Here is a 56,549-nt window from a genome sequence, read left to right as displayed (position 1 = left end):
TCACGGTGACACCGCGCTTGACGCCGTCGGTGGAACCCATGGCGATACAGCGCACCACGCCGTCGCCCAGCTGCTGCTGGACTTCGAGGACGAGGCCGACCTCGTCAACGCGCAGTGCGTCGTAAATCTTCGGTAAGGATTCGCGCGGAAATTCCGCGTCGACCACCGCGCCGATGATCTGTACGATTTTCCCAGAACTCATTTCTGCCCTCTTCGGATATCTAATGATTTATTCCGCTAGACCGCAGCCGCGCCGCCGACGATTTCGGCGATTTCCTGCGTGATGGCCGCCTGCCGCGCCTTGTTGTAGATCAGCTGCAACTCCTTGATGAGTTTGCCGGCGTTGTCGGAGGCGCTCTTCATGGCGACCATGCGGGCGGCCTGCTCGCAAGCGTTGTTCTCGACCAGACCCTGGAACACCAGCGACTCGATATAGCGCGTGATCAGCGCATCCAGCACGGTCTTGGCGTCGGGCTCGTAAAGGTAATCCCAATGGCCCTTGAGCTCATCGGAAATCTCTTCCGCCTTGATCGGCGCCAGGCATTCCAGCTTCGGCTTCTGCGTCATGGTGTTGACGAACTCGTTGTGAGCCACGTAAAGCTCATCGATCTCGCCTTCGCCATACGCGTCCAGCATGAGCTTCAGAACACCGATGATGCCTTCCAGGTGCGGCGTGTCGCCCAACCGGACGACCTGCCCGGCGATGTCCGCTCCCACGCTGCCGAAGAACGACGCACCCTTCTGGCCGATCACGCCCAGGCGTACTTCGACGCCCGCTTCGCCCCATGCCTTCATCCGCCGCAGCATCAGCCGGAACAGATTGGAGTTCAGGCCGCCGCACAGACCGCGGTCCGAAGACACCAAGACCACGCCCACGCGTTTGACGGGGCGTTCGATCATGAACGGATTCCGGTACTCCGGATTGGCTTGCGCGAGGTGCTTGATGATCCGGGCAATCTTGCGCGCATACGGGCGGGTCGCCTGCAGCCGGTCCTGGGTGCGGCGCATCTTGCTCGCCGCAACCATTTCCATGGCGCGCGTGATCTTCTGGGTATTGCGAACGCTCGCGATCTTTAAACGGATTTCTTTGCCGACGGCCATGGTTGCACCTTTACCAGGCGTGAGTCGCTTTGAACTTCTTGATCGCTTCGTGCAAGCCGGCCTGAATCGCGTCGTTGTAATCGCCGGTTGCGTCGATCGACTTCAGCAGCTCGGCGCACTGCGACTTCATGTATTCCTGCAGGGCATCTTCGAAGTCGCGCACCTTGCTGACCTCGATGTCGTCCAAATAGCCTTCGTTCGCCGCGAACAGGGAGACGCCCATCTGCGCGATGCTCATGGGCGAATACTGGTTCTGCTTCATGAGCTCGGTCACGCGCTGACCGCGCTCGATCTGCTTGCGGGTCGCCTCGTCCAGATCCGATGCGAACTGGGCGAAGGCCGCGAGCTCGCGGTACTGTGCGAGGTCGAGACGAATACCGCCGCCGAGCTTCCTGATGATCTTGGTCTGGGCCGCACCGCCGACGCGGGACACCGACAATCCGGCGTTCACGGCCGGACGGATGCCTGCGTTGAACAGGTTGGTTTCCAGGAAGATCTGGCCGTCGGTGATCGAAATCACGTTGGTCGGTACGAAGGCGGACACGTCGCCGGCCTGGGTCTCGATGATGGGCAGGGCGGTCAGCGAGCCGGTCTTGCCTTTCACCTCACCCTTGGTGAGACGCTCGACCTCTTCTTCGTTGATCCGCGATGCGCGTTCCAAGAGGCGCGAATGCAGGTAGAACACGTCGCCCGGATAGGCTTCGCGGCCCGGCGGACGGCGCAGCAGCAGCGAGATCTGGCGGTAAGCCCAGGCCTGCTTGGTCAGGTCGTCGTAGATGATGAGCGCATCTTCGCCGCGATCGCGGAAGTATTCGCCCATGGCGCAACCGGAGTAGGGGGCGATGAACTGCAGCGCGGCGGATTCGGAGGCGGAGGCCGACACCACGATGGTATGTTCCATCGCGCCGTGCTCCTGCAGCTTGCGCACCACGTTGGCGATCGAGGACTGCTTCTGGCCGACCGCGACGTAGATGCACTTAACGCCGGTGCCCTTCTGGTTGATGATGGCGTCGATCGCGATGGCGCTCTTGCCGGTCTGGCGGTCGCCGATGATCAGCTCGCGCTGGCCCCGGCCCACCGGAATCATCGAGTCGATGGCCTTGAGGCCGGTCTGCAGCGGCTGGCTCACCGACTGGCGCGAGATCACGCCCGGCGCGATCTTCTCGATCGGCGAGAAGCGCTTGGCGTCGATCGGGCCCGCGCCGTCGATCGGGTTGCCCAGCGCATCGACCACTCGGCCGAGCAGCGCCTCGCCCACCGGCACTTCCAGGATGCGGCCGGTGCACTTCGCGGTGTCGCCTTCGGAGAGATGCTCATAGGAACCGAGCACCACCGCACCGACCGAATCGCGCTCCAGGTTGAGCGCCATGCCGTAGGTATTGCCGGGGAACTCCACCATTTCGCCCTGCATCACGTCCTGGAGACCGTGGATGCGGACGATGCCGTCGGTCAGGCTGACGATGGTTCCTTCACTGCGTGACTCAACGCCCAGATCGAACTTCCCGATCCTCTGCTTGATGAGATCACTGATTTCAGACGCGTTCAATTGCATGATACTGTCTCATTCTAATTGGAGAGTCGTTTCGCCAATCGCTGGAGCTGGCCACGTATGGAAGCATCGACGACCCGGCCGCTCGCGCGCAGAATCACGCCGGCGATCAGGGATTCATCCACGGTGACGTGAAGGCGCCCCTTACGCGACATCCACTTTTCCACCAACGCATTGAGATTCGTTTCTTCGCTCTCTTCGAGCGGGTAAGCGGTAATGACGTCGACGTCAACGTACCCTTCTTCTTCCGCCCGGAATTCGGCGAACATGTCGGCGATTGTCCCGACCAGTCCCAGACGGCCGTTGTTCGCCAGAAGACGAACGAAATTCTCGCCGTCGGAGGTGACATGGCCTTTGCAGAGGTCCAGGAAGTTGGCGACGAACTTGTCTTTTCCGGCCTTCGGATCGCTGGCGGCCCGCTCGATGAGAGGATCGGCCATGACCTGCTTCAGGAATTCGAGCATGTCGGCCCATTCCTGCATCTTGCCGGCCTCCTTGGCCGACTTGAATACGGCGACGGCATAGGGCCGGGCCAGGGTGGTCAGTTCGCTCATCGATGTCTAGCCCAACTGCTTGCCGAGGCCGGAAAGGATTTCCTTGTGCTTTTTCTGGTCGACCTCGCGCTGCAGGATTTTCTCCGCAGCACTGATCGCCAGCACGGAAACCTGCTTGCGGAGATCTTCCTTGGCATTTTCCAGCTCGCGGTCGATCTCCGACCTGGCATTCGCGAGGATGCGTTCGCCCTCGAGCTTGGCGGACTCCTTCGATTCGTCCACCAGCGCGTTGGCGCGTTTTTGAGCTAGGTTCACGATTTCCGCGGCTTGGTCTTTGGCATCCTTCAAGGCGCTGGTCGCGCGCTTTTCGGCAAGCTCCATCTCGTGCTTGCCTTTTTCGGCCGCAGCCAGACCTTCGGCGATTTTTTTCTTGCGCTCTTCCAGCGCTTGCAACAGGGGCGGCCAGACGTACTTCATGGTGAACCACACCAGAAGCGCGAATGTGACCATTTGCCCGAATAGCGTGGCATTGATGTTCACGGCGCTGTCCTCACTTGCTTGAGTGCTTTCGCTAAGGTTTCAACCGTATGCGAATGGTCAGCTTATTTCACGAACGGGTTCGCGAAGGTGAAGAACAGTGCGAGACCGACGCCGATCATGGTCACGGCGTCGAGCAGACCCGCAACGATGAACATCTTGACCTGCAGCATGGGGACCATTTCCGGCTGGCGGGCGGCGCCTTCCAGGAACTTACCGCCGAGCAGGCCGAATCCGATGGCCGTGCCCATGGCGCCCAGACCCAGAATGATGCCGACAGCGATCGCGGTCATACCATATACAGTTTCCATTTTTCCTCCAAAAGGTAAGTTAAAGTGATTTAGAAAAAAGAAGTGGAAGCAATGCCTTAGTGACTTTCGTGCGCCAGGCTGAGATAGACGATGGTCAACACCATGAAGATGAACGCTTGCAGCGTGATGATCAGGATGTGGAACACCGCCCACGGGAAACTCAATGCCGGCTGGATCCACCAGGGCAGCAGTGCGATCAGTATGAAGATCAGCTCGCCCGCATACATGTTGCCGAAAAGTCGCAAACCGAGAGAGACCGGCTTCGCCAGATACTCAACCGTGTTCAGCAGCAGATTGAAGGGAATCAACGCCCAGTGATCGAACGGATGGAACAGGAATTCCTTCGCGAAATGGACCGGCCCCTTGACTTTCAGGCTGTAGAAAATGATCAGGAAAAACACCGAGATCGACATGCCGAAGGTGGCGTTGAGGTCGGTGCTCGGTACCACGCGCAGATATTCGAGCCCAATCGCCTTGCCCACGTCGGGCAGCAGGTCGACCGGCAGGAGATCCATGGTGTTCATCAGGAAGACCCAGGCGAAAATGCTCAGGGCCAGCGGTGCGATCAGGGCGTTGCGGCCGTGGAAGCTGTCCTTGACCTGGGTATCGACGAATTCGACGATCATCTCGACGAAGTTCTGCAAGGGTCCGGGCACACCGGCCGTCGCCTGTTCGGCGGCCTTGCGGAAGAAGAAAAGGAACACTGCGCCCAGGAACACGGAGAAGAACAGTGTGTCCACGTGCAGGGTCCAGAAACCCTCACCGGAGGAGAGGGGGGTCAGGTGATGGACGATGTAGCCGGTGGCGCCACCGGTATCGTGCGCTTCAGTCGCCATTGTCAGCCTTGCTCTAGTTGTTCAAATTCGTTGCAGCAGGGCGATCCAATACACCCCGAGTGCCACTATAAATCCGGAGAAAAGCGGCAAAAATTCTAGTTCGCGGAATTGAAATGCCAGGAAGAACAGGGTGCCGGTCAAGACGAGCTTCAAGGATTCGCCGACATAGAAGGCGCGCACGATGTCGCGCGCACTACGGGCCGGGTCGAAGAAGCCGAAACGGAGCGCAAAGACCACATTCGGTAAGAACGCGATCAGCCCCCCTGCAGACGCCGATATTGCTGTTTTCCATCCGCCTGCAATGTAGGCAATCGCTCCGCAGACAACCATCACGATGAGTTGCCAGCGGATGATCCGTCGTACCCCCCCGTACAAACGCGCGCCCAACACTTCAGGCATCCCCGCATAAACGCCGCGGCATCATAGCAGCGGGTTTCTCAAAGATCAAACCGGTTCAGCCCCCGAATCGCGCCAGCAGACCTTCGAGCTGCTCCAGGCTGGCATAGGAAATGACGAGCTTGCCCGCCCCCTTCCCACCGTGCTGAATCCTTACGCCTGCGCCCAAATGCTCGGCCATGCGCCGTTCCAGCCCGGCGATGTCGGGATCGACGGCGGCGGCCGGTCTCGGGCCGGCTTCGGCGGCTTTCAACAGACCATTCACCAGGGTCTCCGTTTCCCGCACGCTGAGGCGCTTGTCGGCGACACGCCTGGCGGCTTCGCCCTGCTGGCCGGAAGGCAGGGCGAGCAGGGCCCTTGCGTGGCCCATGTCGATTTCCCCCGCGCGCAGCAGCGCCTTGGCATCGGCATGCAAGTCGTTGAGCCGGTTGAGATTGGTGATGGTGACGCGGGATTTGCCGAGGGCATCGGCCACCTGCTGGTGGGTCATGCGATGCTCTTCCAGCAGGCGCTGGATCGCTTCGGCTTCCTCCATCGGATTCAGGTCTTCGCGCTGGATGTTCTCGATCAGCGCGATGGCGAGGGCGGCCTGGTCCGGCACTTCGCGCACCACGACCGGCACTTCGCGGATCCCGGCGAGCTGCGCGGCGCGCCACCGCCGTTCGCCGGCGACGATCTGGTAACGCCCCGGCTCCTTGGAACGCACCACGATCGGCTGGACGATGCCCTGCGCGCTGATGGAATCGGCAAGCTCGCGCAGCTTGGCCGAGTCGAAATCCTTGCGCGGCTGGAACGGGCTCGGTTCCAGGTGCTCGATGGGGAGTTTCCGCAAGGATTCCTGCTTCGGATCCAGCCTGGTTTCTCCCAGCAGGGCTTCCAGGCCCCTGCCCAAGGCGGGTTTCTTCATGCTCGTCGGTACGCTCGTTTTCTACGCGGCGGCGGTCTTTCGCTCGTTGCGCCGGACGATTTCGCCGGCCAGCGCCAGATAGGCCAGCGCCCCTTTGGAACTCTTGTCGTGATACATGACCGGCACGCCGTGGCTCGGCGCCTCGGCCAGGCGGATGTTGCGGGGGATGACGGTGCGGAATACCTTTTCCGGGAAATGCTCGAGGAGTTGCTCGGACACCTCGTTGGCAAGCCGGCTGCGGGTGTCGTACATGGTGCGCAGCAGGCCTTCCACCGCCAGCCGGGGATTCACGCTCGCGCGGATCTTGCCCAGGGTGTCCATCAGATCCGACAGGCCTTCCAGCGCGTAGTACTCGCATTGCATCGGGATCAGCACGCTGTCCGCCGCCACCAGGGCGTTGACCGTCAGCATGTTGAGCGACGGCGGGCAGTCGATCAGGATGAACCGGTAGCGGCCGAGACAGGGTTCCAGCGCCTCGGTCAGGCAACGGTCGCGCCCTTCGATCTGCAGGAGGTCGACCTGCGCCGCGGCGAGGTCCGAATTGCTGGGAATGAGGTCGAAACCCAGCCCGTCGAGTTCGATGATCGCGTCGGCAGCCGGCACCTGCCGGATCAGCACCTGGTAGCTCGACCGGCTCAACGCCCGCTTGTCGACGCCGCATCCCATGGTCGCGTTGCCTTGGGGATCGAGATCGATCAGCAGCACCTTGTTTTTCGTGGCCGCCAGCGATGCCGCCAGATTGACGCCGGTCGTGGTCTTGCCGACCCCCCCTTTCTGGTTCGCGATTGCGATGATCTTTGCCTTGCCCATTTACGAATCCTGCCCTGTCGCCCTGAGTTCTGCAAGATGCCGTTCCGCGTCCACGCCGGGCACCCGCAACCGATGGATACCGACCGTCAACCCAGCCGGCAGTTCGCCGAGTTCGGCTTCGGGCCGGCGCCCCTTGAGGGCCAGCACGGACCCGCCCGCCTTGAGCAGGCGGCTTGCATCGGCCCAGATTTCCGCCAGCGAGGCATAGGCCCGCGCCAGCACGCAGTCGAAACCCGCCACATCGGTGAAAGACTCGATACGCGCCTGCGCCGGCACGACGTTGGAGAGACCCAGTTCGATCACCGCCTGCCGGACGAAACGGATCTTCTTCGCGTTGCAGTCGAGCAGCACGAACCGCCGCTCCGGCTGCACGATCGCCAGGGGGATGCCCGGCAGCCCCGGACCGGTTCCCACGTCCAGCACCCGCTCCCCGCGCAGGAAGGCCGCGACCGCGAGGCTGTCCAGGAGGTGAAGCCGCACGGCTTCGGGGGGGTCTTCGATGGCCGTGAGGCTGTAGACCCGGTTCCATTTGCGCAGCAGTTCGACAAAACGCAGCAGACGTTCGCGCTGACCGCTCCCGGCAGTCAAGCCCAGTTCGCTCAAGCCCCGCTCGAGGATTTCGGTCAAGGGCATCGCGCGGCGCCGGTTCTGCGCAGATGCACCAGCAGCAGCGAGATCGCCGCCGGCGTGACGCCGGGAATGCGCGCCGCCTGCCCGACGGTGACGGGCTTGACCCGGCCGAGCTTTTCCCGCACTTCGTTGGAGAGCCCGACGACCTTGCCGTAATCCAGGGAGTCCGGCAACTGCCAGGCCTCGTAGCGCCGGGCGCGCTCGATTTCGGCCTGCTGGCGTTCGATGTAGCCGGTGTACTTGGCCGCGATTTCCACCTGTTCCCGCACCGCCGCGTCCATGTCTTCGAACAGCTCCGGGGCGGAGCCTGCGAGGATGTCCAGCCCGACGTCGGGGCGCCGCAGCAAGTCCAACAGGCTCGATTCGCGCTGCAGCGGTATCGTGGTGAGCGCGCCCCAGCATTCGGCTTGCCCGCTGTCGGGACGGATCCGCCGCGCGGCAAGACGCCCGCCCAGCGTTTCGATGGCTCCACGCTTGGCTTCGAATGCCGCCCAGCGCGCATCGTCCACCAGCCCCAGGGCGCGGCCGGTTTCGGTCAGGCGCAGGTCGGCGTTGTCTTCGCGCAGCACCAGGCGGTATTCGGCGCGGCTGGTGAACATGCGGTAGGGCTCGGACGTGCCACGGGTGATGAGGTCGTCGACCAGCACGCCGAGGTAGGCCTCGCCCCGGCCCGGCCACCACGATTCCAAGTCCCGCGCCTTGCGCGCCGCGTTGAGGCCCGCCAGCAATCCCTGCGCCGCGGCTTCCTCGTAACCGGTCGTGCCGTTGATCTGGCCGGCGAAAAACAGGTTCTCCATGTGGCGCGTTTCCAGCGAGTAATGGAGGTCCTGCGGGTCGAAGAAATCGTATTCGATCGCATAGCCGGGCCGGGTGATCCGGGCGTTCTCGAACCCCTCGATCGAGCGCACCGCGGCGACCTGCACGTCGAACGGCAGGCTGGTGGAGATCCCGTTGGGATAGATTTCCAGGCTGTCGAGGCCTTCCGGCTCGACGAAAATCTGGTGCGAGGCGCGCTCGGCGAAACGCACCACTTTGTCTTCGATGGAGGGGCAGTAGCGCGGGCCGACGCCCTCGATCACGCCGGTGAACATCGGCGACCGGTCGAGGCCGGCGCGGATCAGCTCATGGGTGCGCTCGTTGGTGCGGGTGATGTAGCACGACACCTGGGAAGGGTGCTCGTCGCGGCTGCCCATGAAGGAAAACACCGGCGTGGGATCGTCGCCCGGCTGTTCGACCATCCGCCTGAAATCGATGCTGCGGCGGTCGATGCGCGGGGGGGTGCCGGTCTTCAGCCGCGAGACCTTGAACCCCAGATCGCGCAGGCGCCGCGCGAGATCGGTCGCGGGCGGGTCGCCGGCCCGGCCGCCATCGTAGTTTTCCAGGCCGATATGGATGCGCCCGGCCAGGAACGTCCCGACGGTGAGCACCACGCAGCGGGAACGGAACTTGAGTCCCATCTGGGTCACGACGCCGGCCGCTCTGCCGCCTTCGACGATCAAATCCACCACGGTCTGCTGGAACAGGCTGAGGTTTTCCTGGGCGCCCAGTCCCTGCCGCACCGCCTTGCGGTAGAGGCTGCGGTCCGCCTGCGCCCGGGTCGCCCGCACCGCCGGCCCTTTGCTCGCGTTGAGGGTGCGGAACTGGATGCCGGCCCGGTCCGCCGCCCGCGCCATCAGACCACCCATGGCGTCGATTTCCTTCACCAGATGGCCCTTGCCGATGCCGCCGATGGCCGGATTGCAGCTCATCTGGCCCAGGGTTTCGACGTTCTGCGTCAGCAGCAGGGTGCGCGCACCCGTCCGCGCCGCGGCAAGGGCGGCCTCGGTGCCGGCGTGTCCGCCGCCGACTACGATCACGTCGAATTCATCGTGGAAAAACATGGGGGGGGCTCCGCCGGTTTCGGCCCGGCTGGGGATGGCTCGAGGGGGGCGAAGTTTATCAGATTTTTCATACCGTTAGGCAAGCCTAGAATTTCAGCGACCGCTGGTACGCCTTGCACAGGGTGCGGAACACTTCGACGCGTGCATGGTATTTGTCGTTGGCGGCGACGATGTGCCAGGGCGCGTAGCTGGTGCTGGTCTGGGTCACCATGTCGTTCACCGCCTGTTCATAGGCATCCCATTTCTCCCGGTTGCGCAAGTCCTCCTCGGTGATCTTGTAGCGCTTGTAGCGGGTCTGCTCGCGCTCGCGGAACCGCCTGGCCTGTTCATCCTTGGAGATGTGCAGCCAGAATTTGAGCAGAATGATGCCATGGCCGGTCAGTTCCTCCTCGAAGTCGTTGATTTCCGAATAGGCGCGGTGCCATTCCTCGTCGCTGGCGAAGCCTTCCACCCGTTCCACCAGCACCCTCCCGTACCAGCTCCGGTCGTAGATGGTGACGTTGCCATCACGCGGCAGGTGCCGCCAGAACCGCCAGAGGTAATGGTGCGCCTTTTCCTCGTCGGTCGGCGCCGCGATCGGAATGACCCGGTAGTTGCGCGCATCCATCGCCGGCGTGATGCGGCGGATGACACCGCCCTTGCCCGCCGCATCCCACCCCTCGAACACCAGCATGGCCGAACGCTTCTGCTGGCGCGCCAGCCGGGTCAGGCGGCTGATCTTGGACTGAAAGGCCGTTTTTTCCTCCTGGTACGCTTTTTTTCCGACTTTGGCCTTCAAATCCACTGTGCCGAGGATGCTGGGCCCGGGGCTCGAAACCGGGGGTTCCGGCTTGACGCATTGTTCCCGGACACCTTCCAGACGGGCGGTAATGCACTGCGCCAGATGGCGGCCGACCGCGACCCGACGGTAATACGAGTCGTAGCCGTTGACCAGGAACCACGGGGCTTCCGGGGTGTTGGTTTCCCGCAGTGCCTTTTCCGCGATCACCAGAAAATCGTCGTAAAGCTTCAAGTGCTCGTGCTCGGTTTCGGTGATCTTCCAGCGCGTCTCTGGGTCGTTCTCGGTTTTCTCGATGATCTTGCGTTGCTGCTTCTTGCTCAGATGTAGCCAGCATTTGACCACCAGGGCGCCATCGCTGGTCCAGGCTTTTTCCAGACGATTGACATGGGCCAGCTCGGCCAGGAAGGCGGCCTCGTCAGTGCGTGAATACAGCCGGTCGGCGAGCGGCGGTCCGTACCAGCCGACGGTGAAAATCCCGATCCGGCCGCGCGGCGGCTGAGCCATCCAGTAGCGCCAGTGGTTGGGGCGCTCCCGTTCGTCCTCCGAAGGTCTCCCGAAGGCATGGGTTTCCATGTAGCGCGGGTCCATCCATTCGTTCAGCGTGTGGATGATGTCGCCCTTGCCCGCGCAGTCCAGCCCCGCCACCAGAAAGACGACCGTGATCCCCGCGGCTTCGATCCTCTGCTGCAGATCCAGAAGCTGCATCCGCAGATCGGGAATCTGAGCGGCGTACGAGGCTTTGTCCAGCGTGGACTTGAGTTCTGCGACTTCGAACATCGGTGCGGTTCCTTGGTTTGGAATCTGTGTGGGAAAAGCAAGCCGTTCCCTGTGCATAACGTGTGCTGTCCTTCGCGGTGCGCGGGCGGGATCAAGTTATCCACAATCCATCTACATGTCAGCCTGGATTTGCCCACACCCTCGCCGTGGATGCAAGAAACTGATATCTATCGAAAAAATTCGTTACCCACAGAGTCGTTCCAAGCTAGTCATAAATCAAATCTCCTTTTTCCAAGAACTTTCTGAATCTGGCCGTGTGGACTGGCGAGCGATCAAGCTATCCTAATCGCGCTCGATTCGTCAGCTTCCTTGGGAGATGCACATGTCCGGTTTTGCGCTGTTCGTCCTGTTTTTCTTCATCCTCTGCATCATCCTGGTGGTGCTCAGCGTCAAGTTCGTTCCTCAGGGAACCGAATACACGGTGGAGCGCTTCGGCAAATACACGAGAACGCTGAGTCCCGGCATCAACTGGATTCGCCCGGTCATCGATCAGATCGGAGCCCGTATGAGCATGATGGAGCAGGTGCTGGACGTGCCTTCCCAGGAAGTGATCACCAAGGACAACGCCATGGTCACGGTCAACGGCGTGGTGTTCTACCAAGTGGTGGACGCCGCGCGAGCCGCCTATGAAGTCAGCAGCCTCCAGTTCGCCATCATGCAACTGACGATGACCAACATCCGCACCGTCATGGGATCGATGGATCTGGACGAGTTGCTCTCGAAGCGGGATGAAATCAACGCACGTCTCCTCACCGTCGTGGACGACGCCACCACCCCCTGGGGCGTCAAGGTCACGCGCATCGAAATCAAGGACATCGCCCCGCCGCAGGATCTGGTGGATTCGATGGCGCGGCAGATGAAGGCAGAGCGCGACAAACGCGCCGCCATCCTGGAAGCGGAAGGCCATCGCCAATCCGAAATCCTGAAAGCGGAGGGTGAAAAGCAGGCGGCAATCCTCGAAGCCGAAGGACGGCGCGAAGCGGCCTTCCGGGACGCCGAAGCCAGGGAACGGCTGGCGGAGGCAGAGGCGCGCGCGACGGCGCTGGTCTCCGAGGCCATCGCCAAAGGCGACATCCAGGCGGTCAACTATTTCGTCGCCCAGAAATACGTCGAAGCCCTGCGCGACGTTGCCGCGGCGCCGAACAACAAGCTCATCCTCATGCCGCTGGAGGCCTCCAGCCTGCTCGGTTCCCTGGGAGGCATCGCCGAGCTGGCCCGGGAGACCTTCGGCGAATCCAAGGTTCGCAAATGATCGGCGATACCCTGGTTTTCTGGCACTGGTGGACACTGGGCGCCTTGCTGCTGATCCTCGAGCTCCTCCTTCCAGGCATGTATTTCCTCTGGATGGCGGAAGCCGCGCTGGTGACGGGAGCGGTACTCTGGCTGTTTCCCTGGCTGGGCTGGGAAATCCAGTTGCTCGTCTTTTCCGTCCTTTCCCTGGCCAGTATCTTCGGCTTCGAGAAGTTCATCGGCCGCAAACCCATCGTTTCCGACCGGCCATTGCTCAACCGCCGGGCGGCGCAATACATCGGACGGACCTTGACGCTCGAGCAGCCCATCGTCAACGGCATGGGTAAAATCCGTATCGACGACTCGATTTGGCGGGTGCATGGGGAAGATTGTCCCGCGGGCACGAGGGTCAGGGTCTGCGACGTGGAAGGCGTCATCCTCAAGGTCGAGCGAGTCGACTGATACCCGCTATTCGAATCATGTGTTTTTCGGTCTTTGGAAATGCATTTCGAGTCCATTCGGAATAAATATACCCGCGTTTTGATTTATTCGACGGCGGGTATTTCTTTCCTCGCCGTGTTGTATTCGGCTATCGGTTTCTGGGTCGTTCCATACGTCTTGAAAACATGGTTACCGGCGATCGCGGCGGCACAATTGCAAGGCTCGTTCCGGTTGGCGGAGGTCAGGTTCAATCCGTTTTCCGGCAGGCTCGAACTCGATCGGGCCGCGCTCGATACCCTCGACGGCCAATCCGCCCTGACGGCGGAGCATGTCGTTTTCGATATCGTCGTGGCGGCAAGCCTGAAAAGCGGATGCTTGGTCGTGGAAGGCACGGCGGACCGGACCGGCATACGAATCGGTCTGGATGCGAAGGGAATCTCCAACTGGACGAAACTCATCGGCGAGACCGGGGAGACGCTTTCCCCGAAGGTTCCCGTCATGGTCAGGGTATTCTCTATCAAAAACAGCGCCTTGGAATTCATGGACGAAGGCGGTAAGGTCACGCTCACCGCTTCAGAGGTGAATGCCGATCTTTACGATCTGGGTCCGGACTTGAGCCGTCCCGCACGGTTGGAACTGAAAGGTTCGGGCGGCGGCCAAGCCAAACTGGACGGGAAGGCGGCACTCATGCTTGCTCCGGTTGAGATACATGCCGATCTCCACGTGGAGAACCTCGATTTGATGGCAGTTTCGGCTTATCTCGAAGGCACCGGTATTGTACTGAAGAGAGGGACGCTGAATGGAAATCTGGCGTTTGAATACAGGTCGATCGATGACGGCTCGGTGTTTTTGCTCGGTAAATCGAATCTGACGGGGCATGACGTTCAATGGCGCACGGAAAACGGTCCAGCCGCCGATAATGAAGTCGATGAGATCCGCCTCGACGAACTGGAATACGACGGCGCAAAATCGATGCTGACACTGGGCAAAGCCCATCTCAATACTCTTTCCATCCCTGGTCCGGAAGGGGTCCATGTCCGCGTCGGCAATGCAGACATAGGAAAGCTGTCGGTCGACTTTTCCAAGTTTTCCGTGCGGGCTGAAAGCGTCGGCATCGGTGCAACCAACCTGATCCGGGAAACGGATTCTGGCAGAATGGAGGCGGTGGTTTCAAACATCCGATTGAACGGCCTTGGGTGGGGTGGAACCGCCATGTCTGCGAAGAAGCTTGGATTGGACGGCGTCACGCTCCAGGACTTTTCCGATACCTCGGACGTACCGCGGGATATCCGTTGCGGAAAAACGTCGGCGGAGGGACTGGCGGCCGATTTCCGGAAAAGACTATTATCGGTGAAGAAGTTCGATTCGGCCGACGCGGAAATCAGCGCTTGGCTCTCGCCGAAAGGGAGATTCGAAATGCCGGGCTTCCTCGGCATCGAAGCCACCCGAAAGCGGGCCGGTTCTTCGGAGGAAAGCTGGGCGTTCAGTCTGGAAGAAGGGCTGATACGAAACTACCGGCTCAGCCTTGCCGATCACAGCGTCGATCCGCCGGCCGCTATCGGCTTCGACGGCTTGGAAATCCGGCTCCAGGGACTGGACACGCGGCAGGGAAAATTCGCGCTCCATTTGGCGTCCGGCGTAGGCCGGCGGGGCAGGATCACGGCGGAGGGCTCCGGAAAGTTCGATCCCCTGGAAGCCGATCTGCGGCTGCAAGTGGAAGAACTCGGCCTGCGGCCATTCAGGTCCTATCTCGACGGTTTCACCCGGATCGATCTGGCCAAGGGACGGCTCAATCTCAAAGGGGATCTGGCATACCGACCCGCCAGGAACGATGTCCGTTTCAGCGGGATGGCCGAAATCGCCGGCCTGGTTACCCTGGACAGGAAGGAAGGACGGGATTTCATCAACTGGCGGTCCTTGCGTGCGGAAGGGCTGACACTGGAAACGTCCGCGAACCGGCTGAGCATACGCGAACTGATCGCCGATAAGCCGTACGCCCGCATCGTCGTGAGTCCGGAACGCACGCTCAATCTGATCGAGAATCTGTTTCAGCCGCGGCCCAGGACAGATTCGCCCAGTCCCGCTACGACGCCGGATCAAGCGAGCCGGCCGCTCGCGGTCACGGTGGGTTCCCTGCTGGTCCGCAACGGTTCCGCGGATTTTTCCGATCTCAGCCTCCAACCGAGCGTGTCCGTCGACATTCACGGCCTGACCGGGGTCATCCAGCCATTGTCCTCCAAGGGCGACGCCAAGGCGGAAGTCTCGATCAAAGGCAGCATCAGCGATGCCTCTCCGGTGATCATCAGCGGCCGGATCAATCCGTTTCAGATCGGCACCTACGCCGACGTCAGCATGCGCTTCGCGAACGTCGACCTGACCGAACTCTCGCCCTATTCCGCCAAGTTCGCCGGCTACCGGATCGACAAGGGCAAGGTCGATCTGGACCTGCATTACCGGCTTTCCGACCGGACGCTGCTGGCCGACAACACCATGGTCTTCGACCATCTGACTCTGGGCGAGCGCGTCGACAGCCCGGACGCGACTTCCTTGCCGGTGAAGCTTGCGGTCTCCCTGATGCGGGGACTGGACGGCAAGATCAACATCGACCTGCCCATCAGCGGCCGTCTCGACGATCCCAAATTCAGCATCACCGGTCTTTTGGCGAAAGCTGCCGTGGGGGCGATCACCCAGGTGGTCAGTTCTCCGTTTTCGGCGATCGGTATGCTGTTCGACAGCGGCAGCGACGATGCCGGCTCGATCGGTTTCCGTCCCGGTTCGTTTGAGCTGGATGGTGCGGAAAAGACCAAGCTGGACGAACTGGCGGCCGCGCTTTCGGAACGCTCCGGCCTCTCCCTGGAAATCCGGGGAACGGCCCGGAGCGGCAAGGATGCCAGGGCGCTGGCGGAGCAGCAATTGCGGCGGCAACTGGAGAACGCCAAGGCCATCGAGTTGCGCACGGCTGGGGGAGACCGGGACAAGGGACCGGTCGGTCCCTTGACGCTGTCCGACGAGGATTACCGCCGCCTGTTCAGCCACTTCTACCGCCTGCGTCACCCCGGTGCGGCTGAATGGGCGGAGTTGCCGAAGGGCGAGCGGGTGCTCGGCGGAGCGCTTTTCGAAAGCGCCCGGGGGAAGGTGCTGAAGGACTGGTCCATCAGCGAAATCGACTTGCGCCGTCTGGCGCAGGCGCGCGCCGCCGGGATACGCAGCTATCTCATGCGGAAAGGAATCGAGCCGAACAGGATTTACCTGCTCGACGTGGAACTGGCCGCCGGCGACACCGTCGCCCTGCTGAGCCTGAGGTAGGTCGCTGTCAGACGAAGCGGAGAATGCCGCGTTCGTCGAGGTCTGCCAGCACCGGCTCGACCTGCCGGCTCAAGACCAAGGCGTCGCCGCCGGTTTCTGCCGCCAGCCGTTCGATATGCCCCCCGAGGGCCGAGGTCCTCGCTTCGTCGAACAATTCGAACAGCCGGTGAAGCAGGGGCGGGCTCTCCAGGAACCGGACCCGGTCGTCCAGACCGCGGTAGACCAGGAGGAAGCTTGGCGTCTCCGGCGGAGAATCCGGCATGAAATCCGGGTCGATGCGGTGGACCGGGTAGCGGTAGCCGAGATGCCAGGCCAGGGGGGAAATCTCCACGCACCGTTCCGGCCAGTCCGGCGGCAGGCCGGTCGATCGCGGAAATGCCTCGGCCGGATGGATGGCCAGGGCGAGTTCGACCCATTCGTAATGGGCGAGTTCGAACAGGAAAGGCGGGTCGTCCCCGCCCGCGTTCCGCTCTTCTTCAAGATAGACGAGGAATTCTTCGCAGATTTCGGAGAAATACGGCGTGGTGCAAACGTGGTGGGCGAAGAAGTCCCGCACCAGCGCGTTCCAGCGGTCCTCGCCCAGAATCCGCTTGATGACCGGGAATCCGTTGCCGATGAAGCTTTCGATGTTGTTGTACAGCAGTTCCCGGTAGATCGCGATGCGCTCGGAGGGAATCCCGGCCGGGGCCGGATAGCGGGCGGGGTCCCGGATGTGGGAGGCGAATTCCCGCTGCAGGCGCTGGAAGGCGAATTCGGTTTCAGCCATGGCGCAGCCGCAGCGCGGGCTCGTCCGTTCGTCGCTGCAAGATTCGGATCGCGCCGACTTCGCCCAGCAACTCGGCCAGAGGGGGAATGTTGAAATCCCGCTCCAACAGCGTGGGGAAAACGCCGAAGGCCTCATAGGCGGTGCCGAGCAGTTTCCAGACCGGATCGATCACCGGCGCGCCGTGGGTGTCGACCAGGAAATCCGGGGCTTGCACGTAGTGGCCCGCCATATGGGCATAGACGATGCGCTGGGGCGGCAGGCCCAGGAGGAAGGTCAACGGGTCGTAGCCGTGATTGACGCTGTTCACGTAGACGTTGTTGATGTCGAGCAGCAGGTCGCAATCGGCTTCCGCGAGCACTGCGTTGAGGAAATCGATCTCCTCCATTTCCCGGCCCGGTGCGGCGTAATAGGAAATGTTCTCGATGGCGATGCGCCGCTCCAGGACGTCCTGGACCCGGCGGATGCGTTCCGCGACGTAGTCCACCGCTTCGGCAGTGAACGGGATCGGCAGCAGATCGTAGAGATGTCCCTCGTCGCTGCAGTAGCTCAAGTGCTCGCTGTACAGCGAAATGGAATGGAGTTCCAGGAATTCCTTGAGTTCGGTGAGAAACGCCCGATCCAGCGGCGCCGGTCCGCCGAGGGAGAGCGTCAGCCCGTGGCAGACGAATGGGAGGCGTTCGGTCAGGGAGCGAAACAGGCGGCCGTTGCGGCCGCCCATTCGCATCCAGTTCTCGGGCGCGACTTCATAGAAGTCCACCGATCCCGGCGGATCGGCGGCAACGGATTCGATGAAGTTGCGCCGCAGACCCAAGCCCGCGCCGCAAATGCCGGTGGACTCGTCGATCATCCCGCGCGGCGCTGGCCGTCAGAGCCTCAGGGTTTCGGGGTTTCGGCGGGAGCCGGAGCCGGGGATGCGTCATCCTTCTTCATGCCGGCGCACTTGCCTTCCATTGCCTTGGCGTCGGTGCCCTGCATCATGGAGGCGCCGCATTTCATCTCCGGGTTGTTTTTCATCACTTCGGCGCCGCACTTCATCTCCTTCTGTTCCTTGCCGGCTTCGGCGACCTGCATGTAGCCGCTCGTCAGTTCCTTGGCGGCGAAGGGATTCTCGGCGGCGACGACGGCGCCGGCCGACAGGGAAGTGGCCAGGGCGGTGCCCACGACGGTCGACAGCGAGGTTTTCTGGAATTTATTGCTCATAGCAGCTCGAATCCTCCAAGGTAAGTAATCACGCATGATCGAAGCATGCGTTTGTTAGACAACGCCGGAACGAAAAGTCACCATGAATCGCCAGGCCGCCGTCCGGGGTGATTTCCCCAGCGGCTATTCTCACACATGGCCCAAACCTTGGGTACTCTCCGGGGACTATGCTTGAAATGGGCGCACCCGCCCTCACAACCTCGGACAACCGAAATACGACCTTGAGGGGTTGAACCGATGCGGATGGACAAACTGACCAGCAAGTTTCAGGCGGCCCTCGCCGATGCCCAGAGCCTGGCGCTCGGGCGCGATCACCAGTTCATCGAAGCCGTGCACGTGATGTCGGCGCTGCTCAACCAGGAAGGCAGCACGGTGCGGCCGCTGCTGGCTCAGGCAGGCGCCAACGTGTCCCAGTTGCAGCAGGCCTTGGGCGCCGCGCTGGAGCGCCTGCCTTCGGTGGAAGGCGTCGGCGGCGACGTGCAGATATCCGCCGACCTGTCGCGGATGCTCAATCTGACCGACAAGCTGGCCCAGAAGCGCGGCGACCAGTTCATCACCAGCGAAATGTTCGTGCTGGCGGCGCTGGAATCCCGGGGCGAGCTCGCCGAGCTCCTGCGCAAGGCAGGCCTGTCCAAGGACGCCCTGGAACGGGCGGTCGAAGCGGTGCGGGGCGGCCAGGCGGCCGATGATCCGAACGTCGAGGAGCAGCGCCAGGCCTTGCAGAAGTACACGATCGACCTGACCGAGCGCGCCGAACGCGGCAAGCTCGATCCGGTGATCGGCCGCGACGACGAGATCCGCCGGACCATCCAGGTGCTGCAGCGGCGTACCAAGAACAATCCGGTGCTGATCGGTGAACCCGGCGTCGGCAAGACCGCCATCGTCGAAGGCCTGGCACAGCGCATCGTCAACGGCGAAGTGCCGGAAGGCGTCAAGGGCAAGCGCCTGTTGGCGCTGGACATGGCGGGGTTGATCGCCGGGGCGAAGTTCCGCGGCGAGTTCGAGGAGCGGCTGAAAGGCGTACTCAACGACATCGCCAAGCAGGAAGGCCGCGTCATCCTGTTCATCGACGAGTTGCACACCATGGTCGGCGCCGGCAAGGCGGAAGGCGCGATGGACGCCGGCAACATGCTCAAGCCGGCGCTGGCGCGGGGCGAATTGCACTGCATCGGGGCGACCACCCTGGACGAGTATCGCAAATACATAGAAAAGGATGCGGCGCTCGAACGGCGGTTCCAGAAGGTGCTGGTGGACGAGCCGACGGTGGAGGACACCATCGCCATCCTGCGGGGCTTGAAGGAGCGCTACGAAGTCCATCACGGCGTCACCATCACCGATCCGGCGATCGTGGCGGCGGCCACGCTGTCGCACCGTTACATCACCGACCGCCAGTTGCCGGACAAGGCCATCGACCTGGTCGACGAGGCCGCCAGCCGCATCCGCATGGAAATCGATTCCAAGCCGGAGGAGATGGACCGGCTCGACCGCCGCCTGATCCAGCTCCGGATCGAACGTGAAGCCTTGAAGAAAGAGACCGACGAAGCCTCGAAGAAGCGGCTGGAAGCCTTGGAGGGCGAGATCGGCAAGCTGGAAAAGGAATACGCCGATCTGGAAGAAATCTGGAAGAGCGAGAAATCCCGGCTGTCCGGCGCCGCCAGCGTCAAGGAGGAATTGGAAAAGGCCCGGCTCGACCTCGACAACGCCAAGCGCAGCGGCGATCTGACCCGCGCCGGCCAGATCCAGTACGAGCAGATCCCGGCGCTGGAAAAACGTCTGGCCGCGGCCGAAGCCGGCGAGGACGACGAGTTCCATCTGCTGCGCAACAAGGTCACCGACGAGGAGATCGCCGAGGTCGTCTCGAAGTGGACCGGGATTCCCGTGGCGAAGATGCTCGAAGGCGAGCGCGAGAAGCTCCTGCACATGGAGCAGAACCTGGGCCGGCGGGTGGTCGGCCAGCAGGAGGCGATCACCGCGGTGGCCAACGCCATACGCAGATCCCGCGCGGGCCTGGCCGATCCCAACCGCCCGAACGGCTCTTTCCTGTTCCTGGGGCCGACCGGCGTGGGCAAGACCGAGCTGTGCAAGGCCCTGGCCGAGTTCCTGTTCGACACCGACGAGGCGATGGTGCGCATCGACATGTCGGAGTTCATGGAGAAGCATTCGGTCGCCCGCCTGATCGGGGCGCCGCCCGGCTATGTCGGCTACGAGGAGGGCGGCTATCTGACCGAGGCCGTGCGGCGCAAGCCCTATTCGGTGATCCTGCTGGACGAGGTCGAGAAGGCGCATCCGGATGTCTTCAACGTGCTGCTGCAGGTGCTGGACGACGGCCGCCTCACCGACGGCCATGGCCGTACCGTGGATTTCCGCAACGCGGTGGTGGTGATGACGTCCAATCTGGGTTCCAATCGCATCCAGGAGTTGGCGGGCGAGGCGCATTACGCCGAGATGAAGGCCGAGGTCATGGAGATCGTGGGCCAGTATTTCCGGCCGGAGTTCATCAACCGCATCGACGAGGCGGTGGTGTTCCATCCCTTGGGACGGGAACAGATCCGCGCCATCGCTCGGCTCCAGGTCCGCCATCTCCAGGAACGCCTGGAGGCGCGCGACCTGTCCCTGGTGGTATCCGACGCGGCGTTGGATCAGCTCGGCGAGGCCGGATTCGACCCGGTCTACGGCGCGAGGCCGCTGAAGCGGGCCATTCAGCAGGAGCTGGAAAACCCTCTGGCGCTGGATATACTCGCCGGCCGTTTCGCAGCCGGCGACGTGATCGGCGTGGACGTCGAGGATGGAGGGCTGAGGTTCTCCAAGATGGGCTGACCTCTCTGCCCCAACCCACCGGTCTGACTCGGAGTTGTAACGGGACGGTAATCTTCGGTAATTAGATTAGACGCGGTTTTTTAACGCTGGAATCCGAAGAATGTCCGATATCAACGTGCTGGTAGTGGAAGATGAGGAAGCCATCCGGGAGATGCTGACCCTGGTCCTCGAACAGGCGGATTTCGCCGTGCACACCGCGGGAGACGTGCAGCAGGCCTTGAGCCGGATGGACGAACAGGAACCCGACCTGATCCTGCTGGACTGGATGCTGCCGGGAATCAGCGGCGTGGAATGGGCGCGCCGCCTGAAGAAGGACGAGAATTACGGCGACATCCCGCTTATCCTGGTGACGGCCCGCGGCGAGGAGGAAGACAAGATCAGAGGGCTCGACGTGGGGGCCGACGACTACGTGACCAAGCCCTTTTCTCCGCGGGAACTGATTGCGCGCATCCGGGCGGTCCTGCGCCGGAGCAACCGGCAGGCCAAGCTGGACGGACGCATCGAGATCGGCGGCATTCTGCTGGACACCGACGAACACAGGCTCAGCATCGACGAGGAATCGGTGAACCTCAGCCCGACGGAGTACCGCTTGATGGAGTTTTTCCTGACCCATCCGAGCAAGGTATACAGCCGGGCCCAACTGCTCGACCAGGTGTGGGGCCGCAGCGCCTATATCGAGGAGCGGACGGTCGATGTCCATATCCGGAGGCTGCGCAAGATACTTTCGGAACACGACCGGGAAGACATGATCCAGACCGTCCGCGGATTCGGTTACCGTTTCTCGACGCGGCCGGACTGACGCATGTTCCGGGCCTGGGCTTCCGAGTTCTTCACGATATTCTGGGTGGTGCTGGTAGCGGTCATCGCCGGCCGTATCGCTGAGGACTTCGGTTTCGCCCTGTGGGTCGGCACGGCCTTGTACCTGCTTCATCACCTGGTCCACGCCAACCGGCTGTATGTCTGGATGCGCGGCGGGCGGGCCGAGCGGATTCCCGCCGGCACGGGGATCTGGGAAGAAATCTATTATCTGATCCACAAGCTGCGCCGCCGCAACAAACGGCGCAAGAAGCAGCTCATCCGCATGCTGGAGCAATTCCGGACGGCGACCTCGGCCTTGCCGGACGCCACGGTGGTGCTGGGCGCGCGGGACGAAATCGACTGGTTCAACGAATCCGCCTGCCGCCTCCTCGGCCTGCGCAAGAGCGATCTCGGCCAGAACATCGGCAATCTGGTGCGCTATCCGAAGTTCGCCGAACACCTGAAGAATTCCAGGGACAGCGCGACCGTCAGCATCCCCTCCCCGGTGGACGAGGCCCTGCAGTTGGAGGTCAGGATCGTCCCCTACGGGGGGGACTCCAGGCTGCTGATCGCTCAGGACGTGACGCAGCTTCGTTTCATGGAGCGGGTGCGCAGCGACTTCGTGGCGAATGTTTCTCATGAGCTCCGCACGCCTTTGACGGTTTTGAAGGGGTACATGGAAACCCTGAACGACGGCGGGCAGGATCTCCCGGCGTCCGCCTACGGCAAGATGGTCCAGCGCATGGTGGAACAGACCGGCCGCATGCAGAGCCTGGTCGACAATCTGCTGTCCCTCACGCGGCTGGAATCGGGCCCGCCCAAACCGGCGACCGTGGTTCGGATTCCCGTTCTGCTCGAGCGGCTGTGCAAGGAAGCCAACGTGGTGGAGGCGAGCGAGCACACGCCCGTGCGGCTGAGGCTCGACTCCCAGGTTTCCTTGCTGGGCAACGAAACCGATCTGCACAGCGCGTTCGCCAATCTGATTTCCAACGCGATCAAGTACAGCAGGCCGTCCGATACCGTGACGGTACGCTGGTCCCAGGAAGAATCGGGCTGCGCCCGGCTGGATGTCGAAGATACCGGCCCAGGGATTCCGAAAGAACATATTCCCCGTCTCACCGAACGTTTCTATCGGGTCGAAATCGAAGGCTGCCGGAACAAATCGGGCACCGGTCTGGGGCTCGCCATCGTCAAACACGTCATGTCGCGGCATGACGCCGAACTGTTCATCGCCAGTGAACTCGGGCGAGGCAGCCGTTTCACCTGCCTTTTCCCGCCGAGCCGCGTGGTATCCGGGGCGGACGCCGGCCAGCCGGATCTTCCGGTGTAACCGGCCGGTTCCATTCCGGAACCCCCCTTCTCTATCATTTACGCTGAAACTCGTTGAATCGGCTTCAATTCCGCCTGTCAAGAAAATTCTATGGAAGTGGTGGGATTGTGGTTGCGCTGGGCTGTAAGGCTGTTTTACTATTGGACCTGTTGTTTTATCGCGCGTGACTTGTTGCATTTTTGCTAAGGAGACGGGGTATGATTAAACGCACTTTGATAGCGCTGGGCATGGTGGCCGCGGCGACTGCTTCGGTACAGGCCGAAGAGACTTTCATGGACGACCGCTGGTACATTGCGCCGGTCGCGGAGTACACCTATACGGGCCGTAGTCCAGGCATTCTTCAGCAAGCCTGGGGTGCAGGTCTTGGCATCGGCAAGATCATCAATGAATACTTCAACGTCGAAGTACGTCCATTGTGGAATCATTACGAAGGCAACACCGCCAATGTTGGGGGGCCGGAGAACCGTAACGCGGATATGTACGGCGGTGTGGTCGACGTACAGTATTACTTTATGAGGGATGCGTTCCAGCCGTATGCTGTCGTTGCCGCCGGTGGTTCGACCTGGGGCTACAACGGAAATCAACGTTCGACCCGTTTCCTGGGTGAAGCCGGGTTCGGTGCAAACTACGAACTGAACGACAACTTCCTGCTCCGCGGTGACCTTCGTTACCGTGCCAACGTGCTGGCGGACGATAACGGTCCCGGGGACCAGCACGGTTTGGTATTGAACATCGGCTTCATGGTACCGTTCGGTGAGAAGCCCCACGCGCCGGTGGCCGCTGCGCCGGTTGTGCAGGACACTTGCGAAACGCGTGATTCCGATGGCGACGGTGTGAACGACTGCCTCGACAAGTGCCCCGGCACGATGAAGGGCGCGAAGGTCGACAGCGATGGCTGCTTGATCCGCATCGAGCTCCACGGCGTCAACTTCAAGTACGATTCGGCCGAGCTGACCAGCAGCGCCAAGCGCATCCTGGACGAGACGGCGGAAAACCTGATCGTCTTCCCCGAGAAGCGCGACATCGAGGTCGCCGGTCATACCAGCACCGAGGGTACCAACGAGTACAACATGCGCCTGTCGATTCGCCGTGCGCATTCGGTGGCCGACTACCTGAAGGCCAAGGGTGTGACCAACCAGCTCTACCCGAAGGGCTACGGCGAGGAATACCCGCTGGTTCCGGAGCATAGCGAGGCGGATCGCGAGAAGAACCGCCGCGTGGAACTGATCTGGATGGGCGACTGATGCGGGGCCGGCTCCGGCCGGCCTTCCACACAGCCCAGCTTGGCCCGCAAACCCGCCTTCCGGCGGGTTTGCTTTTTTCGGCGTGTGCCGAAGAAGTACAATCGGCGTGCGGATACCCGCTTTGGGGAAAACGCTTCTGCTGTCGATCCAACCTCACGAGGATATCAGGTGCTAAATAGATTTCCGGCGTACGTCGCCGCTTCAGTCCTGTTTTTTCATGCCGCAACGGCGCATGCGGAATTCGGACGCCCTTATCTGTTGATTGCGGGCTCGTCGACGATTTTTCCCTTGGCCAGTGCCGTGGCGGACCATGTTTCGGCTTCGGGAAAGGTGCGGAAGCCGAAAGTCGAATCGACCGGAACCGGTGGCGGCATCAAGCTGTTCTGCGAAGGGACGGGTCGGAACTATCCCGACATCGTACTTGCATCCCGGATGATGAAGAAGGTCGAGCGGGACGAATGCGGGCTCAACGGTGTGAACGAAATCACCGAATTGAAGATCGGCTATGACGGCATCGTCGTAGCGCAGTCGCGCAAGGACAAGCCTTTGAGCCTGACGAATCGCGACCTGTACCTGGCTTTGGCCAAGACGGTTCCGGATCCCAAATGCGGTGGCTCCTGCGACCGGCTGGTACCGAACCCCTACAAGAAATGGAATGAAGTCAATCCCGCTTTACCGGATGCCCCGATCGTTGTCTGGGGACCGCCTTTGAGTTCGGGAACCCGCGACACATTCGCCGAGGATGTGCTCGAGGCCGGCTGCGCGAGTTTTCCGGCGATGAAACAGATGATGCTGGCCAACGAGGCCAAGTTCAAGAAACTCTGTCAGACCATCCGCGAGGACGGCGTTTACGAGAACGAGCCGGAAAGCGGCATCATCGGTCATGTCGAAGGAGGCCAGGGCCTGGGCATCGTCGATTTCGGCGTCCTGGCCAAGCACAAGTCCGAGCTGATCGCGGCTTCCATCGAAGGCATCGAGCCGACCTACGAATCCGTCAAATCGCAGCGCTATCCGGTGGGGCGCCCCCTTTACATGTACATCAAACAGGCGCATTTGGGCCTTGCACCGGGCATGGAGGCCTACCTCAAGGAATTCACCAGCGACAAGGCATGGGGAGACGAGGGTTATCTCATCGCCGACGGTCTGATTCCGATGCCGTCCGCCGAGCGGACCATCGAACTGGAGAAGTTGAAAGGGATCGTGGCCTCGGCGGAGCCCGCGGCAGTCAAGAACGGAAAGAAAGCCGGAACCAAGGAAAGCAAGCCGGCCGGCAAGGCCAAATCCGCCAAGAGCAAGGAGTCCAGGAAGACGCAAGGGTAGGCCGTGAACCAGGTCCCCGTCGAGCTGAACCTCGACGACATAGAGCGCTATCTCTCGGAAGACATCGGCTCCGGCGATCTGACAGCCGACGTCGTCCCGGCGTCGGCCTTCGCCAGGGCCGGGGTCGTTACACGGGAGCCGATGGTCTTGTGTGGAAGGGCGTGGTTCGAGGCCGTTTTCCGGCGGCTCGACCCCGCCATCGAGCCGGTCTGGTTCGTGGAGGAAGGCGGGGAAGCCTCCGCCGGCACACTTCTGTGCGAACTCGAAGGGAACGCCAGGGCATTGCTCAGCGGCGAACGCACGGCGCTCAACCTGCTGCAAACCCTGTCCGGCACCGCGACCGTGGCCCGCCTTTACGCCCGGGCCGTCGCGGGCACCGGCGTAAAGGTCCTCGACACCCGGAAAACCCTTCCCGGCCTGCGGCTGGCCCAGAAATACGCCGTGCGGTGCGGAGGCTGCCATAATCACCGCGCGGGTCTCTACGACGCCGTGCTCATCAAGGAAAACCACATCGTCGCCGCCGGTTCCATCGGTGAGGCGGTGGCGATGGCGCGACGACTGCATCCGGACGTCATGGTCGAGGTCGAAGTGGAAAACTTCGCGGAACTCGAACAGGCTTTGACCGCCGGGGCCGACCGGATCATGTTGGACAACTTCGAACGGAACGCCTTGAGCAATGCGGTCGCCGTCACCGCCGGGCGTGCCGAACTGGAAGTGTCCGGCAACATCGATCTGGAGAGCATTCGCGCCGTGGCGGAAACCGGCGTGGATTTCATTTCGGTGGGCGGATTGACCAAGCACCTCCGCGCCATCGATCTGTCCATGCGTATCGTCTTTCCGGGGTGATGCAGTCTCGTGGGCCGAGCCCCGGAGACCGTCTCCGGGAGTCACGGCGTGAGATGCCTTTTGGGATAGTCGAAGAACTTCAGCCGTCCTGTGCCTTCCATGACGTGCGCCCAGCTGTCGACCGTGAATTCGATCGCCGCGATGCCGCAGGTGGGCATCTCTCCCAGGCTTTCGCCGGTGAGGCAGGAAGCGGCTTCGGACAGGTCGGGATTGTGGCCGATCACGTAAACCCGCTCGTCCTCGTCATTAAGCGCTTGCACAAGCTCCACGATGGCCCGTCTCCCCCCGAGATAGATTTGTTCCGCGATGACGATGGCGTCTTTGTCGTAGCCGACTTCCCAGGCGATCAGGCGGGCGGTTTTCCGGGCGCGCCGCGCGGGGCTGGAGACCATGCGATCCGGTTGCATGCCTCGGAACCGCAGCAGGCTTCCCATGAACGGGGCATCGCGCTTTCCGCGCTCGTTGAGAGGGCGGTCGCGGTCGGTGAGCGATGTGTCGCTCCAAGCGGATTTCGCATGCCGGATCAATAGCAGTTCTCTCAAAAGCCTTTTCCTCGCTCGGGACTGACGGCTGACGCTCAAGTTCAGGTAATTGGCGCCCCGTTGTATACTATGAATGGCACGATGTGCCAATGCGCGAGCGTTTTTATATCCAATGCCGCCGGCGAAGATACGCCGGGCGCTTTGACGGGCGTCGCCATATCCGTAGCTCTCCCCGCCCGGCGGCGTGCCGGCACTCAGACTGGTTTTTTGCAACTCTCTTGGTGAGAACGATTCCATTGAACAGACGCACCGGGATGCTCCTGTATCTGTGCCTGGCATGGGCTGGCGGTATTGCACACGCAGGCCCGGCGAAACAATCCGCACCGGTTCCGCTGCCGAGTTCAACCCCGCTGCCGCCGGCCGCAGAAGAGGACAGGCCCTTCGGCTTCGATGTGGTCGAGCAGCGCGCCCACGCCCTGGCGGCCCAGCCCTATGTCCGTGACGACGGCGGCGTGCCGGAGTTCCTCGGCAAACTGGACTACGACCAGTACCGCGACATCCGCTTCAAGGCCGACAAGGCGCTGTGGCGCGAGGAGGGGCTGCCCTTCCAGGTCCAGTTGTTCCATCGGGGATTCATGTTCAAGGACCGGGTCGTGATCAACGTGGTCAGCAACGGCGAAGCGACCCGCCTGGCTTATTCGCCGGAATTGTTCGACTTCGGCAAGAACCCGGTGCCGGGGCCTCTCGATGCCGATCTCGGTTTTGCCGGCGTGCGGTTCCATTACCCCTTGCGCCGCAACGAGGTTTTCGACGAAGCCAGCGTCTTCCTGGGCGCCAGCTATTTCCGTGCGGTGGGGTTGGGCCAGACCTATGGCCTGTCGGCGCGGGGGCTGGCGGTCGACACCGGGCTCACCAAGGCGGAAGAGTTTCCGATTTTCCGGGAATTCTGGATCGAGAAGCCGGCGCCGGGCGGCTCCGAACTGGTCATCCATGCGCTCATGGACAGTCCCAGCGTCACCGGCGCCTATCGTTTCGTGCTGCGGCCGGGCCTCGATGCCACCATGGATGTGACCCACCACCTTTATTTCCGCCGCAAGGTCGAGCGCCTTGGGATAGCGCCGCTGACCAGCATGTTCTTCCATGGCGAGAACACCGACCGCTTCGCGGACGACTTCCGCCCCGAAGTCCACGATTCCGATGGTCTGCTCATCTCGCGCAGCAACGGCGAGTGGATCTGGCGTCCGCTGAACAACCCGCGCCACCTGCGCATCAGCGTGTTCCGGGACGAGAAGCTCACCGGTTTCGGCCTGCTCCAGCGCGACCGCGAATTCGATCATTACCAGGATCTGGAAGCGTATTATCATCGCCGGCCCACCTCCTGGGTCGAAGCCGTGGGCGACTGGGGCCCCGGTGCGATTTACCTCATCGAGATTCCGAGCGATGCGGAGAAATACGACAACATCGTTTCGTTCTGGGTGCCGGATCAGCCGACCGATGCGGGCAAGGAAATGAGCTTCTCGTATCGGCTGCATTTCACTTCCGATGAGTTGATGGCGCCGCGTTCCGGCAAGGTCCAGGCGACCCGGATCGGCGCGGGCGGCACCAATGCCCAGGAAGCCGGCAGGCGCAAGTTCGTGATCGATTTCGCCAGCGAAACCCTGAAACTGTACGGCGAAGACGCAAAGATCGAAGCGGACGTCGGCACTTCTTCGGGCTCGATCCGGGACACCGTGGTCCACAAGAACACCGAGACCGGGGCTTGGCGCCTGAGCTTCGAGCTGGAGCCCGAGAAGGACAAGGACCCGGTCGAATTGCGCGCGGTGCTGCGCGCGGGCAAGGACGTGCTCACCGAAACCTGGCTGTACCAGTGGAGTGCCCAATGAATGCGGAGCCGGCGGCCGTTTCTGCGGCCATGGCATCGGAATCGACCGCGCACGCGGCCTCCGAGGTCGGGGAAGTCGTCAAATCGTATCTCCGGCGCCTTCGATTCCGGGACGCGGCCCTCATTGACAGGCTGGCCGCGGAATGCGTGGAACGGGCGCGCCGGCGCGTCGCCAGGCACGACTCCGCCGAGCTGTCTCGGCGCGCCATCGAGGAAGCCCAGCGGCGGCTGGATCAGGCGCTGGCCCGGGCGCTGGGCGTGAATGCCAGCCGCGAGTCGTCGTTGATCGCGGGTGCACGCGCCGCCTTGTTGCTGGGGGACTTGGGGATCGGTGCCGACGAGCTCTATCTGAATTCCTCCGCCAATCCGGAATTCGCGTCGCGCCTGCAACGGCATTGGCCTCAGGCTCAGCCGCCCGAGGCGCCGGTGGCGATGCAGCCGCAGAAGCTTCGCTTCTTTCTTTTCAAGTCCGTCTGATTCTCAAGATCCGCATGGCCGTTCATTCGCCGATGCCCCGCCGGCCCAGGCTGTTCCGTAGAACCGTGTTTCTGACCCTGGTGACGCTGACGACCTTCGCCGCCATGTTCATGATCACCAGCGCCTTCCAGCAGAACGGCCTGACGCCCCAGGAACTCGTGCTGCTGCTGCTCTATACCCTGCTCATACTGTGGATCAGCACGTCGTTCTGGACCGCGACGATCGGCTTTCTGGTCCTGCTGTTCGGCGGCGACGGCAAGTCGATCTGCCGCTTGCCGCCGATGGCGTCGCCGGAGCCGGAGGCGACGCCGCTGCGGACCGCCATCGTCATGCCGATCTATAACGAGGACCCGCACCGGGTGTTCTCGGGCCTTGCGGCGATCTGGCAATCCCTGCTGGAAACCGGGCGCTCCGAGGGTTTCGAGCTGTTCATCCTCAGCGATACCCGCGATCCGGAGACCTGGCTTCAGGAGGAAACCCGCTGGTACCGCCTGTGCGAGGAGTTCGACGGGCACGGGCGCATCTTCTACCGCAACCGTGAAAAAAACGTCGCCCGCAAGAGCGGCAACATCGAGGAGTTCTGTCACCGCTGGGGCAACCGCTATCGCTACATGATCGTGCTCGATGCCGACAGCCTGATGAGCGGCGAGACGCTGGTGCGCATGGTGGACCTGATGGAGGCGCATCCCAACGTCGCGCTGATCCAGTCCCCGCCGCTGCCGGTCAACCAGAAGTCCCTGTTTGCGCGGATCCTGCAGTTCGCCAGCAGCCTTTATTCGGATATCTTCACCGCCGGATCGTCGTACTGGCAGCTCGCCGACAGCAATTACTGGGGCCACAACGCCATCATCCGCGTGCAGCCGTTCGTGAAGCATTGCGGCCTGCCCAAGCTGCCGGGCCGTGAGCCCTTCGGCGGCGAAATCCTCAGCCACGACTTCGTCGAGGCCGCCCTGTTGCGGGAGGCGGGCTGGGAGGTCTGGCTGGCCTACGAGCTTGCCGGCAGCTACGAAGAACTGCCGCCCACCCTGATCGATTACGCCAAGCGGGACAGGCGCTGGTGCCAGGGAAACCTCCAGCACGTTCGGATGGTGTTCGCCCGCGGACTCTCCGGCATCAGCCGGCTGCACCTGGTCATGGGCATCATGTCCTACCTCTCGTCCCCCCTGTGGCTGCTGTTCCTGCTCATCACCGGCTTCGAGGCCTATATCCGCAGCCAGACCCTGCCGGTGTACTTCTTCGGCGACAACATCTTCCCGGTCTGGCCGGAGTCCTACGCCGTCGAGATGACGACGGTCCTCCTTGTCACCCTGGCCATGCTGTTTCTGCCCAAGCTGTGGAGCCTCCTCCTGCTCTTTACCCGCAACCGCCGCAAACTCAAGGCGTTCGGCGGCGTTTTCCGGGTGACGCTCGGCGTGTTTTTCGAAAGCCTTTTCTCGATTTTCACCGCGCCGGTGCTGATGCTTTATCAGAGCAAATTCGTAATCTCCATTCTGGCGAGGAAGAGCGTGGGCTGGCCACCGCAACAACGGGATGCGCATGGCCTGAGCTTCAAGGAGGCGTTCCTGGCCCACGGCGGACAGACACTGGTCGGCTTCATCGCCGGCGCCCTCAGCTATCATTACGTGCCCAGCTTTTTCTGGTGGTTCACGCCGGTTCTCGCCGGTCTCGTTTTCGCCATACCGACTTCCATGATTTCCAGCAGCGCAAGGTTGGGCCTCTTCGCCCGGCGGCTCGGTCTGTTTCTGACGCCGGAGGAATCCCGCGCTCCCCGTGTGATCGAGCTCTTGCACGAAAATCTCGGGCGCGATTCCGGCGTGGAGGACAGCGGCTACGGCAAGGTCGTCGATCCCGCCGCGTGTGCGCTGCATGCGGCATTGCTGCCGCAGCGGCTCCCGAGAAAGCGCCTGCGCCATCAACTGCATGCGCTGATGTATCAGTTGGTGGAGGAAGGTCCGGAAACGCTTTCGAACGCGGAGAAGCGCAGCCTGGTTTCCGATCCCGACACCCTGATGCGACTGCACACCCTCGCCTGGAGCCGGGGCGAAACCCATTGATGGACGTTTCGGAAGCGATAGGCCGGCATCAGGCCGCCTTGCGGCGGTGCGGTCTCTGCCCCGGCATGGTGCCGCCGGTGGTCATGGGCAAGCCCGTCGCCTCGCCGGTGTACCTGGTGGGACAGGCGCCGGGCGCAAGAGAGGGGGTGCTGGGCAGGCCGTTTGCGTGGACGGCGGGGAAGACGATGTTCCGCTGGTTTGCGGGTATCGGCCTGGACGAGGAAGCATTCCGGGAGCGGGTATATATGGCCGCGGTGTGCCGCTGTTTTCCCGGCAAGAACCCCAAGGGTGGAGACCGGGTCCCGGACCCGCACGAGATCGAGCAGTGTTCGGTCTGGCTGCATACCGAGCTCGATCTGCTCAGGCCGGCCCTGATCATTCCGGTGGGAAAGCTTGCGGCGAGCCGGTTTCTGGCGTTCGGCCAGCTCTCCGACGTCGTGGGGAAGCGGCACCGCTTCGAAATGGAAAACGTGATGGCGGACCTGATTCCGCTGCCGCACCCCTCCGGCGCATCCACCTGGCACCGCCGGGAGCCCGGCAAACGCCTGCTCGAGCAGGCGCTTGCGCTCATCCGGAGCCATCCCGCATGGCGTTCTCTCTGTGATCCGCATGCACATTGACAGGGCATTCTTTTACGAGTTGTGCACAATTGCCCAGTTCGCCCCGGTTTGTTGACGGTCTTTGGCCGATGCCGAAGACAAAATTTGCAAGTTTTTGTATTGAAAAGAATCTTATAAAGATTCCGAGACAGGGGACGTGAATGCTGTGGCAGTTGACGAAGCGATTCGGTCATATCCCGCATTTTTCCCACAAAGTTATCCACAGGTTCTCCGACAGTTGAGCTCATGTCATCCATGAATGTCCAGGTCAGCCCGGAAGGCAGCCTCGAAGTCCTTTCCAAACTCGAAGCCGGGAAGCTGCTCGACAGCAGTGAAAGCGCCCTCCACGAACTGTTCCGCAATTGTTCGCTTGCGGTGCTGAACTGCGGCGGCCAGGTCGATGACAGCAAGCAGGTATTCGAGAAGTACCGTAATTTCGACATCCGCGTTCTTCCCACGGCGCGCGGCGTGCGCCTGGAACTCATCAATCCGCCGCAAAGCGCTTTCGTGGACGGCGAAATGATCCGCGGGATACGCGAGCATCTGTTTTCGGTGCTGCGGGACATCGTCTATACCCGCTTCGAGATCGTCGGCGACCCGAAATTCGATCTGTCCGAATCGGGGCACGTTACCGACGCGGTGTTCCATATCCTCCGCAACGCCAACTGCCTGGTACCCGACGTGCCGCCGAACATGGTGGTGTGCTGGGGCGGTCATTCCATCGACCGGGGCGAGTACGAGCACACCAAGGAGGTCGGCCACGAGCTGGGTCTTCGGGGGCTGGACGTCTGTACCGGCTGCGGACCGGGCGCGATGAAAGGGCCGATGAAGGGGGCCACCATCGCCCACGCCAAGCAGCGTATCCGAAGGCCGCGCTACGTCGGCATCAGCGAGCCCGGCATCATCGCCGCGGAGCCGCCCAATCCGATCGTCAACGAGCTGGTCATCATGCCCGACATCGAAAAGCGCCTGGAGGCCTTCGTGCGGACGGGCCACGGTATCGTGGTGTTTCCCGGCGGCGTGGGCACGGCCGAGGAGATTTTGCACCTGCTCGGCATCCTGATGCATCCGGAAAACAAATACCTGCCGTTTCCCCTGGTCTTCACCGGCCCCCGCGAGAGCGCCGGCTATTTCGAGCAGATCGACCGTTTCATCGAGGCGACCCTGGGGCAGGAAGCGCGGAGACGCTACGAGATCGTGATCGGCGATCCGGCGCAGGCCGCCAGAAAGATGAAGGAAGGCGTCGACCTGGTGCGGCAGTTCCGGCGCCACCATGACGACGCCTATTACTACAACTGGCTGCTCCACATCGAACCGGCGTTTCAGACGCCTTTCGTGCCGAGCCATGAAAACATGGCCGGCCTCGCCCTGCACCGGAACCAGCCCCCTCATGCGCTGGCGGCAAATCTGCGGCGGGCTTTCTCCGGCATCGTCGCGGGGAACGTCAAGGCGGAAGGCATCCGCCGGATCGAGCAGGAAGGTTTGTTCGAGATCCGCGGCGACCGTTCGATCCTCGATCCCCTGGACGAGTTGCTTGCGACCTTCGTGGCGCAGAAACGGATGAAGCTGCCGGGGACCAAATACGAGCCGTGTTACCGGCTGGTCGCTTGAAGTCCGGGATGGTTCAACGCTTCGCGGCGGGAGCGGGGGACAGGCGGGGCGTCATTTTCTGCACCACGCTGTCGATCCCGTTCTTCTTGAGGATCGAGCGCAGGCGGTCGGCTTCGGCCAGATTGTCATAGGGGCCGACCTTCACGCGGAACCATTCGACGTTTTCTATCTTTACGCTCTCCAGCCGGGCTTTGACCTTGAGCTTGATCAGGTCGGCGCGCATTTTTTCGGCATCGGCCCGCGAGCGGTAGGATCCCGCCTGGACGACATAGCCGCCGCCCGGCGGCGACTTGCCCTGTTTCTCCTCCCGCTTGATGGTCCGGATCTCCGCTTCCGGGATGATTTCTTCCTTTTCCGACAATATCTTGTAAAAGGTAAACCGTGGCGGGTTGGGTTTCTTGCCGGCCGTGGGGATGGGCGTTTCCAGGTTCCCGGCTTCGGTCTCGTTTCCCGCTCGTCCGGATTGCGCCTGGCCGGGCTTGGTTTCCGGGGATGGAATCACCGCGGCCGTTTCGGCATGTTTGGAAAGGATGACATAGGCTCCCCCGCCGGCCGCCAGGCACACCGCGGCGACGCCCGCCGCCAGCCAGCCGCGCTTGCGCCGGCGCTGTGCCTGGCGGTAACCGGGAACCCTGTGTTTGTAATCCTTAGGCATTGCTACATGGTTTCGGGAGCGGATACGCCCAGCAAGCCGAGACCGTTGGCGATGACCTGCCGTACGGCGTCGATCAGATTCAGACGGGCATCCCGCAGGTCACCGTCCTCGACCAGGAACTGGCAGCTATTATAGTAGCCGTGGAATTCCGCGGCGAGATCACGCAGATAGTGCACCAGGTGATGAGGAGCGTATTGCAGTGCCGCCTGCTCCACGATTTCGGGGTAGCGCGAGAGGCTGCCCACCAGCGTGAGTTCGTGCGGTTCGCTCAGTCTTTCCAGATGCTGCATACCGCGCCCCAGATTCCGCGCCCAGCCTTTTTCGTCGAGCTGGCGGAACACGCTGCATACCCGGGCATGGGCGTACTGCACGTAGTAGACGGGATTTTCGTTGGTTCGCGAGGTGGCCAGCTTGAGGTCGAAATCCATGTGCTGGTCGGACTTGCGCATCACATAGAAGAAGCGCGCCGCATCCTTGCCGACCTCGTTGCGGAGCTGGCGCAGGGTCACGAACTCCCCGGAGCGGGTGGACATCTGCACCCGCTCCTCGCCGCGGTACAGCACGGCGAACTGCACCAGCAGCACCTCCAGTTTGCCGGCATCGCCCCCCAACGCCTGGATAGCGGCCTTGACGCGCGGGATGTAGCCGTGATGGTCGGCGCCCCAGACGTTGACGATGCGGTCGAAGCCGCGCTCCAGCTTGTTCAGGTGATAGGCGACGTCGGAGGCGAAATAAGTGGTCTGGCCGTTCTCGCGCACCAATACCCTGTCTTTCTCGTCACCCAGCCGGGTGGACGCGAACCACTGCGCGCCGTCCTTCCCGTAGACGTAGCCCGAGGCCTTGAGTTTCTCCAAGGCCCGCTCCACGGCGCCGGTTTCGGTCAGGCTCAGTTCGGAGAACCATTCCTGATAATGGGTGCCGAATTCGCCCAGATCGTCGCGGATGTCGTCGAGGATGCTGTCCAGCCCGGCGGTGAACACCTCGCGGTAACGCTCGGGGCCGAGCGTGTTTTTCGCCTTGCGGACCATCGCGTCGATGTATTCCTCCTTGTCGCCGCCCTGGGGTTCGTCCGGCGGCAGTCCGGAGAGGACTTCGTCCGCGGAAGCCCGGTAACGCTCGCCCTGGGTACGGTAAAGGTCGGACGCAACGTCGCGGACGTATTCGCCGCGGTAGCCGTTGGCCGGAAAGGGCAGCACTTCCCCGCAGTTTTCCAGGTAGCGCAGCCAGACGCTGGCGGCCAGGATGTCCATTTGCCGGCCGGCGTCGTTGACGTAGTATTCCCGGTGCACATTAAAACCCGCCGCCTCGAGCAGGTCTGCGACCACGGCGCCATAGGCGGCGCCGCGGCCGTGGCCGACATGGAGGGGGCCGGTGGGATTGGCGGACACGAATTCGACCTGCACCCGTTTTCCCGCTCCGACGCTGCTGCGGCCGAAGCCGGGACCCAGGGCATGGATCTCGGCGATGATCCGGTGCTGGGCGGCCGGGTCGAGGAAGAAGTTGAGGAAGCCGGGGCCTGCGATTTCGGTGCGGACGACCGCCGGGTCCTCCGGCAGCGCAGCGCGGATTTTTTCCGCCAGTTGGCGCGGATTGCAGCGGGTGGATTTGGCCAGCAGCATGGCCGTGTTGGCCGCGAAGTCGCCATGCGCGGGATCGCGGGTGCGTTCGATCTGAAGCGGTACTTCCGCGTCGGCGGGCAGGTCGCCGGCGGTTTGCAGTCGCTCCAGCGCGCTGCGGAGCAGGATTTCCAGACGCTTTTTCATGAACGGGGAGCCGGGGGAAAAGGAGAGTGGTGAAAAGGAAATTATTATCCTATAAAGGCGTGCCCGCCGCGCAATGCGGCGGGTATGCCTTTCGCTATCGGAGATAACCAATCGTCATGACCACACGGGATATTTTTCACCGCCTCCGCGTGGGGCTGGCCCTGCTCGTCGGTTTCCTGGTGGGCAAATTTCTCGGGGAGCATTTCGGCCACCACGCTTCCGAGTTCTTCATCGGCGGCTTCCTGCTGGGTTTCCTCCTGACCCATGCGCTCTACTGGATCATCGACAGGGCGTTCGGCGACCGCGCGCCGCTCTAAGGCGCGGCCTCGGCCGGCGGATGCAGGGAGGCGATCGCGGCCGGACCGCGGTTCTCCGCCCTGGATTTGCCGAGATCGGTGGTGACGATCGCGGCCCACAAGGCCGCGCCTTTCCACTCCATCCGGGGATGCCCGTAAAGCGCCCGGCTGAGCGTCTTGACGGCGTTCTTGAGCTCGCCTTCGGAGCGTCCGGCAATCCCTTCCAAGGACATTTCGCAATCCGGCCAGCGCAGCGAGGCCCAGTCGAGCAGGGCGCGGCGGGCCCGTTCCGGATCGTTCGCGGCGCAGGCCTCCTTCAGTTCGCGCATGCGCTGTTTGTCGGAAGGTTTCCGGGATTCGGGCGGATTTGTTGCGGTTTCCTCCCGGCTCCGCCGGGCCGCTCGCCACCACAGGCCCGCCGTGATCAGCCATCCTCCCGCGAGGATGAGACTGAGCCAGAACCAGACCGGGGAGGCCGCCATGCCGCCTTCCGCCTGTTCGGCGCCGGGGGATGCCGGCGTGGTGCTTGCCGCTTCCGTCGCGGGTACGGAAGCTTGGACCGGCGCCGCGGCACTTGCGCCGACTTCGATCTCGCGTGCGGGGAGGCGGGCTACTTCCATTTTTTCGGCCGCGATGTTCCACCACGGCACCTCGATGGCGGGAAGGGTGTAGCGGCCCGGTTGGTCGGGGATCAGGGCCGTCTTTTCCTGGCGGGTGCTGATGAGCCCGGTACCTTGCCGCTGTTCGTCCATGGCCGGCTGATCGGGATAACGGCGGATTCCCGCCGGGATTCCTGCCAGGCCCAGTTCCGGCAGCACCCCCACGGTAGCCCCTTGCGCCTTGAGCGTGAGGGTGCGGGTGAGCGGCTGGCCGGCCTCGACCCTAGCGGTGTCGGGCGACAAGGTTTCCTCCAGCGTCACGTTTTCCGCGGGCAGCCAGTGTTTGCCCGAAAATGCGGCGGGCGCCGGCCGCACCTGCAGCTCGACGGCCTCGGATTGCAGGCTGACGGTCTTTATCGGGCGCCCGAAGAACGGGTTGAAGCCGCCCCGTCCGCCGGCCTGCACTTCGGCGTCCAGGGTCAGCGGCGGGATACGCAGGGCGCCGCTCTTCTGCGGAAAGACCGCATAGCGGATTTCGGTCGCCGCGTAGGTGTTGCCGTTGCGTTCCGTCGAGAAATTGCGCTTGTCCCCCAGCTGCTGGACCAGCGCGTCGGGAATCTCCAGGGGGCTCAACTGGGCGCGTCCCAGATTGGTCCGGTAGAGTACGCGTACGGTGTAGACCGTCTGTGCCTGGACGTACGGGTTTTTCGGCAAGGCGTCGACTTCGATCAGCAGGGCGTCGTCGCCCGGGCTGCGCGCCTGCCCCGGCGCCGACCGGTCCGTGACCGTGACCGTCAGGGCCTTGGAGCGGTCGGCGCCGAAAGCGATGGGCGGCACGGTCAGCTTGCCGGCCTGTTTGGCGACGACCGAGACGGTCCACTCGAAGGTGCGGCTGACCTTGCCGTTGACCATCGAGATCCGGCTGTTCTGGCTTTGGCCCAGCATCCGGAAATCCTGGTTCAGCGGCGTGAAGTCCGGCTCATCGTCGGGCGATTCGTCGGCGCTGAAGGTGAGGTTGAAGGATTCGTTGACGGGTACCGGATCGCGGTCGGCGGTGACGGTGATCTCCGCCGCCCACCCGGCGCCGCTCAAGCCCAACCACAGCAGCAGCCCGAGGATGACCGGGCTACACGCCGGTGCGCATCGTTTCGCCATGCTCACCGCCCTCCCGTGCCCTGCTGGCGCTGCCGGTACTGGTAGAGGAACTTGCGCCGCAGCAGGCCGCCGGGGTCGTCCGGGATGCGCTTGAGCCATTGTTCGGTGGCCTGCTCCTTTTCGTGCTCGGACCGGGATTCGGCTTGCTGCATCTGCTCCTCCTGGGCTTCTTTGTCTTCCGCCGATGGCTCGCTGGCCTGGGGGGCCGGCGATGCGGATTGGGCCTGGTCTTTTGCGTCCGGCTCCGGGGCTTGCCGTTCCCCCTTTTCCTGGCCGGGCTGTTGCTCGGACGATTTTTCGTCCGGCTTGGGTTCTTTCTGAGACGGGTCCTGGTCGGGCTTTTGTTCCTGCGAGTCCTTGCCGCCGCCGTTCGGCTCCTGTTGCTGGCCGTCCTTGTCTTCCTGATCCGGGTCCTTGGAATCGGATTGCTGTTTCTGCTGTTCCTGTTGCTTCAGGGCCTGCTCGACCACTTCGCGGTTGTGGCGTGCGTCTTCGTCGTCGGGGGCGAGCCGTTCGGCATGTTTGTAGGCCTCGAGCGCCTCCTGGAGTTTGCCCGACTTCGCCAGGGCGTTGCCCCGATTGTAGGCGGCGTCGGCGCTGTCCAAGCCTTCCAGCGACTCGGCCGCCTCCTCGTATTTGCCGGCGCGGTACTCGGCCGCGCTTTTCCAGGCCGGATCGCGGAAGCCGGCGGCGGCCCGGTCGAATTGCCCGGCTTCGAAGGCTTCCGCCGCCCGCTGGTCCGGGGTTTTCCAGAGCCCCTGCCAGTCCAGCGCATGGGCGGGGCGCGGCCAAGGCAGGGCGAACACCAGTACGGCCAGCCAGCCGCGGCGGAAGCCCAGTGCCGCCAAAGGCAGGACCAGCAGCAGCAGCCAAGGGCCGCGGTCTTCCCACAGCTCCAGCTTCATGGCTGCCTCCCTGCCCTCATTGCGGCGGGCGCTTTGCTCGAAGAAGGATGTGAGGGCGTCGGTGGCCGCCGCGCCGGCGCTCAATTCGAGGTAGCGTCCGCCGCCCTGCCCGGCCAGCTCGCGCAGCGCGGGTGCGTCCAGGCGCGACAGTTCGATCTCGCCGTTGGCGCCCTTGCGGAAGCCGCCGCTTCGCTGCGGAATCGGCGCGCCCGCTTCGGTGCCGATGGCCAGCACCGAAACCCGGAAGCCTTCGCCTCGCAGTTTCGCCGCCAATGCCTCGGCCGCCGGGTCCGCCTGCACCGCGGCCAGCAGGATGTCGCCGCGGCCGAAGCCGCCGTCACGCAGAAGCTGGGCGGCCAGCGTCAGCGCACGCCCGGCGTCGTGGCCCGTGGCTGGCACCAAGTCGGAACTCAGGGCCGGGAGCTGAGCGTCGATGGTGTCGACGTCGTCGGTCAGCGGCGTGACCGTGAAAGCGTCGCCGCCGTAGATGAGCAGCGCCGTCTGGCCGTCCTTGCGCTGCTTCAGCAGGTCGGTGACCGCATAGCGCAGGCGGGTGAGGCGCGAGGGCTGAAGGTCCGCCGCGTCCACGGCCGGGGACAGCTCCAGCGCGATCACCAGCGCCGACTGGTTGCGGAATGCCGGCGTCTGCTGGCGCTCCCAGGTGGGGCCGGCCGCGGCCAGGATCGCCAGGACGCCGGCGATCGCGCCGAGCCACCACGACAGCTTGCCGGCTTGCCCCGGCGTGCCGATCAACAGATGCGGCAGCAGGCCGTCGTCGCAGATCTTTGCCCAGTCGCCCTCACCCTGCCTGCGGCGGTGCCAGTACCAAAGTGCCAGCGCCAGGGGAATCCAGGCCGCCAGCCAGAGCGGGCGGAGAAAATGAAATTCCATCATGAGGCGTTCCTTCCGCGCAGCCACAGCGCGCCGGCGCCGGCCAGCAGCGCGAGTGCCAGCGGCCAGGGAAAAAGCTCGTCGCGGGGTCGGAAATACTGGGCATCGCGCGAGGCGGGTTCGAGCCGGTCCAGCAGGGCGTAGATCTGATCCAGCTCCTCGGTGTTGCGGGCGCGGAAATAGCGTCCCCCGGTCTTTTCCGCGATGGCGGTCATCGTGGCCTCGTCCAGGTCCTCGGAAGGATTGACCCGGCGGGTGCCGAAAAAGTCGCGCACGATCATCTCGTCCGCGCCGACGCCGATGGTGTAGATCTTGAGCCCTTCCCGCGCCGCCAGTTCGGCGGCCTGCAGCGGCTGCACCTGGCCGGCGGTGTTGGCGCCGTCGCTGAGCAGGATCAGCACCCGCTGGCCGGCGGGATTGTCGCGCAGGCGCTTGATCGCCAGGCCGATGGCGTCGCCGATCGCGGTCTTGTCGCCGGCCAGCCCGATCGCGGCCTCGTTGAGCAGGTTCCCGACGGTCTTGCGGTCGAAGGTGAGCGGCACCTGGAGATAGGCCTCGTCGCCGAACAGGATCAGGCCGATGCGGTCGCCGCTGCGACGCTCGATGAAGGCGCTCGCGACCCGCTTGACCGCCTCGAGCCGGTTGGAGACCTCGCGGTCGACCACGAAATCCTCGATGTCCATGCTGCCGGACAGGTCCACGGCCAGCATCAGATCGCGTCCGCTCACGGTCTGTTCGATGGGTTCGCCCAGCCACTGCGGCCGGGCCGCGGCGGCGACCAGCAGCAGCCAACCCAAAGCGGCCAGGATCAGCGGCGTGCGGCTGCCCGGCACCGCGGTCCCCGCGGTTCCCAGATCGGCGAATTCTCCGGCGAAAGCGACCCGCAGCGCCGCTCCTCCGCCGCGCGGCGCGGGCCGCCAGAGCCAGCGGACGGCGAGCGGCAAAGGCAGGGCGAGAAACAACAGGGGCCAGGCGAATTCGAACATGGCGGTGAAGTTCAGAGCGAGCGGTGCCGGGGTCTGGGGAGTTTACGGGCCCAGTCCCGGCAGAGGGCGAACAGGGCGGCCGGGTCCGCTTCGCTGCCGGGGCTGTAGGGACTCTCGATCAGGCAGCGGCCGGGGCCGTCGCGGAACCGGTGGCCGCCCAGCACGGAATCCAGCGTTTCCAGCCAGGCTGGGCCGGTCAGTCCCGCCACCTCCTGGCGCGGATAGAGAGTCAGGCAGGCGCGCCGCAGCAGGATCGAGACCCGCCCGATCTTCTCGGCCGGCTCGAGCCCGTCCAAGGCTTCGATCGCGGCCAGCTCGCGCAGCACTGCCTTTCTGAGCGGGTTGCGGATGAGGCGTCTCCACACGATCCGCAGGATCAGGATCAGCGCGATGGCGAGCAGCGGCGCCAGCCACCAGCCGGGCGCGGGAGGCCACCAGCCCACTGCGGGGGACAGATGGATGTCGCGGAGATCGAGTTGCTGCTCCATGCCTTCAGCGTGTTTTCGACGAGGCGCGGAGCGCCCGCTGGAGGAAAGCCAACGGATCGTCCGCAGTGGAACATACGAGCCAGCGCATGCCGTGGCCGCGGGCGAAACGCTCCAGCTCGCCCCGGCGGGCTTCGAACTTTTCGCGCCAGCGCTCGGCGCTGCGGTGGCCGGCGTCGAACGCCAGTTCCCGGACGGTGTCACTGACCCGGAAACGGCCGGATTCCGGCAATCCCGCCTCCAGCGGATCGTACACGAACACCGGCACCACCGAGGAATGCCGCGCCAGGGCGCCCAGTGCGGTCTGCGCGGCGGTGTCGAAGCCGCGGAAATCGCTGAGCACGAACACCAAAGTCCCCGGCCTCACGTGCTGCTGCAGGCGTTTCATGGCTGTGGCCGGCACGGCTTCGGACGCCGCTGCCGGCAGCGCCGGGGCCTGCGCGTCCGCCAGCTGCCGGATGAGGCGCAGCACCCCGCGCTGGCCGTGCTCGGGCTTGAATTCGCTGCAGCCTTGCTCGGAAAACACCTGGCCGCCCACCCGGTCGCCGTGGTGGCTGGCGCTCCAGGCCAGGAGCGCGGCGAGCTGGGCGACGCGTACCGATTTGAACGCTCCGCGGGTGGCGAACCACATCGCGGCGCGGTAGTCCACCGACAGCATCACCGGCCGCTCACGCTCTTCCCGGAACAGCTTGGTGTGGGTCCGGCCCGTCCGCGCCGTGACCCGCCAGTCCAGGTTGCGGACGTCGTCTCCCGGGGCGTAGGGCCGGGATTCCGCGAACTCCATGCCGCGGGCCTTGAAACGCGACAGGTAGCCGCCGCTCTCCACCGCCTTCACGGCGATCCGGTAAAGGCCGATGCCGGAGGCCGGATGGTTCAGGCGGATCAGCCCGGCCAGCGAGGGACGGACCAGGTCGGCGGAAGGGCTCGCCGGATGCGGAACACTACTCATCGGAACTCAATGGCAAAGCGGGGGCTGATCGGGAGCGAACGGGGTGTGCTATGAAAAGCGGACCGGAAGCGGCATTTCAATGCGTTCGGAAACGACGATTAAAGCGTTACGCGGCAGCGCGGTCAAATCGAGCAAATCCCCGGGGTAGGGTCGGCAGGGATCCGAGGCCATGGTACTTATGGCATCTGCCGCGCTAAACTGCAACGGTTGTTGCCCGATTCGTCGAACAGATACGGAGGCATCACGTGGTTGCGTTTCTCGTGCATCTCTTTTTCACGGCGGCCCTGCTGCTGCTGGTGGCCCATCTCGTGCGAGGAGTCGAGGTGGAAGGCTGGGGTTCGGCGATTCTCGGCGCCATCATGCTGGGCCTGGTGAACGCCTTCGTGCGGCCGGTCATGGTGCTGCTCACCCTGCCGTTCACGATCCTGAGCTTCGGGCTCTTCCTCCTGGTGGTCAACGCCTTCATGCTATGGCTGGTGTCCGTCCTGGTTCCGGGCATCCGCGTCCGTGGTTTCGCTTCGGCCTTGTTGGGGAGCCTCCTGCTCACGCTGCTCAACATGGGCGTCGCCTCCCTCATGGGACCGGTGTGAAGCTGGCTCAGGCAGGCGGAAGGAAGCGCTGCAACACGTCGTCGAGAAAATTCCAGCCGGCGTCGGTACAGCGGATAAGGCAGCCCGAGCGCTCCAGCAGTCTCTCGCTCAGGCATTCCGACAGGGCTGGTTCCAGGGCGTAAGCCTCCAGTCCCGTGCCTTCGGTGAAGCCGCCAAGCTCGAAACCATCCCGCAGCCGCAAGTGGTTCATCAGGAATTCGAAGGGCAGGTTCTCCGGATTGACGAGGTGCTCGCCGCCGATGCCTAAGGTTTCCAGGTATTGCGCGGGGTGGCGGGTTTTCCATAGCCGCGTGACCCGTCCGGACGCCGGGTCGGTGATCTTGCCATGAGCACCGGCGCCGATGCCTAAATAGTCGCCGAAGCGCCAATAGTTCAGGTTGTGGCGGCAGCGGAAGCCGTCGCGGGCATAGGCCGAGACCTCATATTGGCGGTAGCCGTGTTCGGCGAGCAGGGCTTGGCCGGCGCGCTGGATGTTCCAAATATCGTCGTCATCCGGCAGGGCGGGCGGAAAACGGTGGAACAGGGTGTTGGGTTCGAGCGTGAGCTGGTAGAAGGAGAGATGGGTTGGCCCCAGCGCGATGGCCGTTTCCACATCCCGTTCCGCCTCGGCGACGGTCTGGTTCGGCAGGCCGAACATCAGGTCCAGGTTGAAGTTGGCGAATCCGGCCTCGCGCGCCATCGTCGCCGCCTCGATGGCGGCGTGGCCGTCGTGGATGCGGCCCAGAGCCGCGAGCTTGGCGTCGTCGAAGCTCTGCGCGCCGATCGACAGGCGGTTGACGCCGGCTTCGCGGAAGCCCTTGAATTTGGCGCTTTCCGCCGTGCCGGGATTGGCTTCGAGCGTGATTTCGGCGTCGGCGGCCAGGGCGATGCGCGACCTGACGCCATCCAGCAGGAGTCCGATGGCTTCCGGGCTCAGCAGGCTGGGCGTGCCGCCGCCGATGAAGACCGATTCGACGCGGCGGCCCCTTACCCTGTCCGCGTCCCGCGCCAGATCATTCAACAAGGCCGCGATATAATCGCGTTCCGGCAGGATTCCCTCGAAGCGGTGGGAGTTGAAATCGCAGTACGGACACTTGCGCACGCACCAGGGCACGTGGATGTAGAGTCCCAATGGGGGCGGTTTCAGCATGGACGGGGCCGTCCGTCCCGGCAGACTTGCATTTTGTACAAACTTTCGTATCTTACGCGCAACATGACGAGCCTGATTCAAGTTCAAGAACTCTATAGGTATTACGGCGATCATTGCGCCGTGAACAACGTGAGCTTCACGCTGGAGAAAGGCGAGATTCTCGGATTTCTCGGCCCCAACGGCGCCGGCAAGTCCTCGACCATGCAGATGATCTGCGGGAACCTCGCTCCGACCTCCGGCCAGATCCTGATCAACGGGATCGATATCCTCGACCAGCCGCGCGAAGCCAAGCGAGAACTCGGCTACCTTCCGGAAATTCCGCCGGTCTACCGGGATCTGACCGTGGACGAATACCTGGAGTTCTGCGCCAGGCTCCACGGGATCAGCCGGGACCGGATGCGGCGGGCGGTCGACACCGCGAAGGAGCGTTGCGGCCTGACCGAGGTGGGGCCGCGCCTCATCAACAACCTGTCGAAGGGTTACCAGCAGCGCGTCGGCATCGCCCAGGCCATCGTGCACATGCCGGCGGTGATCGTGCTGGACGAGCCCACGGTGGGCCTGGACCCGATCCAGATCCGCGAGATCCGCGAGCTGATCCGGGAACTGGGCCAGGAGCACGGGGTGATCCTGTCGACCCACATTCTGCCGGAAGTGCAGGAGTCCTGCACCCACGTCCAGATCATCCACAAGGGCAAGCTGGTGCTCAACGGCACCATCGCCAGCCTGGAGCAGCGGATGCGCGCCTCCAGCCTGCTGGTGGCGACCCGCGACCCGGCCGACTTGCGGCAGCTCTACAGCCTGGAGGGCGTGCAGTCCATCGAGGACACGGGGCACAACCGCTACCGCATCTTCCACGACAAGGACAAGGACCCGGCGGTCCGGGTCGCCGAGGTCGTGGTCGGCGCCGGCTGGGGACTGGCCGAACTGGTGCCGGAGCGGCGCAGCATGGAGCAGATCTTCATCGACATCACCCAAACCGATCCGCAGGGCGAGGAGCAGGCCGCATGATGGCGTTCACGATCGCAGCGCGCGAATTGCGCACCCTCTTTCTGTCGCCGCTGGCCTGGTCCGTGCTCGGCGTGATCCAGATCATCCTGGGCTACATGTTCCTGGCTCAGCTCGACTATTTCCTGATGGTCCAGCCGCGGATGGCCGGCATGGAGGACATGCCCGGCGTGACCGACCTGATCGTGGCACCGCTGTTCGGCAATGCCGGCGTCATCCTCCTTCTGGTGACCCCGCTGCTCACCATGCGCCTGATCAGCGAGGAGCGCCGCAACCGGACCCTGAGCCTGCTGTTCACCGCGCCGGTGTCGATGACCGACATCATCCTGGGCAAATACCTGGGCGTGTTCTTCTTCCTGCTGATCATGGTCGGCATGTTGGCGCTCATGCCGCTGTCCCTGCTGATGGGGGGGGCGCTCGACCTCGGCAAGCTGGCTTCCTGTATCCTGGCCCTGGTGCTGCTGCTGGCCGGTTTCGCCGCGGTGGGCCTTTACATCTCGGCCTCGTCCAACCAGCCCACGGTGGCGGCGGTCGCGACCTTCGGCGCCTTGCTGCTGCTGTGGATCATCGATTGGACCGGCGGCGCGGAAGGCAATGCCAATGGCGTGCTGCAGTACCTGTCCCTGCTGCGGCACTACGAAGCCTTGCTGAAAGGTTTGGTTTCGACCACCGACCTGATCTATTTCCTCCTGTTCATCCTGACGTTCCTGGTCCTGAGCGTCCACCGTCTGGATAACGACCGGCTGCAAAAATGAAGATCAACCGCAAGACTCACATGGAGCTGCGGCTCCAGAACCTGCTGTTCACCCTGTTGCTCCTCGGCGTGGTGGCTCTGGCCGCCTGGCTGAGCACCCGCTATTCCGTCCAGTTCGACTGGACCGCCGCGCACCGCCATACGTTGTCCGAAGCCAGCGTCAAGGTGTTGGACATGCTGAAGGAGCCGGTCCGGGTGACGGCCTATGCCCGCGAGACCAAGAGCCTGCGCGACCAGATCAGTGACCAGGTCGGCCGCTACAGCCGGCACAAGAAGGACTTGAGCCTGAGCTTCGTCAATCCCGATACCCAGCCGGACAAGGTCCGCGAACTGGGCATTTCGGTCGACGGCGAGCTGGTCATCGAATACCAGGGCCGCAGCGAAAACGTGCAGGAGGCGAACGAGACCACCATCACCAATGCGCTGCAGCGCCTGGCCCGGGCCAAGGATCAGCGCATCGTGTTCCTGGAAGGCCACGGCGAGCGTTCGCCCAGCGAACGCGCCAGCCACGACCTGGGCCAGTTCGGCGACGAGCTGGGGCGCAAGGGCCTCACCGTATCCACGGTGAACCTGGGCGTGACGCCGAAGATCCCCGAGAACACCGACGTGCTGGTCATCGCCAGCCCGAACGCCAATCTGCTGCCGGGCGAGGTGAGCCTGATCGGCGACTGGGTGAAGCAGGGCGGCAACCTCCTGTGGATGATCGATTCCGGCAGCCTCAAAGGCCTCGGCCCGCTCGCCCAGCAGCTCGGCGTGCAGGTGCTGCCGGGCACGGTGGTGGACGCATCGACCCAGTTGTTCGGTATCGACGATCCCACCTTCGCCCTGGTCGCCGAATATCCGCCGCATGCGATCACCTATGGCTTCCAGACCATGACCCTGTTCCCGTCCGCGCTGGCGCTGGACGCGGTGCAGGACAACCATGACTTCGAGCGCGAGGCGCTGCTGAACACCCTCGCGCGCTCCTGGACCGAGACCGGCCCCATCGAGGGCAAGATCAGCTTCGATGCCGACAAGGGCGAACGCCAGGGTCCGCTGCACATCGCCTATGTCCTGACCCGCGAACTCAAGGCCGAGCCGAAGGAAGGGGAAAAGAAGGACGGCGCCGAGGCGGCCAGGCCTCGGGAACAGCGCATCGTGGTGGTCGGCGACGGCGATTTCCTATCCAACGCCTTTCTCGGCAACGGCGGCAATCTCAATCTCGGCCTCAACATGATCAACTGGCTGAGCCAGAATGACCAGTTCATCAACATTCCCGCCAAGACCTCGCCGGACCGCGACCTGCAGCTCACGCCGCTGGCTTCGGGCATCATCGGCTTCGGGTTCTTGATCGTGCTCCCGGTGGCGCTGATTGGCAGCGGCGTGCTGATCTGGTGGCGGCGGCGCCAGCGTTGAGATCTATGGCCGGGACGGCTCTGATTCGGACGATCCGAGGCCCATCGTCTGCCTTGGCTTCCGGTTTTTTGGTGGAGGGACTATGAAATCTCGGATGCTGCTCAATCTTTCCCTGCTGGCCGCCCTGGCCGTACTCGGCGTCATCGCCTATTTCGAGCCCGGCAAAAAGGAGCTCGCCGAGACGCCGCTGACCCAGGTGGAGATCGACGAGGTCGATACCCTGAGCTTGCAGCAGGGCGACGAGACCATCGTCCTGGCGAAGAAGGACGGGCGTTGGTGGGTGTCGGCGCCGTTTTCCGCACCGGCCAACGACTTCCGGGTTCGCCAGTTGCTGGAGATCGCGAAAACCACCAGCGACGCCAGCTATCCGCTCGAGCCGGAAGAACTGGCCAAGTTCGAACTGGACAAGCCCATCGCCAGCCTGACCGTGGGCGACGCGGTGCTGGTCTTCGGCGGAGCCGATCCCATCAACATGCGGCGCTACGTTCGCATCGGGGACACCCTGCATCTGGTGCGCGACGATTTCTCGCGTCATCTGACGGCCCAGGCGACGGACTACGTCGACAAGAAGCTGCTGCCGGAGGACGCGCGCATCCAGGAGATCGCCTTGCCCGAATGGAAAGCGCGGCTGGGGCAGGACGGCAAATGGGTTTTCGAGCCGCCGCAGGAAGGGGGGGAGACCCACATCGGCGATCTGCTGACCAACTGGCAGTCGGCGCGCGCGATCGACGTCAAGCACATGGACAAGACGGCCGAAGGGCAAAAACTCCACATCGGCTTGGCGAACGGGGAGTCGGTGGACTTCGTCATCGTCCAGCGCGAACCCGAGTTGCTGCTGGTCCGCCAGGATTACGGGCTCCAGTATGAAGTCGTGGGCGAGCCGGCCAGGCGCCTGCTCAGCCTGAATCCCAAGCCTGCCGAAACCAAGGCCGAGGAAGCGTCTCCACAGGCCTCGCCGGCCCCCGAATCTCCGATGGAAGATGGCGGGGCCGAGGAAATCGAGGCGGACTGAAGGCGAGGCGTCCCCGCTTCCGGCCCGCCGTTGCGGGCTCCGGGCCGGAGCGCGGGCCGTGCAGAGGCCTTGAAGGCTGCGCCACGCCTTTTGTTCGGACCGGTCCCGGCCCCGGTCGCCCACCGCTCGAGCCGGTCCGATGCTGTTCAATTCCTACGAATTCCTGTTCTTCTTCCTGCCGGCCGTGCTTGCCGGTTTCTACGGCTTCCTCCGGTATCGCAGCGATCTCGCGATCGCCTGGCTGGCGCTGGCCTCGCTGTTCTTTTACGGCTGGTGGAATCCGGCCTGCGTCCTGCTGTTGCTGGCCTCGATGGGTTTCAATTTTCTCGCCGGCCGGCGGATCAGCCTGATGCCGGAAGGGTCGACGGCGCGAAAGTGGCTGCTGGCCGGTTCCATCGCCGCCGACCTCGCCCTGCTGGGCTACTACAAATACGCCAATTTCTTCGTACGCGCCGTGAACGATCTGGCCGGCACGCACTGGCGGTTGGAGGAGATCGTGCTGCCCTTGGGCATCTCCTTCTTCACCTTCACCCAGATCGCCTTCCTGGTCGATGCGTACCGGGGCCGGGCGCGGGAATACCGTTTCGTGCCCTATCTGCTGTTCGTCACCTATTTTCCCCACCTGATCGCTGGCCCCATCCTGCACCACGGCGAGATGATGCCGCAGTTTTCGAGGGATCAGGGCGGCCGACGGACCGCCGACGATTTCGCCGCGGGGTTCACCTTGTTCCTGTTCGGTTTGTGCAAGAAGACCGTGCTGGCCGACGGCATCGCGCCCCATGCCCAGCAGTTGTTTGCGGCGGCGCAGAGCCAGCCGCCGATGTTTCTGGAAAGCTGGATCGGCGCCCTCGCCTATACCTTACAGCTCTATTTCGATTTTTCCGGCTATTCCGACATGGCGATCGGCCTGTCGCTGCTGTTCGGCATCCGTTTACCCGTCAACTTCGATTCGCCCTACAAGGCGGCGGACATCGCCGATTTCTGGCGGCGCTGGCACATGACGCTGTCCCGCTTCCTGCGCGACTACCTCTACATTCCCCTGGGCGGTAACCGCTGCGTGCCCTGGCGGCACAGCCTGAACCTGTTTCTCACCATGCTGCTGGGCGGGTTCTGGCATGGCGCCAACTGGACCTATCTGGCCTGGGGGGCGCTCCACGGCACCTACCTCGTCATCCATCACGGCTGGCGTAGGTTGCGGCAGCGCGTGGGATGGGACGCCGACCCCGTTTCCCGCCCGGCGCGCTGGGCGGGGAGACTCCTCACCTTCCTCGCCGTGGTGTTCGGCTGGGTGCTGTTCCGTGCCGACAGCCTGGCGACCGCCGGCGGCATCCTGCGCGGCATGCTGGGCTTGAACGGGCTGGCGCTTCCGGCCGGGCTGAAAGACGGCGCGCTGGGCGGGCGCTTGACGGCGGAAGGCTGGAAGTTCAGTGAGTCCCCATTGCTGCACGGCGCCGGGCCCGTCCTGTGGATCGCGGCCTTGTTGCTGGTTGCCCTCGCCATGCCCAACACCAATGAGATCTTCGCCCGCTTCAGGCCCAGCCTGAACATGGCGAGGGGCGTCCCGCGCGAAGCACGGTTCTGGCAATGGCGGCCGGATCCGGCCTGGGCGCTCCTGAGCATCGCCGTCGGCGTGGCCGCGGTGTGCTCGATTTCCGAGCTGAGCGAATTCATCTACTTCCAGTTCTGACGATGGATAGCGGCGCCTACCTCAAGACCGTATTGATCGGGATCTTCGCCCTGCTGGCGGCGCTGGCGGCGTTCTGCCGTTTGGTCGATCCGTTCTGGTACTACCGCGAGGTGAGCATTCCCGGCTTCAATGCCGTCAAGCCGGAGTTCAAGCGCTACGAGCGCCACGTCAAGCCGCAGATCGTCCGGCGCGAACGCCCCGAGGCCCTGGTGTTCGGCAATTCCTACGCGGAAATCGGCTTCGATCCGCTGCATCCGGCCCTGACCCGGCCGGACCGGAACGAGCGGGGCTACAACTTCGGCCTGGCGGGCGCGGACTGGGAGCGGGTATATTGCTCCGCGCGGTTCGCCCTCGAGCACGCCGCGCCGAAGCGGGTGGTCATCGGTTTCCAGCCCGGCCATCCGCTCCGGGCGGTCGATTGTGGGACGCTTTTTGCGGAGATGGAACATCTGCCGGCCGGTGCGCTGCTGCTGTCCGGCAAGGCCATCAAAGCCTCGATACGGACGGTGAAAGGCCAGCGCAAGCAGCCGACCCATACCGCCGAGGGCCTGTTCTATTACACCCGCTTCCAGCTGGAGGACGTGGAGCGCCGTTTCCGGGCCGATGTCGCCCGCTACCTGGGCAACCTGAAGCCGGACGCGCCCTGCCTGCTCAAGCCCTCGGCCGCGGTGGTCCCGCCGGACTTCGATCCGCCCGAGGGGAAAGGCGTTCCCGCGGACCTCGCCGGCCTCCATGACTTGTTGGTCCGTCTTGCTCGCGCCGGCGTCGAAACCCGGCTGGTCGCCTATCCGGTGCACGCCTTGAGGGCGGAAGCCGACATCGCCTGCGGCTTCGCCAATCTGCGCTGGGAGGCTCTGCTGTCGGTCGGGCGCGCCGTCCGCAAGGCCGACCCGGAGGGGCGCTGGGTGGAGGTCTGGGATTTCCAGGGCTACGACCCCGATCTGCTCGAGCCCATCCGCGACAACCAGACCCGGTTGTGGCAGGACGTCGGCCATTTCAACCATGAATTCGGCGACCGGCTGCTGGACCGGATGTTCGGCCGCGGCGAGGAGGGTTTCGGCAACCGGGTCGAACCGGCGGCGGTTCCGGCGCTGCGGGCGGCGTTTTTCCGCGACCGTGCCGCATTCCTGGCGAGCCACCCCGGGTTCATGACCGAGTTCGCTGCACTGGTTGAATCTTTCCGCAGCAACCGTTAAAAGCCGCCATGCCCGAACTGCCCGAAGTCGAAACCACCCGCCGCGGCATCGCCCCGCACATCGCCGGGCGGCGAATCGTCGATGTGAGGGTGAGGGAGCCGCGGCTACGCTGGCCGGTCCCCGCCGATCTGGCGGAGACGCTGGCCGGCCGGCGGGTAGGGGATGTTCGCCGCCGCGGCAAGTACCTGCTGCTCGATTTCGAGGGAGGCACCTTGATCGCCCATCTCGGCATGTCGGGGAGTTTCCGTATCTGCGAGCCGAACCTTCCGCCGCGCAAGCACGATCACGCCGATCTGGTGTTCGAAGGCGCCGTCTGCCTGCGCTACCACGACCCGCGGCGCTTTGGCTGTCTGCTGTGGACCGCGGATCCTCCGGAGCGGCACCCGCTGCTGGCCGAGCTCGGTCCGGAACCCTTGGAGGGCGAATTCGACGGCGCACACCTGCACCGCCTCGCCGCGGGACGCAACACGGCGGTCAAGTCCTTCATCATGGATAGCCATGTCGTGGTCGGGGTGGGCAATATCTACGCCAACGAAGCCTTATTCCTGGCCGGCATCCACCCCGGGCGCTCCGCCGGAAAAATCGGCCTCGCACGCTACCGGAACCTGGCGGGCCGCATCGCCGAGGTGCTGGCGGCGTCCATCGAACAGGGCGGCACGACCTTGCGGGATTTCGTCAACGAATCCGGGGCGCCGGGCTATTTCCAGCAGGTCCTGCGGGTCTATGACCGCGCCGGCCAGCCTTGCCGGGTTTGCGGTGAGCCGATCCGCTGCGTCCGCCTCGGGCAGCGCGCGACTTATTACTGTCCACGCTGCCAGCGTTGAATGGCGCTATTCGGGTCTACGCCTGGCGCACCCGTTCGATGATGGCCTCGGCCATCTGCGCGGTGCCGCAGGGGGAGGCTTTGGCCAGGTCCGGCGTGACCGAGCGGCCGTCCTTGATGACCTCGCGCACGGCGCGTTCGATCCGGCGGGCGGCGTCCGGTTCGCCGATGTGTTCCAGCATCATGGTGCCGGCCATGATCATGGCGGTGGGATTGGCGATGCCCTTGTCGGCGATGTCCGGCGCGCTGCCGTGCACGGCTTCGAACAGTGCCGCGTCGGTGCCGATGTTGGCGCCCGCCGTCAGGCCCAGGCCGCCGATCAGGCCGGCCGCCAGATCCGACAGGATGTCGCCGAACAGATTGGTGGTGACCAGCACGTCGAAGCGTTGGGGCTGCATGACCATCTGCATCGAGCAGGCGTCGACGATGCGGTCGTCGAACTCGATGTCCGGGTAGTCCTTGGCGATCTCGCGGCCGATTTCGAGGAACAGGCCGGAGGTGCACTTGAGGATGTTGGCCTTGTGCACCAGGGTGACCTTCTTGCGCCGGGCGCGGCGGGCGTAGTCGAAGGCGTAGCGGATGATGCGCTCGGAGCCCTTGCGGGTGACGACCGCGATGCTTTCCGCCGCGATCTTTTCCTCGTCGACTTTGATGAAATGCTCGATGCCGGCGTACAGCCCTTCGGTGTTCTCGCGCACGGTGACCAGGTTGACGTCGCTGAAAGCGGTGTCGGTACCTTCGAAGGAGATGGCGGGACGCACGTTGGCGTAGAGGTTGAAGGCTTGGCGCAGGGTGACGTTGACGCTGCGGTAGCCGCCGCCGACGGGGGTGGTGAGCGGTCCCTTGAAGCAGATGCGGTTGGCGCGGATGGAATCCAGCGTGGCGTCCGGCAGCGGATTGCCGAATTTCCCGACCGCCGCCATGCCGGCGGACTGGACGTCCCACTGGACCTGGACGCCGGTAGCCTCGATGACCTTGACGGCGGCGTCGACGATGGAGGGGCCGATGCCGTCGCCGGGGATGAGGGTGATCTTGTGCATGGAGACTTTCCTTGGAGTTTGAGGTAACCGTCCGATTATCCGACAGACACCGGCAAAAATTAAGCCGCGTCAGACTTGGGCTTCAGAAGCCGTCGAATTCGGCGACGACCGGTGCGTGGTCCGAGGGACGCTCGAGCTTGCGCGGCGCCTTGTCGATGGTGCAGGCGGTGCAGCGTTCGGCGAGCTGCGGGGAGGCGAGGATGTGGTCGATACGGAGCCCCAGGTTGCGGCGGAAGCCGGCGGCGCGGTAGTCCCACCAGGAGAAGCTCCCCTCGGGCTGCTCGAAGCGGCGGAACAGATCGGACAGCCCCAGGCCGGCCAAGGCGCGGAAGGCATCGCGTTCGGGCGTGCTGCACAGGATCTTTTCGCGCCAGCTTTCCGGGTCGTGCACGTCGCGGTCTTCCGGCGCGATGTTGAAGTCGCCCAGCACCACCGCATGGGGGTGCGTCTCCATTTCGCCAGCGACGAAATCGCGGATCTTCGCCAGCCAGTCGAGCTTGTAGGCGTATTTGTCCGAGCCGACTTCGCTGCCGTTGGGGACGTACAGGTTGATGACGCGCAAGGGCCCCGTGGTCACCGCCAGGATGCGGCGTTGCGGATCGTCCAGATTCGGGGGATCGGTCTGCGCGTCCTCGACCGGTGTCTTGCTGAATACCGCCACGCCGTTGTAGGTCTTCTGGCCGCTGTAGGCCGCGTGGTAACCGGCAGCACGCAGTTCCCCGACCGGAAACGCGTCGTCGGTCAGCTTGGTTTCCTGCACGGCCAGAAGGTCCGGCTGCGCCGATTCGAGCCAGTCGAGCACCTGCGGCAGCCGGATCCGCAGGGAGTTCACGTTCCAGGTAGCTATCTTCATGGGGTGGAAGGAGGGACCGCCGGCAGGGGGGCGCCCCTCTTCGCCGGGGAGCAGGGGCGCCACCGTGTCATTCGACGGTCAGCCGGAAAAACTCGTAACGGCCGCGTTTCTCGGTGACGAGCTTGCCTTCGCGCGCCAGCCAGCCGATGGCGCGCTGCACCTCGTTCCGGTCCAGGCCCGTTTCATCGGCGAGCCGGCTGGCGCTGGCTTCGCCGTTCTGGTCGAGGAAATGCCATATCTTGCCGGCGGCTTTCCCAACGGTGGTAGCGATGTCGTCGTGCATGGAGGATCTCCCGTAGCTTGGGCAGGTCGGAAATTAGGCGGTTCAGCCGCGCTTACGCTTCGGCCGAGGTTCGACGGTGTCCGGAAGGACGACGTTGAGTTCGAGCACTTCCCGGTTGTCGTCCTTTTCCATGGTGACCGTGATGGCGTCCTGGCTGACGTTGACGTACTTGCGTATGACTTCGAGCAGTTCCTTCTGCAGCATGGGCAGGTAATCGGGCTTGTTCCGCTCGGCCCGTTCGTGGGCGACGAGGATCTGCAGCCGCTCCTTGGCGACCGCCGCGCTGTCGGTTCTAGAACTGCGAAAATAGTCCAGAAGTCCCATGGTCTTACCCTCTGAAAAGCCGGCTGATGAAGCCTTTCTTTTCCGCCGCGACGAACCGGTGCGGGACGTCCTCGCCCAGATAACGGCGTACGGCGTCATCATACGCCTGTCCCGCATCGCTTTTTTCGTCCAGGATCACCGGCGAGCCCGCGTTGGAGGCATTGAGCACGGCGCGGGAGTCGGGGATCACACCCAGAAGGTGCAGGGACAGGATCTCCTGAACGTCGTCCACGCTGAGCATTTCGCCGATCTTGGCGCGCTGGGGCGAATAGCGGGTGAGCAGCAGGTATTCCTTGATCGGGTCCTCGCCGGCTTCGGCCCGCCTCGACTTGGAGGCGAGGATGCCGAGCATGCGGTCGGAGTCGCGCACCGAGGAGACCTCGGGGTTGGTGACGACGATGGCGTCATCGGCGAAGTACATGGCCAGGGTGGCGCCGCGCTCGATGCCGGCGGGGGAGTCGCATACGATGTAGTCGAAGGTTTCGCCGAGCTCGTTGAGCACCCGTTCGACGCCTTCTTTCGTCAGGCTCTCCTTGTCCCGGGTCTGGGAGGCGGGGAGGATGAACAGGTTGTCGCAGCGCTTGTCCCGGATGAGAGCCTGATTGAGGGTCGCTTCCTGGTTGATGACGTTGACGAAGTCGTAAACCACCCGGCGTTCGCAGCCCATGATGAGATCCAGATTGCGCAAGCCTACGTCGAAATCGATCACCGCGGTGCGGAAACCCTTGAGCGCAAGCCCCGTCGCGAAGGCTGCGCTGGTCGTGGTTTTTCCGACCCCGCCTTTTCCGGAGGTTACAACGATGATTCTGGCCAAATTTCGATCCTCCCAATATTCGTCGAAAACGTCATAAATCCTGGATGATCAGCGCATTGTCGCGCAGCATGATCTGTACCGGCTTGCCGCGCACGGTGCCGTCGAGGTTCTCGCTGATCTTGTAATGGCCGCCGATGGCGATCAGCTCGGCCTGGAGATCCCTGCAGAAGATGCGGGCGTCGAGGTCGCCCTTGACGCCGGCCATGGCGCGCCCGCGGAGCGAGCCGTAGACATGGATGTTGCCGTCGGCCATCAGTTCCGCGCCCGGGCTTACCGTGGCGATCACGACCAGATCGCCGTCGTTCGCGTAGACCCGCTGGCCCGACCGTATCGGCTGGTCGATGATTTTCGTCCCCTGCCGGGGCGGGCGAACCGGCTCCGGGGCCGGCTGAGGGTGTTCGGCCGCGGGGTGGGTTTCGTGATGCTTGCCCTCGGACAGCAGGGCCAAGCCAGCCGCATCGGCCGCGGCGTTCTGCTCCGCATTGCCGCCGCGGACGCCCACCGGCGTCAGCCCGCTCTTGCGAAGGACTTCCAGCAGTGCGTCAAAGTCGGGGACATGATCGCGTCCGGCCAGCTCGTGCAGATCGAGAATGACCGGTGCATGCCGGAAGAAGTCCGGGGCCTGCCGCACCCGGGCCGCGAGCAGGTCGGCGATGGCGTCCGCGCTGTCGCTGGTCAGCTTGAGCACGGGCAGGTTGAACGAGCCCGCGCGGATTTCGAAGGGGGTATCGTGGGCTAGCGATGAATCGAGCATGTCGTAGGCGGCAGGGGGGCGGGCTTGGTCAGGTATATTTTCGAAATTCTAACATTGCGCTCATCGGCCGCCCACGCTTGAGTTACGGCATCGCCGGAGCTGCGGTGTCCGGGGATTCTTTTTTGAGATGCAGCAAGGTGAACAGCCCCATCGGCGGCAGCGTCTGCCGCCTGACCTCGTGCAGCGAGGTATGGGCGAGAATTTCGTCGATGGGCATGTCGGGACGCCAGCCGAGTTTGTGGGACAGCGGGGACAGCAGGGCCTCGAAATGTCGGCGGGCGCCCCCTTGGTCCGCCGCGAAGTGGTTGACGATGATGACGTCCCCCCCGGGTTTGCAGACCCGCTCGATTTCGCGCAGCACCCGCTGCGGTTCGGGGACCACCGACATCACGTAGGCCGCCACGACCGCATCGAAGTAGTCGTCGGGGAATGCCATCTCGCGCGCGTCCATGATCTCCAGCCGGACCACGTGATTCAGGCTCTTGCGGTGTACCCGCTTGCGGGCGCGTTCCAACATGTGGGGCGAGATGTCGATGCCGTGCACCTGGTGTTCCTTGCGGTAGAACGGCAGGCTGATGCCGGTGCCCACGCCCACTTCCAGGATGCGGCCCGGCCGGCGGTTGGTGAGGTGCGCGGCCAGCGAGCGGCCGCGGAAGTTCAAGAGCCAGCCGAAGGTGTGGTCGTAGACCGGCGCGTAACGCGCATAGGACCTCAAGATGTGTTCCAGTTGCACGAGATTCCTCTTTAATGGGGCTGAACCGAAGCGTGGGAAA

Annotated in this window: 55 protein-coding genes (1 of these 55 cut by a window edge); 23 read left to right on the top strand and 32 right to left on the bottom strand. The window is 63.8% G+C overall.

The genetic code is table 11. The features are described from left to right. The 13 genes from atpD to pap form a co-directional block, all read right to left on the bottom strand. Positions 1-202: the beginning of a F0F1 ATP synthase subunit beta gene (gene atpD, locus ABZN20_RS13125; RefSeq protein ID WP_218808322.1), read on the bottom strand. The gene continues 1,181 nt to the left of window position 1, outside the view; the window shows 202 of its 1,383 coding nt (coding positions 1-202); the start codon lies at positions 200-202; the stop codon falls past the left edge of the window. A 35-nt stretch (positions 203-237) separates the two neighbouring features. After that, complete coding sequence (atpG, locus tag ABZN20_RS13120; RefSeq protein ID WP_367025532.1) at positions 238-1,101, bottom strand: F0F1 ATP synthase subunit gamma; 864 nt, start codon at positions 1,099-1,101, stop codon at positions 238-240. A gap of 10 nt (positions 1,102-1,111) precedes the next feature. Further along, positions 1,112-2,656: a F0F1 ATP synthase subunit alpha gene (gene atpA / locus ABZN20_RS13115; protein ID WP_367027563.1), complete on the bottom strand. Its 1,545-nt coding sequence runs from the start codon at positions 2,654-2,656 to the stop codon at positions 1,112-1,114. 11 nt (positions 2,657-2,667) lie between these two features. Beyond that, positions 2,668-3,204, bottom strand: a complete 537-nt coding sequence (locus tag ABZN20_RS13110) for a F0F1 ATP synthase subunit delta (protein ID WP_367025531.1) — start codon at positions 3,202-3,204, stop codon at positions 2,668-2,670. A gap of 6 nt (positions 3,205-3,210) precedes the next feature. Next, positions 3,211-3,684: a F0F1 ATP synthase subunit B gene (locus tag ABZN20_RS13105; protein ID WP_266020956.1), complete on the bottom strand. Its 474-nt coding sequence runs from the start codon at positions 3,682-3,684 to the stop codon at positions 3,211-3,213. 62 nt (positions 3,685-3,746) lie between these two features. Then, on the bottom strand, positions 3,747-3,992 hold the full coding sequence (gene atpE, locus ABZN20_RS13100; protein ID WP_010959380.1) for a F0F1 ATP synthase subunit C: 246 nt from the start codon (positions 3,990-3,992) through the stop codon (positions 3,747-3,749). A gap of 56 nt (positions 3,993-4,048) precedes the next feature. Next, positions 4,049-4,828 (bottom strand): F0F1 ATP synthase subunit A, encoded by a 780-nt coding sequence (gene atpB / locus ABZN20_RS13095; protein ID WP_266020957.1) that lies wholly within the window; start codon positions 4,826-4,828, stop codon positions 4,049-4,051. Between the two features lie 21 nt (positions 4,829-4,849). Further along, positions 4,850-5,227 carry an ATP synthase subunit I gene (locus tag ABZN20_RS13090; RefSeq protein ID WP_266020958.1) on the bottom strand — a complete coding sequence of 126 codons (378 nt, stop codon included), beginning with the start codon at positions 5,225-5,227 and terminating at the stop codon, positions 4,850-4,852. 55 nt (positions 5,228-5,282) lie between these two features. Beyond that, positions 5,283-6,131, bottom strand: a complete 849-nt coding sequence (locus tag ABZN20_RS13085) for a ParB/RepB/Spo0J family partition protein (RefSeq protein ID WP_367025530.1) — start codon at positions 6,129-6,131, stop codon at positions 5,283-5,285. 21 nt (positions 6,132-6,152) lie between these two features. Next, a complete protein-coding gene (locus ABZN20_RS13080; RefSeq protein ID WP_218808330.1) occupies positions 6,153-6,941 on the bottom strand; it encodes a ParA family protein in 789 nt (262 codons plus the stop codon). Next, entirely contained in the window at positions 6,942-7,574 is a 633-nt protein-coding gene (gene rsmG / locus ABZN20_RS13075) for a 16S rRNA (guanine(527)-N(7))-methyltransferase RsmG (RefSeq protein ID WP_367025529.1), read from the bottom strand. After that, positions 7,565-9,451, bottom strand: coding sequence for a tRNA uridine-5-carboxymethylaminomethyl(34) synthesis enzyme MnmG (gene mnmG / locus ABZN20_RS13070; protein ID WP_218808331.1), 1,887 nt, complete (start codon positions 9,449-9,451; stop codon positions 7,565-7,567). Before mnmG ends, rsmG begins: the two co-directional genes overlap by 10 nt. A gap of 85 nt (positions 9,452-9,536) precedes the next feature. Further along, on the bottom strand, positions 9,537-11,009 hold the full coding sequence (gene pap, locus ABZN20_RS13065) for a polyphosphate:AMP phosphotransferase (RefSeq protein WP_218808332.1): 1,473 nt from the start codon (positions 11,007-11,009) through the stop codon (positions 9,537-9,539). A gap of 322 nt (positions 11,010-11,331) precedes the next feature. Between pap and ABZN20_RS13060 the strand changes: the two genes are divergently transcribed. From ABZN20_RS13060 to ABZN20_RS13050, 3 genes are all read left to right on the top strand, one after another. Further along, the gene (locus ABZN20_RS13060; RefSeq protein ID WP_218808333.1) at positions 11,332-12,261 is read left to right on the top strand and encodes an SPFH domain-containing protein; all 930 of its coding nucleotides are present in this window, start codon (positions 11,332-11,334) and stop codon (positions 12,259-12,261) included. Next, positions 12,258-12,701 (top strand): NfeD family protein, encoded by a 444-nt coding sequence (locus tag ABZN20_RS13055; RefSeq protein ID WP_218808334.1) that lies wholly within the window; start codon positions 12,258-12,260, stop codon positions 12,699-12,701. Before ABZN20_RS13060 ends, ABZN20_RS13055 begins: the two co-directional genes overlap by 4 nt. 156 nt (positions 12,702-12,857) lie before the next feature. Continuing rightward, positions 12,858-15,986 carry a DUF748 domain-containing protein gene (locus ABZN20_RS13050; protein WP_367025528.1) on the top strand — a complete coding sequence of 1,043 codons (3,129 nt, stop codon included), beginning with the start codon at positions 12,858-12,860 and terminating at the stop codon, positions 15,984-15,986. A 7-nt stretch (positions 15,987-15,993) separates the two neighbouring features. Here ABZN20_RS13050 and ABZN20_RS13045 read toward each other — a convergent pair whose 3' ends face one another. The 3 genes from ABZN20_RS13045 to ABZN20_RS13035 are packed head-to-tail and all read right to left on the bottom strand — an operon-like array spanning position 15,994 to position 17,952. Then, the gene (locus ABZN20_RS13045; protein WP_367025527.1) at positions 15,994-16,752 is read right to left on the bottom strand and encodes a DNA-binding domain-containing protein; all 759 of its coding nucleotides are present in this window, start codon (positions 16,750-16,752) and stop codon (positions 15,994-15,996) included. Next, positions 16,745-17,599: a DUF692 domain-containing protein gene (locus ABZN20_RS13040; protein ID WP_367025526.1), complete on the bottom strand. Its 855-nt coding sequence runs from the start codon at positions 17,597-17,599 to the stop codon at positions 16,745-16,747. Before ABZN20_RS13040 ends, ABZN20_RS13045 begins: the two co-directional genes overlap by 8 nt. Positions 17,600-17,625: 26 nt before the next feature. Continuing rightward, positions 17,626-17,952, bottom strand: coding sequence for a hypothetical protein (locus ABZN20_RS13035; RefSeq protein ID WP_218808337.1), 327 nt, complete (start codon positions 17,950-17,952; stop codon positions 17,626-17,628). A 237-nt stretch (positions 17,953-18,189) separates the two neighbouring features. On the opposite strand from ABZN20_RS13035, the gene clpB reads away from it, so the two are divergent. From clpB to nadC, 6 genes are all read left to right on the top strand, one after another. Further along, entirely contained in the window at positions 18,190-20,769 is a 2,580-nt protein-coding gene (clpB, locus tag ABZN20_RS13030) for an ATP-dependent chaperone ClpB (protein ID WP_218808338.1), read from the top strand. Between the two features lie 100 nt (positions 20,770-20,869). Continuing rightward, complete coding sequence (gene phoB / locus ABZN20_RS13025; protein WP_218808339.1) at positions 20,870-21,568, top strand: phosphate regulon transcriptional regulator PhoB; 699 nt, start codon at positions 20,870-20,872, stop codon at positions 21,566-21,568. Between the two features lie 3 nt (positions 21,569-21,571). After that, positions 21,572-22,897, top strand: a complete 1,326-nt coding sequence (gene phoR / locus ABZN20_RS13020; RefSeq protein ID WP_367025525.1) for a phosphate regulon sensor histidine kinase PhoR — start codon at positions 21,572-21,574, stop codon at positions 22,895-22,897. Positions 22,898-23,094: 197 nt separating this feature from the next. Further along, positions 23,095-24,141, top strand: a complete 1,047-nt coding sequence (locus ABZN20_RS13015; protein ID WP_218808341.1) for an OmpA family protein — start codon at positions 23,095-23,097, stop codon at positions 24,139-24,141. A gap of 168 nt (positions 24,142-24,309) precedes the next feature. After that, positions 24,310-25,461, top strand: coding sequence for a substrate-binding domain-containing protein (locus ABZN20_RS13010; RefSeq protein WP_218808342.1), 1,152 nt, complete (start codon positions 24,310-24,312; stop codon positions 25,459-25,461). A gap of 3 nt (positions 25,462-25,464) precedes the next feature. Then, positions 25,465-26,307, top strand: coding sequence for a carboxylating nicotinate-nucleotide diphosphorylase (gene nadC / locus ABZN20_RS13005; RefSeq protein WP_367025524.1), 843 nt, complete (start codon positions 25,465-25,467; stop codon positions 26,305-26,307). 41 nt (positions 26,308-26,348) lie between these two features. On the opposite strand, the gene ABZN20_RS13000 is transcribed toward nadC, so the two are convergent. After that, on the bottom strand, positions 26,349-26,849 hold the full coding sequence (locus tag ABZN20_RS13000) for a SixA phosphatase family protein (protein ID WP_367025523.1): 501 nt from the start codon (positions 26,847-26,849) through the stop codon (positions 26,349-26,351). A 236-nt stretch (positions 26,850-27,085) separates the two neighbouring features. On the opposite strand from ABZN20_RS13000, the gene ABZN20_RS12995 reads away from it, so the two are divergent. The 5 genes from ABZN20_RS12995 to ppnN all read left to right on the top strand — a co-directional run bounded on the left by ABZN20_RS12995 (position 27,086) and on the right by ppnN (position 33,412). Then, positions 27,086-28,672 carry a glucan biosynthesis protein gene (locus ABZN20_RS12995; RefSeq protein ID WP_367025522.1) on the top strand — a complete coding sequence of 529 codons (1,587 nt, stop codon included), beginning with the start codon at positions 27,086-27,088 and terminating at the stop codon, positions 28,670-28,672. 29 nt (positions 28,673-28,701) lie between these two features. Continuing rightward, entirely contained in the window at positions 28,702-29,148 is a 447-nt protein-coding gene (locus ABZN20_RS12990; RefSeq protein WP_255556636.1) for a hypothetical protein, read from the top strand. Between the two features lie 14 nt (positions 29,149-29,162). Then, entirely contained in the window at positions 29,163-31,202 is a 2,040-nt protein-coding gene (mdoH, locus tag ABZN20_RS12985; RefSeq protein WP_367025521.1) for a glucans biosynthesis glucosyltransferase MdoH, read from the top strand. 65 nt (positions 31,203-31,267) lie between these two features. Then, positions 31,268-31,822, top strand: coding sequence for a uracil-DNA glycosylase family protein (locus ABZN20_RS12980; protein WP_218808992.1), 555 nt, complete (start codon positions 31,268-31,270; stop codon positions 31,820-31,822). 225 nt (positions 31,823-32,047) lie between these two features. Beyond that, entirely contained in the window at positions 32,048-33,412 is a 1,365-nt protein-coding gene (gene ppnN / locus ABZN20_RS12975) for a nucleotide 5'-monophosphate nucleosidase PpnN (protein WP_305080261.1), read from the top strand. A gap of 13 nt (positions 33,413-33,425) precedes the next feature. Here ppnN and ABZN20_RS12970 read toward each other — a convergent pair whose 3' ends face one another. After that, positions 33,426-34,067, bottom strand: a complete 642-nt coding sequence (locus tag ABZN20_RS12970; RefSeq protein ID WP_218808348.1) for an SPOR domain-containing protein — start codon at positions 34,065-34,067, stop codon at positions 33,426-33,428. Between the two features lie 2 nt (positions 34,068-34,069). Then, positions 34,070-35,830, bottom strand: a complete 1,761-nt coding sequence (gene argS, locus ABZN20_RS12965) for an arginine--tRNA ligase (protein WP_218808349.1) — start codon at positions 35,828-35,830, stop codon at positions 34,070-34,072. A gap of 116 nt (positions 35,831-35,946) precedes the next feature. Between argS and ABZN20_RS12960 the strand changes: the two genes are divergently transcribed. After that, the gene (locus tag ABZN20_RS12960; RefSeq protein ID WP_218808350.1) at positions 35,947-36,147 is read left to right on the top strand and encodes a hypothetical protein; all 201 of its coding nucleotides are present in this window, start codon (positions 35,947-35,949) and stop codon (positions 36,145-36,147) included. Here ABZN20_RS12960 and ABZN20_RS12955 read toward each other — a convergent pair. Genes ABZN20_RS12955 through ABZN20_RS12935 form a run of 5 tightly spaced genes read right to left on the bottom strand, consistent with a single transcriptional unit; the run spans position 36,144 to position 42,096 of the window. Then, on the bottom strand, positions 36,144-37,880 hold the full coding sequence (locus tag ABZN20_RS12955; RefSeq protein WP_367025520.1) for a BatD family protein: 1,737 nt from the start codon (positions 37,878-37,880) through the stop codon (positions 36,144-36,146). The genes ABZN20_RS12960 and ABZN20_RS12955 overlap by 4 nt on opposite strands. A gap of 2 nt (positions 37,881-37,882) precedes the next feature. Further along, positions 37,883-39,679, bottom strand: a complete 1,797-nt coding sequence (locus ABZN20_RS12950) for a vWA domain-containing protein (RefSeq protein WP_367025519.1) — start codon at positions 39,677-39,679, stop codon at positions 37,883-37,885. Beyond that, on the bottom strand, positions 39,676-40,662 hold the full coding sequence (locus ABZN20_RS12945) for a vWA domain-containing protein (RefSeq protein WP_218808353.1): 987 nt from the start codon (positions 40,660-40,662) through the stop codon (positions 39,676-39,678). The genes ABZN20_RS12950 and ABZN20_RS12945 overlap by 4 nt, the downstream gene beginning before the upstream one ends. An 11-nt stretch (positions 40,663-40,673) precedes the next feature. Further along, positions 40,674-41,150 carry a DUF4381 domain-containing protein gene (locus ABZN20_RS12940; RefSeq protein WP_367025518.1) on the bottom strand — a complete coding sequence of 159 codons (477 nt, stop codon included), beginning with the start codon at positions 41,148-41,150 and terminating at the stop codon, positions 40,674-40,676. A 4-nt stretch (positions 41,151-41,154) separates the two neighbouring features. Further along, positions 41,155-42,096 (bottom strand): DUF58 domain-containing protein, encoded by a 942-nt coding sequence (locus ABZN20_RS12935; RefSeq protein WP_367025517.1) that lies wholly within the window; start codon positions 42,094-42,096, stop codon positions 41,155-41,157. A gap of 245 nt (positions 42,097-42,341) precedes the next feature. Between ABZN20_RS12935 and ABZN20_RS12930 the strand changes: the two genes are divergently transcribed. Beyond that, positions 42,342-42,686 (top strand): phage holin family protein, encoded by a 345-nt coding sequence (locus tag ABZN20_RS12930; RefSeq protein WP_218808356.1) that lies wholly within the window; start codon positions 42,342-42,344, stop codon positions 42,684-42,686. A 7-nt stretch (positions 42,687-42,693) separates the two neighbouring features. Here ABZN20_RS12930 and hemW read toward each other — a convergent pair whose 3' ends face one another. Continuing rightward, entirely contained in the window at positions 42,694-43,836 is a 1,143-nt protein-coding gene (hemW, locus tag ABZN20_RS12925) for a radical SAM family heme chaperone HemW (RefSeq protein ID WP_367025516.1), read from the bottom strand. 63 nt (positions 43,837-43,899) lie between these two features. On the opposite strand from hemW, the gene ABZN20_RS12920 reads away from it, so the two are divergent. The 7 genes from ABZN20_RS12920 to mutM all read left to right on the top strand — a co-directional run bounded on the left by ABZN20_RS12920 (position 43,900) and on the right by mutM (position 51,709). Then, positions 43,900-44,844: an ABC transporter ATP-binding protein gene (locus ABZN20_RS12920; RefSeq protein ID WP_218808358.1), complete on the top strand. Its 945-nt coding sequence runs from the start codon at positions 43,900-43,902 to the stop codon at positions 44,842-44,844. Then, positions 44,841-45,596: an ABC transporter permease subunit gene (locus ABZN20_RS12915; protein ID WP_218808359.1), complete on the top strand. Its 756-nt coding sequence runs from the start codon at positions 44,841-44,843 to the stop codon at positions 45,594-45,596. The genes ABZN20_RS12920 and ABZN20_RS12915 overlap by 4 nt, the downstream gene beginning before the upstream one ends. After that, entirely contained in the window at positions 45,593-46,990 is a 1,398-nt protein-coding gene (locus tag ABZN20_RS12910; protein ID WP_367025515.1) for a GldG family protein, read from the top strand. The genes ABZN20_RS12915 and ABZN20_RS12910 overlap by 4 nt, the downstream gene beginning before the upstream one ends. An 82-nt stretch (positions 46,991-47,072) precedes the next feature. After that, positions 47,073-48,002 carry a DUF4340 domain-containing protein gene (locus ABZN20_RS12905; RefSeq protein ID WP_367025514.1) on the top strand — a complete coding sequence of 310 codons (930 nt, stop codon included), beginning with the start codon at positions 47,073-47,075 and terminating at the stop codon, positions 48,000-48,002. A 139-nt stretch (positions 48,003-48,141) separates the two neighbouring features. After that, complete coding sequence (locus tag ABZN20_RS12900; RefSeq protein ID WP_367025513.1) at positions 48,142-49,689, top strand: MBOAT family O-acyltransferase; 1,548 nt, start codon at positions 48,142-48,144, stop codon at positions 49,687-49,689. A 2-nt stretch (positions 49,690-49,691) separates the two neighbouring features. Next, a complete protein-coding gene (locus tag ABZN20_RS12895; RefSeq protein WP_367025512.1) occupies positions 49,692-50,885 on the top strand; it encodes a hypothetical protein in 1,194 nt (397 codons plus the stop codon). An 8-nt stretch (positions 50,886-50,893) separates the two neighbouring features. Then, positions 50,894-51,709, top strand: coding sequence for a bifunctional DNA-formamidopyrimidine glycosylase/DNA-(apurinic or apyrimidinic site) lyase (gene mutM, locus ABZN20_RS12890; RefSeq protein WP_367025511.1), 816 nt, complete (start codon positions 50,894-50,896; stop codon positions 51,707-51,709). 16 nt (positions 51,710-51,725) lie between these two features. Here mutM and ABZN20_RS12885 read toward each other — a convergent pair whose 3' ends face one another. The 7 genes from ABZN20_RS12885 to ABZN20_RS12855 all read right to left on the bottom strand — a co-directional run bounded on the left by ABZN20_RS12885 (position 51,726) and on the right by ABZN20_RS12855 (position 56,509). Continuing rightward, positions 51,726-52,748 (bottom strand): isocitrate/isopropylmalate dehydrogenase family protein, encoded by a 1,023-nt coding sequence (locus ABZN20_RS12885; RefSeq protein WP_218808365.1) that lies wholly within the window; start codon positions 52,746-52,748, stop codon positions 51,726-51,728. A gap of 82 nt (positions 52,749-52,830) precedes the next feature. Then, positions 52,831-53,664, bottom strand: coding sequence for an exodeoxyribonuclease III (gene xth, locus ABZN20_RS12880; protein WP_367025510.1), 834 nt, complete (start codon positions 53,662-53,664; stop codon positions 52,831-52,833). A gap of 4 nt (positions 53,665-53,668) precedes the next feature. Next, positions 53,669-53,884 carry a winged helix-turn-helix domain-containing protein gene (locus tag ABZN20_RS12875; RefSeq protein ID WP_218808367.1) on the bottom strand — a complete coding sequence of 72 codons (216 nt, stop codon included), beginning with the start codon at positions 53,882-53,884 and terminating at the stop codon, positions 53,669-53,671. A 42-nt stretch (positions 53,885-53,926) separates the two neighbouring features. Further along, complete coding sequence (gene minE, locus ABZN20_RS12870; RefSeq protein WP_218808368.1) at positions 53,927-54,208, bottom strand: cell division topological specificity factor MinE; 282 nt, start codon at positions 54,206-54,208, stop codon at positions 53,927-53,929. A 4-nt stretch (positions 54,209-54,212) separates the two neighbouring features. Further along, positions 54,213-55,022, bottom strand: coding sequence for a septum site-determining protein MinD (gene minD / locus ABZN20_RS12865; RefSeq protein WP_367025509.1), 810 nt, complete (start codon positions 55,020-55,022; stop codon positions 54,213-54,215). Positions 55,023-55,053: 31 nt separating this feature from the next. Further along, complete coding sequence (minC, locus tag ABZN20_RS12860) at positions 55,054-55,776, bottom strand: septum site-determining protein MinC (RefSeq protein ID WP_218808370.1); 723 nt, start codon at positions 55,774-55,776, stop codon at positions 55,054-55,056. Between the two features lie 82 nt (positions 55,777-55,858). Then, positions 55,859-56,509 carry a class I SAM-dependent methyltransferase gene (locus ABZN20_RS12855; RefSeq protein ID WP_218808371.1) on the bottom strand — a complete coding sequence of 217 codons (651 nt, stop codon included), beginning with the start codon at positions 56,507-56,509 and terminating at the stop codon, positions 55,859-55,861. Positions 56,510-56,549 lie beyond the last annotated feature (40 nt).

The organism is Methylococcus sp. ANG, from assembly GCF_040730495.1.
Taxonomy (GTDB): Bacteria; Pseudomonadota; Gammaproteobacteria; order Methylococcales; family Methylococcaceae; genus Methylococcus.
This window is presented reverse-complemented; position numbering and strand designations above follow the sequence as displayed.

Coding starts and splice junctions, on each gene's coding strand:
- rsmG (WP_367025529.1), bottom strand. CDS start 7,574: ATGCCCTTGACCGAAATCCTCGAGCGGGGCTTGAGCGAACTGGGCTTG.
- ABZN20_RS12950 (WP_367025519.1), bottom strand. CDS start 39,679: ATGATGGAATTTCATTTTCTCCGCCCGCTCTGGCTGGCGGCCTGGATT.
- ABZN20_RS12990 (WP_255556636.1), top strand. CDS start 28,702: ATGGCATCGGAATCGACCGCGCACGCGGCCTCCGAGGTCGGGGAAGTC.
- ABZN20_RS13090 (WP_266020958.1), bottom strand. CDS start 5,227: ATGCCTGAAGTGTTGGGCGCGCGTTTGTACGGGGGGGTACGACGGATC.
- ABZN20_RS13045 (WP_367025527.1), bottom strand. CDS start 16,752: ATGGCTGAAACCGAATTCGCCTTCCAGCGCCTGCAGCGGGAATTCGCC.
- ABZN20_RS13080 (WP_218808330.1), bottom strand. CDS start 6,941: ATGGGCAAGGCAAAGATCATCGCAATCGCGAACCAGAAAGGGGGGGTC.
- ABZN20_RS12915 (WP_218808359.1), top strand. CDS start 44,841: ATGATGGCGTTCACGATCGCAGCGCGCGAATTGCGCACCCTCTTTCTG.
- minE (WP_218808368.1), bottom strand. CDS start 54,208: ATGGGACTTCTGGACTATTTTCGCAGTTCTAGAACCGACAGCGCGGCG.
- ABZN20_RS12920 (WP_218808358.1), top strand. CDS start 43,900: ATGACGAGCCTGATTCAAGTTCAAGAACTCTATAGGTATTACGGCGAT.
- ABZN20_RS13015 (WP_218808341.1), top strand. CDS start 23,095: ATGATTAAACGCACTTTGATAGCGCTGGGCATGGTGGCCGCGGCGACT.
- mnmG (WP_218808331.1), bottom strand. CDS start 9,451: ATGTTTTTCCACGATGAATTCGACGTGATCGTAGTCGGCGGCGGACAC.
- hemW (WP_367025516.1), bottom strand. CDS start 43,836: ATGCTGAAACCGCCCCCATTGGGACTCTACATCCACGTGCCCTGGTGC.
- ABZN20_RS12945 (WP_218808353.1), bottom strand. CDS start 40,662: ATGTTCGAATTCGCCTGGCCCCTGTTGTTTCTCGCCCTGCCTTTGCCG.
- phoR (WP_367025525.1), top strand. CDS start 21,572: ATGTTCCGGGCCTGGGCTTCCGAGTTCTTCACGATATTCTGGGTGGTG.
- clpB (WP_218808338.1), top strand. CDS start 18,190: ATGCGGATGGACAAACTGACCAGCAAGTTTCAGGCGGCCCTCGCCGAT.
- ABZN20_RS12895 (WP_367025512.1), top strand. CDS start 49,692: ATGGATAGCGGCGCCTACCTCAAGACCGTATTGATCGGGATCTTCGCC.
- atpB (WP_266020957.1), bottom strand. CDS start 4,828: ATGGCGACTGAAGCGCACGATACCGGTGGCGCCACCGGCTACATCGTC.
- atpG (WP_367025532.1), bottom strand. CDS start 1,101: ATGGCCGTCGGCAAAGAAATCCGTTTAAAGATCGCGAGCGTTCGCAAT.
- minC (WP_218808370.1), bottom strand. CDS start 55,776: ATGCTCGATTCATCGCTAGCCCACGATACCCCCTTCGAAATCCGCGCG.
- ABZN20_RS13085 (WP_367025530.1), bottom strand. CDS start 6,131: ATGAAGAAACCCGCCTTGGGCAGGGGCCTGGAAGCCCTGCTGGGAGAA.
- ABZN20_RS12955 (WP_367025520.1), bottom strand. CDS start 37,880: ATGGCGAAACGATGCGCACCGGCGTGTAGCCCGGTCATCCTCGGGCTG.
- ABZN20_RS12960 (WP_218808350.1), top strand. CDS start 35,947: ATGACCACACGGGATATTTTTCACCGCCTCCGCGTGGGGCTGGCCCTG.
- ABZN20_RS13055 (WP_218808334.1), top strand. CDS start 12,258: ATGATCGGCGATACCCTGGTTTTCTGGCACTGGTGGACACTGGGCGCC.
- ABZN20_RS13035 (WP_218808337.1), bottom strand. CDS start 17,952: ATGAGCAATAAATTCCAGAAAACCTCGCTGTCGACCGTCGTGGGCACC.
- ABZN20_RS13040 (WP_367025526.1), bottom strand. CDS start 17,599: ATGATCGACGAGTCCACCGGCATTTGCGGCGCGGGCTTGGGTCTGCGG.
- ABZN20_RS12980 (WP_218808992.1), top strand. CDS start 31,268: ATGGTGCCGCCGGTGGTCATGGGCAAGCCCGTCGCCTCGCCGGTGTAC.
- argS (WP_218808349.1), bottom strand. CDS start 35,830: ATGAAAAAGCGTCTGGAAATCCTGCTCCGCAGCGCGCTGGAGCGACTG.
- mdoH (WP_367025521.1), top strand. CDS start 29,163: ATGGCCGTTCATTCGCCGATGCCCCGCCGGCCCAGGCTGTTCCGTAGA.
- ABZN20_RS12940 (WP_367025518.1), bottom strand. CDS start 41,150: ATGGAGCAGCAACTCGATCTCCGCGACATCCATCTGTCCCCCGCAGTG.
- ABZN20_RS12905 (WP_367025514.1), top strand. CDS start 47,073: ATGAAATCTCGGATGCTGCTCAATCTTTCCCTGCTGGCCGCCCTGGCC.
- ABZN20_RS13060 (WP_218808333.1), top strand. CDS start 11,332: ATGTCCGGTTTTGCGCTGTTCGTCCTGTTTTTCTTCATCCTCTGCATC.
- phoB (WP_218808339.1), top strand. CDS start 20,870: ATGTCCGATATCAACGTGCTGGTAGTGGAAGATGAGGAAGCCATCCGG.
- ABZN20_RS12900 (WP_367025513.1), top strand. CDS start 48,142: ATGCTGTTCAATTCCTACGAATTCCTGTTCTTCTTCCTGCCGGCCGTG.
- ABZN20_RS12910 (WP_367025515.1), top strand. CDS start 45,593: ATGAAGATCAACCGCAAGACTCACATGGAGCTGCGGCTCCAGAACCTG.
- ABZN20_RS12875 (WP_218808367.1), bottom strand. CDS start 53,884: ATGCACGACGACATCGCTACCACCGTTGGGAAAGCCGCCGGCAAGATA.
- ABZN20_RS12885 (WP_218808365.1), bottom strand. CDS start 52,748: ATGCACAAGATCACCCTCATCCCCGGCGACGGCATCGGCCCCTCCATC.
- mutM (WP_367025511.1), top strand. CDS start 50,894: ATGCCCGAACTGCCCGAAGTCGAAACCACCCGCCGCGGCATCGCCCCG.
- atpE (WP_010959380.1), bottom strand. CDS start 3,992: ATGGAAACTGTATATGGTATGACCGCGATCGCTGTCGGCATCATTCTG.
- ABZN20_RS13110 (WP_367025531.1), bottom strand. CDS start 3,204: ATGAGCGAACTGACCACCCTGGCCCGGCCCTATGCCGTCGCCGTATTC.
- ppnN (WP_305080261.1), top strand. CDS start 32,048: ATGTCATCCATGAATGTCCAGGTCAGCCCGGAAGGCAGCCTCGAAGTC.
- ABZN20_RS12935 (WP_367025517.1), bottom strand. CDS start 42,096: ATGAGTAGTGTTCCGCATCCGGCGAGCCCTTCCGCCGACCTGGTCCGT.
- ABZN20_RS12970 (WP_218808348.1), bottom strand. CDS start 34,067: ATGCCTAAGGATTACAAACACAGGGTTCCCGGTTACCGCCAGGCACAG.
- pap (WP_218808332.1), bottom strand. CDS start 11,009: ATGTTCGAAGTCGCAGAACTCAAGTCCACGCTGGACAAAGCCTCGTAC.